Origin of the sequence: Serratia sp. CY33802, assembly GCF_052169095.1 — a bacterium.
Lineage (GTDB): Bacteria > Pseudomonadota > Gammaproteobacteria > Enterobacterales > Enterobacteriaceae > Serratia > Serratia bockelmannii.
This window is the reverse complement of the sequence record NZ_JBJNLL010000001.1, coordinates 1256054-1311968: the sequence shown is the minus strand read 5'-3', so window position 1 is coordinate 1311968 and position 55915 is coordinate 1256054. Positions and strand designations below refer to the sequence as shown.

Annotated in this window: 51 protein-coding genes and 1 pseudogene (2 of these 52 cut by a window edge); 23 read left to right on the top strand and 29 right to left on the bottom strand. The window is 59.7% G+C overall.

The window, feature by feature from the left end:
• The 3 genes from ACJ8HA_RS06110 to ACJ8HA_RS06100 all read left to right on the top strand — a co-directional run.
• On the top strand, positions 1–243 hold the 3' portion of the coding sequence (locus ACJ8HA_RS06110; protein ID WP_197826672.1) for a hypothetical protein. The gene continues 39 nt to the left of window position 1, outside the view; 243 of the gene's 282 nt are visible here — the last part of the coding sequence; its start codon lies beyond the left edge, outside the window; the stop codon is at positions 241–243.
• Between the two features lie 250 nt (positions 244–493).
• A complete protein-coding gene (locus ACJ8HA_RS06105; protein WP_049295564.1) occupies positions 494–952 on the top strand; it encodes a hypothetical protein in 459 nt (152 codons plus the stop codon).
• A gap of 12 nt (positions 953–964) precedes the next feature.
• Complete coding sequence (locus ACJ8HA_RS06100; protein ID WP_261438760.1) at positions 965–1366, top strand: hypothetical protein; 402 nt, start codon at positions 965–967, stop codon at positions 1364–1366.
• Between the two features lie 638 nt (positions 1367–2004).
• On the opposite strand, the gene ACJ8HA_RS06095 is transcribed toward ACJ8HA_RS06100, so the two are convergent.
• Both ACJ8HA_RS06095 and ACJ8HA_RS06090 read right to left on the bottom strand, forming a co-directional pair.
• A complete protein-coding gene (locus tag ACJ8HA_RS06095; protein ID WP_442515260.1) occupies positions 2005–2901 on the bottom strand; it encodes a PhzF family phenazine biosynthesis protein in 897 nt (298 codons plus the stop codon).
• Positions 2902–2955: 54 nt separating this feature from the next.
• Positions 2956–3873 (bottom strand): DMT family transporter, encoded by a 918-nt coding sequence (locus ACJ8HA_RS06090; protein ID WP_442515259.1) that lies wholly within the window; start codon positions 3871–3873, stop codon positions 2956–2958.
• A gap of 181 nt (positions 3874–4054) precedes the next feature.
• Between ACJ8HA_RS06090 and ACJ8HA_RS06085 the strand changes: the two genes are divergently transcribed.
• The 4 genes from ACJ8HA_RS06085 (at position 4055) to ACJ8HA_RS06070 (ending at position 6640) form a co-directional block, all read left to right on the top strand.
• Entirely contained in the window at positions 4055–4924 is an 870-nt protein-coding gene (locus tag ACJ8HA_RS06085) for a helix-turn-helix domain-containing protein (RefSeq protein ID WP_442515258.1), read from the top strand.
• 17 nt (positions 4925–4941) lie between these two features.
• Complete coding sequence (locus ACJ8HA_RS06080) at positions 4942–5376, top strand: glyoxalase/bleomycin resistance/dioxygenase family protein (protein ID WP_060433022.1); 435 nt, start codon at positions 4942–4944, stop codon at positions 5374–5376.
• Positions 5377–5686: 310 nt separating this feature from the next.
• A complete protein-coding gene (locus ACJ8HA_RS06075; protein WP_442515257.1) occupies positions 5687–6139 on the top strand; it encodes a MoaF-related domain-containing protein in 453 nt (150 codons plus the stop codon).
• A gap of 9 nt (positions 6140–6148) precedes the next feature.
• Positions 6149–6640: a nuclear transport factor 2 family protein gene (locus tag ACJ8HA_RS06070; protein WP_025302780.1), complete on the top strand. Its 492-nt coding sequence runs from the start codon at positions 6149–6151 to the stop codon at positions 6638–6640.
• Positions 6641–6811: 171 nt separating this feature from the next.
• Here the strand turns inward: ACJ8HA_RS06070 and ACJ8HA_RS06065 are convergent, their stop codons facing one another.
• Positions 6812–8011 (bottom strand): multidrug efflux MFS transporter, encoded by a 1200-nt coding sequence (locus ACJ8HA_RS06065; protein WP_442515256.1) that lies wholly within the window; start codon positions 8009–8011, stop codon positions 6812–6814.
• A gap of 251 nt (positions 8012–8262) precedes the next feature.
• On the opposite strand from ACJ8HA_RS06065, the gene ACJ8HA_RS06060 reads away from it, so the two are divergent.
• Entirely contained in the window at positions 8263–8712 is a 450-nt protein-coding gene (locus ACJ8HA_RS06060; protein WP_442515255.1) for a MarR family winged helix-turn-helix transcriptional regulator, read from the top strand.
• Positions 8713–8749: 37 nt separating this feature from the next.
• Here the strand turns inward: ACJ8HA_RS06060 and ACJ8HA_RS06055 are convergent, their stop codons facing one another.
• A complete protein-coding gene (locus ACJ8HA_RS06055) occupies positions 8750–9031 on the bottom strand; it encodes a YjcB family protein (RefSeq protein WP_046898399.1) in 282 nt (93 codons plus the stop codon).
• Between the two features lie 296 nt (positions 9032–9327).
• Here ACJ8HA_RS06055 and mrdA point away from each other — a divergent pair, with 296 nt between their 5' ends.
• Both mrdA and ACJ8HA_RS06045 read left to right on the top strand, forming a co-directional pair.
• Positions 9328–11253: a penicillin-binding protein 2 gene (mrdA, locus tag ACJ8HA_RS06050; protein ID WP_442515254.1), complete on the top strand. Its 1926-nt coding sequence runs from the start codon at positions 9328–9330 to the stop codon at positions 11251–11253.
• A 107-nt stretch (positions 11254–11360) separates the two neighbouring features.
• Positions 11361–13079: a penicillin-binding transpeptidase domain-containing protein gene (locus ACJ8HA_RS06045; RefSeq protein ID WP_025302783.1), complete on the top strand. Its 1719-nt coding sequence runs from the start codon at positions 11361–11363 to the stop codon at positions 13077–13079.
• A gap of 6 nt (positions 13080–13085) precedes the next feature.
• On the opposite strand, the gene ACJ8HA_RS06040 is transcribed toward ACJ8HA_RS06045, so the two are convergent.
• Both ACJ8HA_RS06040 and ACJ8HA_RS06035 read right to left on the bottom strand, forming a co-directional pair.
• The gene (locus tag ACJ8HA_RS06040; protein WP_025302784.1) at positions 13086–13481 is read right to left on the bottom strand and encodes a polyketide cyclase; all 396 of its coding nucleotides are present in this window, start codon (positions 13479–13481) and stop codon (positions 13086–13088) included.
• Positions 13482–13530: 49 nt separating this feature from the next.
• Complete coding sequence (locus tag ACJ8HA_RS06035; protein ID WP_442515253.1) at positions 13531–14769, bottom strand: hypothetical protein; 1239 nt, start codon at positions 14767–14769, stop codon at positions 13531–13533.
• A gap of 414 nt (positions 14770–15183) precedes the next feature.
• Between ACJ8HA_RS06035 and ACJ8HA_RS06030 the strand changes: the two are divergent.
• Positions 15184–16731: pseudogene (locus ACJ8HA_RS06030) on the top strand (methyl-accepting chemotaxis protein).
• 154 nt (positions 16732–16885) lie between these two features.
• Here the strand turns inward: ACJ8HA_RS06030 and osmB are convergent.
• Positions 16886–17098: an osmotically-inducible lipoprotein OsmB gene (gene osmB, locus ACJ8HA_RS06025; RefSeq protein ID WP_004940700.1), complete on the bottom strand. Its 213-nt coding sequence runs from the start codon at positions 17096–17098 to the stop codon at positions 16886–16888.
• Between the two features lie 231 nt (positions 17099–17329).
• Between osmB and ACJ8HA_RS06020 the strand changes: the two genes are divergently transcribed.
• The 3 genes from ACJ8HA_RS06020 (at position 17330) to ACJ8HA_RS06010 (ending at position 18657) form a co-directional block, all read left to right on the top strand.
• Complete coding sequence (locus ACJ8HA_RS06020) at positions 17330–17725, top strand: DUF427 domain-containing protein (RefSeq protein WP_260514892.1); 396 nt, start codon at positions 17330–17332, stop codon at positions 17723–17725.
• A gap of 130 nt (positions 17726–17855) precedes the next feature.
• Positions 17856–18326: an Rrf2 family transcriptional regulator gene (locus tag ACJ8HA_RS06015; RefSeq protein ID WP_025302788.1), complete on the top strand. Its 471-nt coding sequence runs from the start codon at positions 17856–17858 to the stop codon at positions 18324–18326.
• A 193-nt stretch (positions 18327–18519) separates the two neighbouring features.
• Positions 18520–18657, top strand: a complete 138-nt coding sequence (locus ACJ8HA_RS06010) for an AcrZ family multidrug efflux pump-associated protein (protein WP_016927779.1) — start codon at positions 18520–18522, stop codon at positions 18655–18657.
• A gap of 39 nt (positions 18658–18696) precedes the next feature.
• On the opposite strand, the gene ACJ8HA_RS06005 is transcribed toward ACJ8HA_RS06010, so the two are convergent.
• The 6 genes from ACJ8HA_RS06005 to ACJ8HA_RS05980 form a co-directional block, all read right to left on the bottom strand.
• Complete coding sequence (locus ACJ8HA_RS06005; RefSeq protein ID WP_025302789.1) at positions 18697–19458, bottom strand: amino acid ABC transporter ATP-binding protein; 762 nt, start codon at positions 19456–19458, stop codon at positions 18697–18699.
• Positions 19455–20360, bottom strand: coding sequence for an amino acid ABC transporter permease (locus ACJ8HA_RS06000; RefSeq protein WP_025302790.1), 906 nt, complete (start codon positions 20358–20360; stop codon positions 19455–19457). The genes ACJ8HA_RS06005 and ACJ8HA_RS06000 overlap by 4 nt, the downstream gene beginning before the upstream one ends.
• Complete coding sequence (locus ACJ8HA_RS05995) at positions 20357–21271, bottom strand: ABC transporter substrate-binding protein (protein ID WP_049204005.1); 915 nt, start codon at positions 21269–21271, stop codon at positions 20357–20359. Before ACJ8HA_RS05995 ends, ACJ8HA_RS06000 begins: the two co-directional genes overlap by 4 nt.
• A gap of 17 nt (positions 21272–21288) precedes the next feature.
• Positions 21289–22626: an LLM class flavin-dependent oxidoreductase gene (locus ACJ8HA_RS05990; protein WP_060447190.1), complete on the bottom strand. Its 1338-nt coding sequence runs from the start codon at positions 22624–22626 to the stop codon at positions 21289–21291.
• A 19-nt stretch (positions 22627–22645) separates the two neighbouring features.
• Entirely contained in the window at positions 22646–23950 is a 1305-nt protein-coding gene (locus tag ACJ8HA_RS05985) for an MmgE/PrpD family protein (RefSeq protein WP_049207674.1), read from the bottom strand.
• A gap of 225 nt (positions 23951–24175) precedes the next feature.
• Positions 24176–25063, bottom strand: coding sequence for a LysR family transcriptional regulator (locus ACJ8HA_RS05980; RefSeq protein WP_049295579.1), 888 nt, complete (start codon positions 25061–25063; stop codon positions 24176–24178).
• 121 nt (positions 25064–25184) lie between these two features.
• On the opposite strand from ACJ8HA_RS05980, the gene ACJ8HA_RS05975 reads away from it, so the two are divergent.
• Positions 25185–26342, top strand: coding sequence for a serine hydrolase domain-containing protein (locus tag ACJ8HA_RS05975; protein ID WP_197758711.1), 1158 nt, complete (start codon positions 25185–25187; stop codon positions 26340–26342).
• Positions 26342–27559, top strand: a complete 1218-nt coding sequence (locus tag ACJ8HA_RS05970; RefSeq protein ID WP_197758713.1) for an MFS transporter — start codon at positions 26342–26344, stop codon at positions 27557–27559. Before ACJ8HA_RS05975 ends, ACJ8HA_RS05970 begins: the two co-directional genes overlap by 1 nt.
• Here ACJ8HA_RS05970 and ACJ8HA_RS05965 read toward each other — a convergent pair.
• Positions 27486–28361, bottom strand: a complete 876-nt coding sequence (locus ACJ8HA_RS05965; RefSeq protein ID WP_149570028.1) for an alpha/beta hydrolase — start codon at positions 28359–28361, stop codon at positions 27486–27488. The two genes, ACJ8HA_RS05970 and ACJ8HA_RS05965, sit on opposite strands and share 74 nt — an antisense overlap.
• 152 nt (positions 28362–28513) lie before the next feature.
• On the opposite strand from ACJ8HA_RS05965, the gene ACJ8HA_RS05960 reads away from it, so the two are divergent.
• The 3 genes from ACJ8HA_RS05960 to ACJ8HA_RS05950 all read left to right on the top strand — a co-directional run bounded on the left by ACJ8HA_RS05960 (position 28514) and on the right by ACJ8HA_RS05950 (position 31854).
• Positions 28514–29263: a DeoR/GlpR family DNA-binding transcription regulator gene (locus ACJ8HA_RS05960; RefSeq protein ID WP_025302798.1), complete on the top strand. Its 750-nt coding sequence runs from the start codon at positions 28514–28516 to the stop codon at positions 29261–29263.
• Positions 29264–29275: 12 nt separating this feature from the next.
• Entirely contained in the window at positions 29276–30343 is a 1068-nt protein-coding gene (locus ACJ8HA_RS05955) for an oxidoreductase (RefSeq protein ID WP_025302799.1), read from the top strand.
• A gap of 113 nt (positions 30344–30456) precedes the next feature.
• Positions 30457–31854 carry an MFS transporter gene (locus ACJ8HA_RS05950; protein WP_049204010.1) on the top strand — a complete coding sequence of 466 codons (1398 nt, stop codon included), beginning with the start codon at positions 30457–30459 and terminating at the stop codon, positions 31852–31854.
• Here the strand turns inward: ACJ8HA_RS05950 and ACJ8HA_RS05945 are convergent.
• The 7 genes from ACJ8HA_RS05945 to ACJ8HA_RS05915 all read right to left on the bottom strand — a co-directional run bounded on the left by ACJ8HA_RS05945 (position 31839) and on the right by ACJ8HA_RS05915 (position 36459).
• Positions 31839–32378: a dihydrofolate reductase family protein gene (locus tag ACJ8HA_RS05945; protein WP_197812634.1), complete on the bottom strand. Its 540-nt coding sequence runs from the start codon at positions 32376–32378 to the stop codon at positions 31839–31841. The two genes, ACJ8HA_RS05950 and ACJ8HA_RS05945, sit on opposite strands and share 16 nt — an antisense overlap.
• The gene (locus ACJ8HA_RS05940) at positions 32378–32779 is read right to left on the bottom strand and encodes a VOC family protein (RefSeq protein ID WP_025302802.1); all 402 of its coding nucleotides are present in this window, start codon (positions 32777–32779) and stop codon (positions 32378–32380) included. Before ACJ8HA_RS05940 ends, ACJ8HA_RS05945 begins: the two co-directional genes overlap by 1 nt.
• A gap of 141 nt (positions 32780–32920) precedes the next feature.
• Positions 32921–33115 carry a ribbon-helix-helix protein, CopG family gene (locus ACJ8HA_RS05935; RefSeq protein ID WP_004928567.1) on the bottom strand — a complete coding sequence of 65 codons (195 nt, stop codon included), beginning with the start codon at positions 33113–33115 and terminating at the stop codon, positions 32921–32923.
• A gap of 80 nt (positions 33116–33195) precedes the next feature.
• Positions 33196–33984: a spermidine synthase gene (locus ACJ8HA_RS05930; RefSeq protein WP_049204011.1), complete on the bottom strand. Its 789-nt coding sequence runs from the start codon at positions 33982–33984 to the stop codon at positions 33196–33198.
• Between the two features lie 30 nt (positions 33985–34014).
• Positions 34015–34470: a 3-hydroxyacyl-ACP dehydratase FabZ gene (gene fabZ, locus ACJ8HA_RS05925; RefSeq protein WP_025302804.1), complete on the bottom strand. Its 456-nt coding sequence runs from the start codon at positions 34468–34470 to the stop codon at positions 34015–34017.
• Positions 34471–34659: 189 nt separating this feature from the next.
• The gene (locus tag ACJ8HA_RS05920; RefSeq protein WP_025302805.1) at positions 34660–35154 is read right to left on the bottom strand and encodes a TIGR00645 family protein; all 495 of its coding nucleotides are present in this window, start codon (positions 35152–35154) and stop codon (positions 34660–34662) included.
• A gap of 105 nt (positions 35155–35259) precedes the next feature.
• Positions 35260–36459 carry an MFS transporter gene (locus ACJ8HA_RS05915; RefSeq protein WP_049204012.1) on the bottom strand — a complete coding sequence of 400 codons (1200 nt, stop codon included), beginning with the start codon at positions 36457–36459 and terminating at the stop codon, positions 35260–35262.
• Positions 36460–36556: 97 nt separating this feature from the next.
• Here ACJ8HA_RS05915 and ACJ8HA_RS05910 point away from each other — a divergent pair, with 97 nt between their 5' ends.
• Positions 36557–37498 (top strand): LysR family transcriptional regulator, encoded by a 942-nt coding sequence (locus tag ACJ8HA_RS05910; protein WP_025302807.1) that lies wholly within the window; start codon positions 36557–36559, stop codon positions 37496–37498.
• 6 nt (positions 37499–37504) lie between these two features.
• On the opposite strand, the gene ACJ8HA_RS05905 is transcribed toward ACJ8HA_RS05910, so the two are convergent.
• From ACJ8HA_RS05905 to ACJ8HA_RS05885, 5 genes are all read right to left on the bottom strand, one after another.
• On the bottom strand, positions 37505–37798 hold the full coding sequence (locus tag ACJ8HA_RS05905; RefSeq protein WP_004928553.1) for a SelT/SelW/SelH family protein: 294 nt from the start codon (positions 37796–37798) through the stop codon (positions 37505–37507).
• A 66-nt stretch (positions 37799–37864) separates the two neighbouring features.
• A complete protein-coding gene (locus tag ACJ8HA_RS05900; RefSeq protein WP_197812632.1) occupies positions 37865–38530 on the bottom strand; it encodes a hypothetical protein in 666 nt (221 codons plus the stop codon).
• The gene (locus ACJ8HA_RS05895) at positions 38424–39299 is read right to left on the bottom strand and encodes a Ca2+-dependent phosphoinositide-specific phospholipase C (protein WP_442515252.1); all 876 of its coding nucleotides are present in this window, start codon (positions 39297–39299) and stop codon (positions 38424–38426) included. The genes ACJ8HA_RS05900 and ACJ8HA_RS05895 overlap by 107 nt, the downstream gene beginning before the upstream one ends.
• 58 nt (positions 39300–39357) lie before the next feature.
• The gene (locus ACJ8HA_RS05890; RefSeq protein WP_442515251.1) at positions 39358–47304 is read right to left on the bottom strand and encodes an RHS repeat domain-containing protein; all 7947 of its coding nucleotides are present in this window, start codon (positions 47302–47304) and stop codon (positions 39358–39360) included.
• Between the two features lie 355 nt (positions 47305–47659).
• Positions 47660–47869: a hypothetical protein gene (locus ACJ8HA_RS05885; protein ID WP_049207659.1), complete on the bottom strand. Its 210-nt coding sequence runs from the start codon at positions 47867–47869 to the stop codon at positions 47660–47662.
• Positions 47870–48425: 556 nt separating this feature from the next.
• Between ACJ8HA_RS05885 and adhP the strand changes: the two genes are divergently transcribed.
• Entirely contained in the window at positions 48426–49442 is a 1017-nt protein-coding gene (gene adhP, locus ACJ8HA_RS05880; RefSeq protein ID WP_004928541.1) for an alcohol dehydrogenase AdhP, read from the top strand.
• Between the two features lie 52 nt (positions 49443–49494).
• Here adhP and exaC read toward each other — a convergent pair whose 3' ends face one another.
• Positions 49495–51015: an acetaldehyde dehydrogenase ExaC gene (gene exaC, locus ACJ8HA_RS05875; protein WP_442515250.1), complete on the bottom strand. Its 1521-nt coding sequence runs from the start codon at positions 51013–51015 to the stop codon at positions 49495–49497.
• 276 nt (positions 51016–51291) lie between these two features.
• Between exaC and ACJ8HA_RS05870 the strand changes: the two genes are divergently transcribed.
• Positions 51292–53070, top strand: a complete 1779-nt coding sequence (locus ACJ8HA_RS05870) for a sigma-54-dependent Fis family transcriptional regulator (RefSeq protein ID WP_197791005.1) — start codon at positions 51292–51294, stop codon at positions 53068–53070.
• Positions 53071–53125: 55 nt separating this feature from the next.
• On the opposite strand, the gene ACJ8HA_RS05865 is transcribed toward ACJ8HA_RS05870, so the two are convergent.
• Complete coding sequence (locus ACJ8HA_RS05865) at positions 53126–54043, bottom strand: ABC transporter substrate-binding protein (RefSeq protein ID WP_021504584.1); 918 nt, start codon at positions 54041–54043, stop codon at positions 53126–53128.
• Between the two features lie 149 nt (positions 54044–54192).
• Here ACJ8HA_RS05865 and ACJ8HA_RS05860 point away from each other — a divergent pair, with 149 nt between their 5' ends.
• Complete coding sequence (locus tag ACJ8HA_RS05860; RefSeq protein ID WP_049204017.1) at positions 54193–55389, top strand: MFS transporter; 1197 nt, start codon at positions 54193–54195, stop codon at positions 55387–55389.
• On the opposite strand, the gene ACJ8HA_RS05855 is transcribed toward ACJ8HA_RS05860, so the two are convergent.
• Positions 55386–55915, bottom strand: partial view of a putative bifunctional diguanylate cyclase/phosphodiesterase gene (locus tag ACJ8HA_RS05855; RefSeq protein ID WP_164063171.1) — the 3' portion only. 1564 nt of this gene lie beyond the right edge of the window; the window shows 530 of its 2094 coding nt (coding positions 1565–2094); the start codon falls outside the window, past its right edge — the gene reads right to left on this strand; its stop codon occupies positions 55386–55388. The genes ACJ8HA_RS05860 and ACJ8HA_RS05855 overlap by 4 nt on opposite strands.

Here is a 55915-nt window from a genome sequence, read left to right as displayed (position 1 = left end):
GACATTCCATTTGATAAGCTGCTTATTAAGCTGGAAAGGGCGTTTGGTGTTTCACTTCCTTGTGAAGATGATAAGGGGCGCTATGTGGCAAAAGCAGAACTAGATGATTATAATATAGAGGTTATAGATAGAGTTGATAGATTAGGGGATGTTCTTTGTGATGATAATCATGTGATCGACGTGAAAATAAAATCTAATGATTTTTTTAATCCAGACTTTGAGAGAAAAATAAAAAAATACTAAGAGATGGAGATGTGAAGTGGAAGGATGGAATTTGGACTAAGCTTCATAGGGATGAGGATTATAGAGTCGTCTATCCTGACTCTTAGTGTTCACGTTAACAATGTAACCATTTCTAAATCTGCGTTAGAGCCGACAATTCTCAGTCGGTTCTAAATGTTTAGAATGAAAAGTATCTAAACGAGCAGATTTGATAATTTTCAAATATCCATCCGTACACATTGATAAATAATTTAATATTACGGTATCTAACATGATTGATTTTAACGCTAGGATTGTGTCGGGTGTCTCCATGGGTAATGTCGCTTTAAATGAAAATATTTCATTATATATTAATGAGATGCACTCCAGATTTAGTGTCAAGATTAAAAGCCACTTCCTACCTGACGGGAATGAGCGAAATTCATATATAGTCGATAATGCCTTGACCGTCGTAACTGATAAAGACGGTGTCATTTTGTCACTTGGATGTAATGCTCATTATCAAGGGGGCTACAATGGAATCATATTTCCCGGAATGAGTGTGATAGATATAATAAAGCTGACGAGGTCGCAGAAAATATACAATGGCTCCATCATTATTAATGATGACTTTGGTGTTTCGTTTATCCTCCCATCCCCATATGATGAGATTTCCGATGCGATAAACCATATCCCTGGTGGGGTGATGATAAACGAAATTTTCGTATCTGATTTTTCATTCTGGCGTTAGCTTATTGAATATATGAGTGGGTTTAGTGAGCATGAAATTAAATTTGGGGTGAGTGATATAGTTGTCACTGTCTACATAGATTCGGATACACCACCGATTTTTCACCCGATGTATGATAGAGTTTACTTTATATCAGATGAAGCTGTATTTGAATTTTACATTGATGATGAGGGGATTGTTAATTCACATTTAGTTGAAAAAATCGCTCCGTGGTTTGAGGTGGATGTGGATGATCAGTTTTCTATGATGTCAATTTATCCACAGGTTTTTAAAACTGAACTGGAGGTTAAAATAATTGCAGTGAATTATAGTGAAGAACCGTTCTCAGTGTTCATCGTAAGGTATAAAGATGGTGACCATGAAAAATTACTGTATTTAGAGCCAAAGAATTTTTTTGGATTTTTGATTTCATAGAAAAATTACAGAATGATTAGGGGGCAATGTGAGCAAGGAGTTAAAGCTTGATGTTATGAAAAACAGAAATGACTTGGTTGAAGGGACTTTTTGCTACTCTCTTTTTGAGAGGTCGTTCTTTGATGAGAAGCTATTAAGTGACTTAGTAAATAATTCAGAGGCGTTTTTGAAATAAAATGAGTATGATACGGATATTTTAAACTTGCTATCATGGATTGTTAATGGTGTTGATCAATGTTTCACATCCCATAATGATAAAAATGACTATTATTCAATTGAAAACTATTCTGTGAATTTGGAGAGAAAATGGGGGCGTGTGTGGCGACCTGAGATTAATAAGATAATAAATGGCGATAAAGATTGTTAGTGTTTTACAACAAATATGAGAAACATTGAATATGAGATGTAAGGTAGATGCCTGAAAAGGAAATGTTAGGTTCTTTATAAATAAAAAAGAGGAAGAGTAAAAGCATTAGATTGTTAGTTGCATCAAAGGCCGCCTGCTGCAACACCGCGAACCCAATCAGGGTAAACCGGGCGCGCGGCTGGTGTACGATCTGGCGGATAACCTGCTGGGCGAGCGCAGCCTGCAGAATTACATCGACGCGCACCTGCCGCTGGCGCCGACCGCCGACAAACTAAATACCCAATGTGCCGTTAATCAGGGTGCAGCACTGCCCGCCGATCCAGGGTTCGCCGTTAATAAAGCGCACGCTCACGCGGCCATCTCGATTCAGTTGGGTGCCCTGGCGCACCTGGTAACCCTGTGCGGTCTGGCCGCCGTCGGGGAAGCGGCTGGCTTGCAGCAAGCGCGCCAGGCAGGCGTTGGCGCTGCCGGTTACCGGATCTTCAATCAAAACACCGCATTCCACCATAAACGCGCGCATTTCGTAATCGGCCGGTTCGGTTGCGGGGCAGGCGCCATAAATCACTACGCCATCCACTTCACAAGCCGTTTGCAGCTGTTTAATCGTTGCCTGATCTGGCGTCACCGCCAGGCAGGACTGCGCGTCCGGCAGGCGCACCATCAGCCAGCGAATGCCCATCTCGGCAATCACCGGCAGGGGGCCTCCTTCAATCATCGCGGGCCGTAAAGCGGCCATCAGCCGTTCTGTTTCCTCAGCCGCCATTGGGCGAAACTCAACTTCGGGCGCGGCGAACGCCAAGGTGCCTTCCGGCTGGATATTGACCGCCACCAGGCCGACGCCGCATTCCTGCATCACCGTTCCAGGCCGTTTAGGTGTCAATCCGGCTTCCAGCAGGGCGTGGGCGGTGCCCAGCGTCGGGTGGCCGGCGAAGGGCAGCTCTTTTTCGGTGGTGAAAATGCGCACCTTATAATCCGCCGCCGGGTGCGTCGGTTTAAGCACAAAGGTGGTTTCCGAAAGGTTGGTCCAGCGGGCCAGTGCCAGCATCTGCGCGCTGCTCAGCCCCTCGGCCTCCAGCACCACCGCCACGGGGTTGCCCTGCAGCGGCGTACGGGTAAACACGTCCACCTGTTTGTAGGCGCGGGGTGTCACATCATCACTTCTGAGCATTTGCCATCATCCATTATCAACAAAACCTGATGATAACGATATTCGCCAATGGCTTCAAAGGGTTGAGTTTTGTTTTGAGATATCCGCCCGCCGCCATTTCAGCGTCGGCTTGGCGAACATCACCAGGTTGCCCAGCAGGATCAGGCACAGCCCCAGCACGGCGTTGAAGTGCCACTGATAGCCTTCGTAGATCGTTGAGATGGTCAGCGCCACCAGCGGGAACAACAGGGTGCTGTAGGCCGCCGCGCCAGCGCCGATGCGGCCGAGCAGGCTGAAGTAAGCGGCGAAGGCGATCACCGATCCGAAAATCGCCAGGTACAGCAGGGAGCCGATATAGCGGCTGCTGTATTCCATCTGGAACGACGCGCCCTGCGCCCAGGCGATCAGCGCCATCAACAGCGCGCCGTAGGTCATGGCGTAGGTATTGGTGGAAAAGATATCCAGCCCGCGGCGCTGATGGCGCGTGCTGATCATGTTGCCCAGCGAGAAACCGTAGGTGCCGAGCGCACTCAGGCCGATGCCTTTAAGCAGCTCCGGCGCCATGCGGGTGGCGGCCAGATCTTGCCAGAACAGCGCCACGATGCCGGTCAACCCCAGCAGCGCCGCCGGCAGCAGGGTGGGACTGGGGCGCTGGCGGAAAAACAGCAGGCTGTTGAGGGCGTTGAACAGCACCGCCATCGAGAAGATCACCGATTCCAGCCCGCTGCTGATGTAGGCGGCCGCGTGGTAGAAGCAGAAGAAGTTGAAGCCGAATACGCAGCAGCCCTGCAGCACGCAGAACAGATGATCGCGCGGGGCGAGGCGGCGCAGGCGGCGCGTTAGCAACAGCACGGCGAACATCACCGCGGCGGCAATGGCGAAGCGGTAAGCGATCGAGACGGGAATGGCCACCGGCCCTTCCTGTTGCAGGGTGATCGCAATCCAGGTGGTGCCCCAAATCAGCACCACGGCGAGGTACAACAGCGCATTCATTCTATTTGTTACTCCGAAAAAACCGATGGCGCAGTATCCGCTTTGGCGCGCGGCGGCGCTTGCAGCGCTTTGCGCTCAGTTGCATATTCTTGCGCTTTTTTTGCCAAAAGCGCGGGGCGGCGGCTGGTATGCGGCGGCGCCACTCTTTACACTGTCGGCATGTCGAACAACGGGGCCGGCGATGTCCAACTATCAGGCGTTTGAAACACTGCGTGAGCACAAGGCGCGGCTGCACGGCAGCGTGCTGCTGGGCACCGGCGTGGAGCTGGCGGCCTGGTCCAACTGCAACGATCGCGTCACGCAGGAAAGCGCCGACCACCATACCCTGAGCCTGTACGTCGCCGACGGCTATGAGTGCTACCAGCAGGTGCCGGGCGGCTGGCGCAACGGCGGCGGGCCGGATCGGTTCTGCATCATGCCGCGCCAATACGCCTCCACCTGGGATGTGCGCAGCGATCTGTCGTTCGTGCATCTGTACTGCACCGACGGGCATCTGCGGCAGCTGGCGGAGCAAACCTGGGATCGCCGCCCGGCGGCGATCAACGTGGAGCCGCGCAGCTTCGGCGAAGATCCGCAGATCACGCTGCTGTACCGCCAGTTTTTGCTCAACTGCGATTGGCAAGACAGCGCCAATCTGCTGGCGCTCAGCAGCGCGTCGAACCTGCTGATGTCACACCTGATCCAGTGCTACAGCCAGCTGCAGTGGAAGCTGCCGCCGGTGCGCGGCGGCCTGGCCCCTGCGGTAGCCCGGCGGGTGCGGGAATATATCGCAAGCCACCTCGATCGGCCTTTGCTGTTGGCGGATCTGGCGGCGCAGGCCGGGTTGAGCGAATACCATTTCGCCCGCATGTTCAAGCACGCCACCGGCCTGGCGCCGCACCAGTTCGTGATGCGCGCCCGGCTGCAGCGGGCGGAACAGCTGTTGCGGCATAGCCAACAGCCGATCACCGAGATCGCGCTGGCGTGCGGCTTCAGTTCCGCCAGCCATTTCAGCAACCGCTTCAAGGCGGCCTATGGATTTGCTCCGCTGCAGGTGCGGCAGGGGCGCTAACCGAAAGGGAGTGCAACATGGATCAACAATTTGCCGGGCTGGGCGTGTTGTTTGTCGCCGGATTCGGGCCCATCACGCGTGAGAGCGACGAGAGCAAGGCGTTTTATGTCGAGGCGCTGGGGCTGCCGCTCAAGCCGATGCTGGGCAACGAAACCTATCTGCTGTCGGAGCAAGGCGCGCTGGACGGGGTGAAGCATTTTGCCCTGTGGCCGCTGGCGCAAGCGGCGCAGTCCTGCTTTGGCGACGATCGCTGGCCGGCGGATCTCGCGGTGCCGCAGGCGTGGATCGAGTTTGACGTAGCCGACATGGCGGTAGCCACCCAGAGGCTGGTCGATCGCGGTTATCGGCTGTTGGTCGCCAACCGCGAAGAGCCGTGGGGGCAAAGCGTTACTCGGTTGCTCAGCCCGGAAGGACTGCTGGTTGGCGTCACCTACACGCCCTGGTTGCGTTAAACGCCGTGCTGTTCGCCGCCGTTTCGCAGCGGCGGGCGGCCTAAGAACAAATACGCATTAGCTTAAAGCGATCTGCGCTATAGACCTATCGAATCCCCGAGTTGTTTCCTTCCCTGAAAGCAGTAATCCCGTTCATTGCGTAAAAACCAAGGGCCAGAACGCGCTATTGCCATGCCATTTTACGGCGATTTTCCCTCGTCTTTTTTTGTCGCCAGGTGCCTGATGGGAATAGAGATTATTCTTATATTTCCATCAATGCTTAAGAAATAATAATGATTCTCGTTTTCAACCACGGAAAGGAGAAGGAACGATGAAAACAGTGAAACGAACGGGCATCGCGCTGGCGATAGCCCTGACTTTCCCCCTGGCATTGCCTGCCGCTATGGCGGCGCAACCCTCCCTGACAAACAGTAAGGCGGCGACGATGACGGAAAAACACGGGCAGTTTATTGCGGTCGGTAAAGTGGTGCAGGTGACCTTCGGCGATTTCGCCTTCAAGCTGGATTTTACCGATGACAATACCATGACCTTCACCGGTATCGGCGAGGCGTCGCAGGGCATTACCGACACGGTACAGTACACCGCAGTGGAGATTCGGCCGAAGGTCTACATGGTCTATTGGCACGAACCGCAGTCCGGCGACAACGTGACGCATATCGAGGACTTTGAGCGCGGCGAGGTGTACACCAACATCGCCGCCAAGGACGGCAGCTTCACCCATCTGAAAGGGCAGCTGAAAATCGTAGGTCACTCAGGAAACTAAGGAGCAGTTATGAAAAAGGCATTGATCGCCTGTGCGATCGTCGGCGGCTTGCTGGCGAGTTACCCGGCGTTGTCAACGGATCAGGCGGCGTCGCAAAAGTCGGCCGGCAAGGGCGGCTATCATCATGCCCAGCAAAAGCTGAAGGTGGTGGAAGATCTGTACGCGGGCTTCTTCAACCGCCACGACATCGGCGTGGCGCAGAGGCTGATTGTGGAAAACTACAAGCAGCATAACCCGTTCGTCGGCGACGGCATCAAGCCGTTCCTCGATTTCTTCAGCCAGACCTTTAAAGACAATCCGCAATACAGCGCCAAAATATACCGCAGCGCGGTCAACGGCGATCTGGTCTACGTTCACGTCAAATACCAAAATAACCCGCAGGATCGCGGCACCGCCAGCGTGGATATTTATCGGGTGAACGATCAGGGGAAAATCACCGAGCATTGGGACGTCAATCAGGATGTGCCGGAAAAATCGGCTAACGACAATACCATGTTCTGAGCCACAAGGGCCGCTGCGGCGGCCCTCTACGCGCCTGCAACACTTTATTTACTTACATAAATATTAAATGACCGCCGCGTCGAGTAGGCTACGGCCGCCTTTGGCAGTGGTGGTACGGTTGATGGGCGTCATTGTCCCGCCACTGCTTGAGGCGTTTCCCCACATTCCCCGTTATCCCGCACGTTGATTTTCCACTTTTTTGAACTGATGGCGCAGCTGCAGCGCATTGCAAAGCACCAAGACTGCCGTGACGGCGAACACCCAACGGAACCCCATCATCGCCGAAATGCCCGATCCCAGCAGCGGGCCAACCACGTTCCCCAGGTACATGAAGGATTGGTTATAGCCGAAGATGCGCCCGGTCACCTGATCGGAGGAATACTTCAGCAGCAGCGCCTGCACCGCCGGCATCAGCGCACCGTCGGCAAAACCCAGCAGGAAGCGCAGAATGCCCAGCTGCAGCGGCGTATTCACCCAGGCCATCACGGCGAACAGGCCGGTGGTGAACAGCAGCGCGGCGATCAGAATGCGCGCGGTACCGATGCGATCGCCGAGCCGCCCGAGGCGCGGCGCGGAGATCAGCGCCGCGATGCCGGGCACGGCGGCGATCATGCCGCTGACGAAGGCGATATTGCTGACGTTGCCCGACAGTTCGCGAATGAACAGCGTCAGGATCGGGCTGATGGAGGAGTTGGCCAGCTGGATCATCAGGGTGCAAACGAACAGGGTGACGATCAGCGCCGGATAGGGCAGCGACCGGAATACCGCCTTGCCGCTCAGCTGATCCGCTTTTTTCACCGTGATGCGCCGCTCTTTAATCAGGAACAGCGTCACCAGGAAACTGACGAACATCAGCCCGGAAGTGACGAAAAACACCACCCGCAGCCCCAGATGGTCGGCCATCAACCCGCCCAGCAGCGGCCCGGCGATCACGCCGGAGATCTGCCCGGTCGAGAGTGTGCCCAGCGCCCAGCCGCTTTTATCGCGCGGCGCCTGCGAGGCGACCAGCGCCATGGCGTTGGGAATATAGCCGGACGTCAGCCCCATCAGGGCGCGCAGCGCGAACAGCTGCCACACGTTAGTGGCCAGCCCCTGCAGCGCGATGACGATCGCCATGCCCAGCGAGGCGCGCAGCAGCATCAGCTTGCGGCCTTTGCGGTCGGCCAGGCTGCCCCACAGCGGCGAGACCACCGCCGAGACCAAAAAGGTGCCGCTGAACACCAGCCCGGACCACAGGCTGAGGGATTGGTGATCGCTGACGCCGAGCTGTTCGACGTACAGCGGCAGAAAAGGGAGGATTTGGCTCATCGCCAGCCCGGTGAAGAAACACCCGAGCCAGACCGAGATCAGATTGACTTTCCACGCTTCCATCGGCTTACCGTACCACGTTGAATAAGGAGGGATTTATTAAGCAAAATAATAATAACACTGCAAATTAATCGGCGAGGGGCAAATGCGTGAGCAAACGTAACCCTGCCGATGCAGTGTCTTTTTTGCTATATATTAATAGCTATATTATCATAGGTAACTAGGTTAAGCCAGAGCGGCGCGGTAGCCAGGCAGGGCACTGCGCGATCCGGCGGTGTGAAAGCAGGGATAAACTGAACGCTAGATTGATGCCAATGAAAAAAGATCACCCTGAAGACGTGACGCTGCTGCGCACGCAGTTAATGTCGCTGGTGCGCCGTTTACGGCGCGAGTCGCGTAGCGACGAAAAATCCTGGGCCCAGCTGATGCTGTTGGGGGCTATCGATCGCCACGGCGGCGAGGCGACGCCGTCGCTGCTGGCGGAATCGGAGCGCATGCGTTCCTCTAATCTGGCGGCCGCGTTGCGTGAGCTGGAGGCCGACGGGCTGCTGGTGCGCACGCCGGATGCCGAAGATAAACGCCGGGTGCGGGTACGCCTGACGCCCGCCGGGCTGGGCCTGCTGCAGCAAAGCCGCAGCCGACGCGAGGCGTGGCTGCTGGCGGCGATGGAAAGTTGTTTAACGGAGCAAGAACAGGCGCTGTTGGTTGAGGCGGGGGCGCTGATGGCGCGGCTGGCGGCGGCGCCGTCTGCGGAAGCGGACTGATTGCAGGGGCGGCCTGAGTTGCCCCCCAGCGGCGAGATTACGGCATCGGCCAATCGACCGGCATGGTGCTGACCACGTCCACGTAGCGATCCCAGGCCGATGACCAGAATTGGGCGAAGGCTTCGAGGGTGAAGTGAATGCCCATCAGGCCCATCACGAACCAGCAGGCGGTAAACAGGCCCAGGCTGCTGAACATGAACGCCATGCCATTGCGGCTGGTTTTACGGCAAACGACGTTTAACTGGCTGGCGAAGAACATCATCACGGCGCTCAGCAACTCCCAGCGCATCATGATTAAACCGGTGGCAATGGTACTCATCGAACTCGATCCTATGTAACAAAAAGCCGCATCCGGCAGGGCGCCGACAGGAAAATGCGGAGGAGAATAACGGTAATAGTGTGATAAGGATCACATTGTAGCATTGAGAGGAACGGCGGCTCAATGGGGCGCGCGGTGAAAAAATCGCCGCCGGTAACATTCCAATATGCTGAAACAGTTATGCCATTTCATTAGCAACCTTTTCATGGGGCGTCGCGCCCGATAACGCTATGCTTGCCGGCTTTTCAGTTCCCTGATTTTGCGGGGAAATGTGACGCAAAAGGTATCGGCTCCGCATGGCCCTGTTAAAAGAAAAAATTCGCGACCACTCCGCGGAAGAGATGCTGTTTATCCGCCGGGCGGCCGTGGCGCTGGCGCTGGTGGTGGTCTGTTTCGGCGCGCTGGTCGTCAATCTCTACCGGCTGCAAATTCGCCAGCACGGCTTTTACCAGACGCGCTCCAACCAGAATGACATCAAGATGTTGCCGATCGCCCCGAGCCGCGGGCTGATCTTCGATCGCAACGGCATTCCGCTGGTACGAAACGTGACACTGTATCGTATCGAGATCACGCCCAGCAAAATCACCGACATGGCGGCGCTGCTGCAGGCGCTGACGCCGATCGTCGACCTGACGCCGGAGGACATCAGCGCGTTTCGCGATGACATGCACCACAACAGCCGTTACAAGCCGGTGACGCTAAAAACCGGTCTGAGCGACACCGAGGTGGCGCGCTTTGCCGTCAATCAATACCGTTTCGATGGGGTGACCATCGATACCTATCAACAGCGTGAATATCCTTACGGCGCTCAGCTGGCGCACGTGCTGGGCTATGTGTCGAAGATCAACGACAGCGATCTCAAGCGCCTGGACAAGGCCGGGCTGAGCGAGAACTATGCCGCCGATCGCAACATCGGCAAACAGGGCATCGAGGCCTATTACGAGTCCGAGCTGCACGGCACCACCGGCTATCAGGAGGTGGAGGTGGATAACCATGGGCGCGTGATCCGCCTGCTGAAGGAGCAGCCGCCGAAGGCCGGCAAGAACATCTACCTGACGCTGGATTTGCCGCTGCAGCAGTACATCGAATCGGTGCTGAAGGGGCAGCGCGCCGCGGTGGTGGTGGAAGATCCGCGCGACGGCGGCATCCTGGCGATGGTCTCCAGCCCCAGCTACGATCCCAATCCTTTCGTCAAAGGCATCGGCTATCAGGCCTATAAGGCGCTGCTGACCAACCCGGATCTGCCCCTAATCAACCGCGTCACCCAGGGGCTGTACCCGCCGGCGTCGACGGTGAAGCCCTACATGGCCGTTTCGGCGCTGTTCGCCGGGGTGATCACGCCCACCACCACCTTTTTCGGCGCGCCGACCTGGACGCTGCCCGGCACTGAGCGCCGCTACCGCGACTGGCTGAAAACCGGCCACGGCATGCTCAACGTCACCAAAGCGATCGAGGAGTCCGCCGACACCTTCTTTTATCAGGTGGCGTATGAGATGGGCATCGATCGTATTCACCACTGGCTGAGCCAGTTCGGCTACGGCCAGTCCACCGGCATCGATCTGAACGAAGAGTATCGCGGCGTGCTGCCGAGCCGCGACTGGAAGCTGAAGGTGCACAAAAAAGGCTGGTATCAGGGGGATACGGTTTCGGTGGGCATCGGCCAGGGGTATTGGGTGGCGACGCCAATCCAGATGGTAAAAGCGCTGACCACGCTGATCAACAACGGCCAGGTGAAAACGCCGCATCTGCTGTATTCGCTGCAGCAGGGCAACCGGGTGACGCGCTACCAGCCGCCGGCGCAAGCGGCGCAGATCGGTGATCCCCACTCGCCTTACTGGGGCATTGTGCGCAACGGCATGTACGGCATGGCCAACCTGCCGAACGGCACCGGTTACAAGCTGTTCCATACCGCGCCGTACCAGATCGCCGCCAAATCCGGCACCTCGCAGGTGTTCAGCCTGAAGCAAAACCAGACCTACAACGCCAAAATGATCCCGGTGCGGCTACGCGATCACATCTTCTATACGCTGTTCGCGCCTTACAAAAACCCCCGGGTGGCGATGGCGCTGATCCTGGAAAACGGCGGTGGCGACGGCGTGGTGGCGGGGCCGACCGCACGCGCGATCCTCGACCATATTTTTGACCCGGCCAACGCGCTACAGCCCGGTGATATGCCGCAAAGTAAACCGCAGTTAAACGACAGTGCGGATGTGCAACGGTGATGCGGTTTGTTTTTACTTTCTTACAAACTGCAATCTCCTGACCATTTCCGGCAAGGTAGACTGAAATAACACCATAAACCGAATAAAAACGTAGGGTTAACACAACAGTGGCGCCATCGACCAAAAAGAGCGGTAAAACCTATTCCACAGTTCGTTTCGGCTGGATTTGCGCCGGCATGCTGGTCTGTTTTTTTCTGTTGGCGTTCAGGGTCGGCTACCTGCAGCTGCTGGAACACCAGCAGTTGGCGGATCAGGCCGACCAGCGTTCGATCCGCACCCAGGTGGTGCCGACCAACCGCGCTATGATCACCGATCGCAACGATGAGGCGCTGGCGGTCAGCGTGTCGTCCAAAGACATCGTGCTGGACCCGAAGCATATTCTCGATACCCAGACCGATACCGGTAACGAACGCTGGCAGAGTATGGCCAACGTGCTGAAGATCCCGCTGGCGGACGTACAGCATCTGATCCAGAGCAACGCGCACAAACGTTTTGTCTACCTGGCGCGCAAGGTGGAGGACGACAACGCCGCCTACATCAGCAAACTGCACCTGACCGGCGTCAGCGCCGAGCAGGATTTCAGCCGCTTTTATCCGATGGGCCAGGATGCCGCCGGGCTGATCGGTATCGTCGGCCAGGACAATCAGGGGCTGGAGGGCATCGAGCTGGGCTTCAACCCGCTGTTGCAGGGAAAAAACGGCCTGCGGGTCTATCAGAAGGATGGCAGCGGCGCGGTGATCGGCGTGCTCAAAAGCGTGGATCCGGTGCCACCGCCGAACGTGACGCTCAGCATCGACAAATTTATCCAGTACGTGCTCTATGCGCAGATCCGCGACGGCGTGGTGGCTAACCAGGCCGACTCCGGCTGTGCGGTACTGGTCAAGATCGACACCGGCGAAATCCTCGGCATGGCCAGCTATCCGTCGTTCAACCCGAACAACTATGGCAGCACGCCGGCGAAAGACATTCGCAACGTGTGCAGCAGCGACAGCTTCGAACCGGGTTCGACGGTGAAACCGGTGGTGGTGATGGTGGGGTTGGAACATAAGCTGATCCGGCCGGATACCGTGTTGGACACCACGCCGTATCGGGTGAACGGTCACCTGATCAAAGACGTCGGCCACTGGTCGAAACTGACCATCACCGGCGTGCTGCAAAAATCGAGCGACATCGCGGTATCGCACATTGCGCTGGCGCTGCCGGCCACCGTGCTGCCGGCGGTCTACCGTAGCTTTGGCCTGGGGCGGCCAACCGAGCTTGGCATCGGCAACGAGAGCAGCGGCTATCTGCCGCAGCACCGTGAACGCTGGGCCGATATCGAACGCGCTACCTTCTCCTTCGGCTATGGGCTGCGCGTGACGCCGCTGCAGATGGCACGCGAATATGCTGCTATCGGTTCCTTCGGCATTTATCGCCCGCTGTCGATCACCAAGGTGACGCCGCCGGTGATGGGGCAACGTATTCTGCCGGCGGATACGGTACGGTCCGTGGTGCATATGATGGAGAGCGACGCCTTGCCTGGCGGCAGCGGGGTGAGCGCCGCGGTACCGGGCTATAGGCTGGCGATCAAAACCGGTACCGCCGAGAAAATGGGCCCCAGCGGCAAATACGACGGCGGCTACATCAACTACACCGCCGGTGTGGCGCCGGCCAGCGATCCGCAGGTGGCGCTGGTGGTGATGGTCAACAACCCGAAAGCCGGCAAGCACTTCGGCGGTTCGGTGGCGGGGCCGGTGTTCGGCAAGATCATGGCCCAGGTGCTGGAGCACATGAATATCCTGCCGGATGCCCAACCGCTTAACGTGGTGTCGTCGGTCAAGGGCTGATGGGGATTAGCGCGATTCCAGCAGGCGCTTTAGCGCCTGCAGATCGGCGTTCACCAGCCCGGCGTCGCGGGCGAACAGCGCGTCGTCCATGTCCGGCTGGCGGAACAGGGTGAAGATCACCTCGGTGCCGTGCCGGTTGGCGAGCGCGCGCAGCGGCACGTAGACCACGCCGCCGTTCGGCAGCGTCACCCAATGATCCAGCACGCCGAAGGCATTCGGCGCGCTGAAGCGAATACGAAGGTTTCCCTGTGGGGTGTCTGCCACCCATTCTTCATCTTCCTGCCGTAAACTGTTGGCCAACCCTTTGGCCCACAAGGGGAAATTTTCCGGCTGGCTGAGAAAGGCGTACACCTCGTCACAGGGGCGGTTGATGGCAATATGCAGCGTTTGCGCGCTCAGCATCGTGGCTTCTCCGGTTGGCGGTGATACTTCAGTGTAGATCCCGCCGCGCTCAGAAGTAGTAACCGATGTTTACGTTGGTGCGAAAATACCATTTATTGCTGCCGGAGGACTGGGTGCCGGTCCAGCCGGTGGCGTTTTCCACGCCGCCCCACGGGTTGGCGTTCTGCGCCCAGGTCAGATCCACCCACAGCATCACCGGCATGGCGAACACCTGCACCCCCAGCGTATTCATTTTGGAGTCGGAACCGCCGTGCTTATCCTTCCAGAGCACGCTGTAATCGTTGTAGAACCGCAGCTTTTTCACCGGCCCCCAAGGTACGTCGACGTCGCGCGCCAGGTTGATGGCGGCGGTGGTGGCCTGCGACGGGATCAGATAGGCCGGCGTCAGGCCGTTGCCGCCCATCCGGATCACCGAATTGTTGGCCCCGGCCGGGCCTTTGGCGTCGTAACCGTAGCGGATCACCTGGCCGGACAGATGCCAGGGATCGTTATTCACCAGCGTATGCAGGCCCGCCGCCCAGAAGCTGCCGTTATCGCCGGTAGCCTGGTTGTAGAGCCGTGAGGCTGCCAGCGAACCGCCGAGCTCATTGTCCCAGCCGCCCTGGTGGAAAGCGCGCGTCAGCCGCAGGTTTATCTGATCGCGTTTTTCGTTGCGCTGCAGGTGCTGTGACGCATAGTTGGTGTTTTTCAAATCGTCGTAGCTGGCGACGTCGGGGGCGTAACGCACGCCGGTCGGCATCATGCGCGGGTAATAGGCGGCGTCGAAGGCCCAATCGTCATGCTGATATTGGTATTTGGCGCCCAGCCCGGTGTTGACGCCAAAGCCGAGGTAAAACGGAATGCCGTACGACCAGCCGAACTGCGGGTAGGGCATCAGGCCGAACGGTTTGAACGGCGCGCCCAGTTGCACGGCGGAACGTTCAGACAGGTGATAGCCGACATAGGCGCGGTCGATGGCGTATTTGCGCCGATCCTGAAACCAGAATCCGCCATCGAAAAATGCATCGTTTACCTGGCCGACGGCATCGATGCGAAAAGCGTCAAAGCGTAAATGCGGAGGATTCCGATAATTGCTGCTGTGCCAGTCTTCATAGCGATAATTGGCGCGCAGTGCGCCGCCGATATCAATATTCTTTTTATTATCCTCGCTTTGCCAATGAATATGCGGAAATGCCGGACGGCTTTTTTTTACCGGCGCTGCGGTGGTGGCAGCATCGTTGGGCAATGCGGCGACGGTTGCATAACTCACTGGTGAAACAAGGAAAAAACAAAGCGTGATCTTGCGCATAGCAGGCCCCTGAAGAAAATAGACTGTTTATTAAGGCGAGCGAGTTTCACCTGTGAACAGGGCATTTACGCTCATCGGTTTTATATTTGAGACGATTTTATTGAGCGTTTCATATATTAAATTCCGCGCCGGTTAATATATGAAACTTTGTTTATTTTTTAATAGGAAAACTATAAATCCGGTATTAAACAAGTCAAGAAATAAAAATGAGAGTTGACGGGCAATACCGATTATTGGGTTGTCTTGGCCGGAGGGGGCAATACAGAGCAGGCTGAAATAGTCGTGTCATCAATGCCCGTTAGACTCGCGGCATCCTGGTATGACTGACTAAAAATCATGAACATAAAACTGACACTGGGCCGCAGGGTAAAACCTGCGGCAGCGCTACCGCGTGCGTTTGGCTTCGGCAAGAGCATGGGCTTATTAAGCGGGGTAATTTGCGTTATCGCGCTATTTTCTCTGCTGCAATTGTTTTCCACCCTATTTATTTCCAATATTTTGCGCGACGCCAAGGTTAATCTGGTGACAGGCGATGCGTTGCATCGCCAGCAGGCGACAATGGATCGCGCCTGACTGTCGCTGCTGACGGCCAGCGATACCCTGAACCGTGCGGGCATCTATTATCTGCAGGATAAAGCCACCGGCTCCGAGGGCAGTTGGCATAGCCTGCTGGATGAATCGTTGGCGGCGTTGGCGGCTTCAAAGCAGGCCTTTGCCCGGTTCGAGCGCTTGAGCACGGCTGCGCCCGAAGCGACGGGCGCCCTGAAAGACAGCTATCGTCTGTTCTATGACGGCCTGAAGGAACAGGCGCAAGGGTTGCAAAGCAGCGCCAGCGTCGATGCGTTTTTCGCCGTGCCGATCCAGGCGTTTCAGGCGGATTTCAACGAGAAGTATCTTGCCTACCAGACGCTGAACGAGCGGCGTGGCGATGACGTCAACGTGCGGCAATTGGCGGCGCTGGAGCAGGCCAAGATCTTTGCGTTTGGCGCGCTGGCGGCGCTGGCGCTGATTGCCGTGGGGGTCTGGGTCGGCGTCTCTCGCTGGGTTATCGCACCGCTGCAGCGGGCAATCGCGCACCTCAACGTGCTGGCCGCCGGCGATCTTTCGCGGCCGCTGCCGCCTGAGCGGGCGTTGAACCGCGAGATGCGTCAGCTGCAGACCAGCATTGGCCATATGCAAAACGGCCTGCAGCGGCTGGTGAGCGAGGTGCGCAATGCGGCGAGCGGGATCCTGAGTGGCGTCGGCCGGCTGGCGGACGGCAATCGCCAGTTGACGGCACAATCGGCGAAGCAGGACGGCGAATTGCAGTTGGCGACCGAGCACGTGCAGCAGCTGGCGGCGCGGGTGGAAGAAAACGGCCAATACGCCCAGCAGGCCAGCCAACGAACCGAACAAGCCCGGCAGTACGCCGGCGCCGGTGAGCAGATGATGGAAACCGTCAATGTTTCAATCCAAGGGATCGTCAACCAATCGGCCGAGATGCGTGGCATCGTCGCGCTGATCGACAGCGTGGCGTTCCAGACCCATATTCTGGCGCTGAATGCGGCAATCGAGGCCGCGCATGCCGGCGTTCACGGCCGCGGCTTTGCCATCGTAGCCAAAGAGGTGGGTCTGTTGGCGCAAAAGAGCAGCCATTCGACGCGCGATATTCAGCAGTTGATCAACCGTTCACTGCAGCAAATCGATCAAGGTTCGCAGGCGGTGGATCTGCTGACCGGCAACCTGCGCCAGATTATCGATCTGGTGAACAAATGCAGTGCCCTGATGGGGGAAATCTCGCAGGCGTCTTTCAATCAGGGGGAGAGCATTCAGGACGTGACGGCGCGCATTGCGGCGCTGAATCAGGTGGTGCAACAAACCGGCGCCGTGGTGAACGCGGTGACCGACGCTTCTCAGTCGCTGCAGGGCGAATCGGAACGGTTGGAAAAAGCGATGGCGCGTTTCAGGCTGCCTGTGCAATAAATAACCCTGACGCAGGTTAATGAATAATAAAGCTGCGCTAAACGTTATTTATTATTTTCCACCGCTGAGGGACGTTATTTCGATAAATAAAAAACAGACCGGCGCTTATGGATTAAAAAAATGCCGGCCTGCAGAGATTATTTTAACGCGATGATTAACGGCTGGTCTGGTGGCCGATAATGCCACCCAGCGCCGCGCCACCGAGGGTACCCAGCGTGCTGCCGTCGGTCAGCACCGCACCGCCGACTGCACCGACGCCCGCGCCGATCGCCGTGTTGCGATCGCGATTGGACATATGCCCACATGCGGTAACGGAAAGCGTTGCCATCACCACCACCAACACACCTGCGGCACGTTTAATATTCATAATGAGTTCCTGGTAAATTGACTGATTAATGGATTAAAAATAATCCGATTAACCTGCCGGTAGAAGTTGGGATGAATGTATTCCTCCGTAAGAAAATCGAACAGGTAAAAATTCTTAATTTTGCGGCGGTGAAAAGCGATTGCTCGCCGAATGTGCGGCCGCCGGTAAAATCGTGGGTCTATACTGGAAAGACGCCTCGCGGGGTGCGGGGCGCACACGCTGGAGGCCGCCATGTCCGATCTCGTTTCCGCATCCGGCAAACCGGTGAAAACCCCCGGCCCGGACCACCCAATCACCTTGACCCGCCATCCGGCGCGGGTTGTCGTGCGTGCAGCCGGTCAGACCCTGGCCGACAGCCGCAACGTGCTCATCCTGCAGGAAGCCACCTATCCGCCGGTGTTTTACTTTCCGCGTGAGGATGTGAATCGGGCGCTGTTGCAGAAAAACGAGCACGTCAGCTACTGCCCTTATAAGGGCGACTGCAGTTATTTCTCCCTTGTGCTTAACGGCGAGCAGGAGGCCAATGTGGCCTGGAGTTATGAAATGCCCTACAACGCCGTGGTAGCGATCAAGGATCATCTGGCATTTTATCCCGATAAAGTGACGGAGATCCGCACAGAAGCGTGAGCCGCCGCCGCCATCGGGCGGGGCAGGTTGACATTCTCATTATCCCTACTCATTATGTGTATTACCGTAAATTGATACGCTTTCCTTATGTTTTAATCCGACATAAACGAAACTCTGAGCAGGTGCCAAGGTGTCTACCTCTACGCGATTTGCCGTTGCCATCCATATTCTGACCAATATCACGCTGTGTCGTGGCCAGACGGTGCGTTCCGAAGACATCGCGCGCAGCGTCAACACGAATCCGACGGTAGTACGGCGCATCCTCGGCGCGCTGGCGGAGGCCGGGCTGACCTATTCACAGATGGGACAAGGCGGTGGGGCGCTGCTGGCGCGGCCGGCGGAAACGATCTCGCTGCTGGACGTGTATCGCGCGGTAGAGGATCAACCGTATTTCATGCTGCACCGTACCCGGCCTAACGATGCGTGCTATATCGGCCACGCCATTACCCCGGTGCTGGAGCAAGAATTTGCACGCGTCGGTCACGCGCTGGAAGCCAGCCTGGCGCAAACCAGCATCGCCGAAATGGCCGGGCAGGTCGAACGGTGCGCAGGCTATCCTTTTGTCCCTTGTTCACCGCAATATCAAGCGGATACGCAATAAAAAACCACGCAAATTCCCGCTACGCGCAGAGCATTTTTTGCATTGCGTTAATGTAATTGTGTAAGTTACATTAGCTCGCATCAAGTGTGATGTAGCTCACGTTTTAGACTGCCTCCCCACGATAATCGATCGATTGGCCGGAAACCTTTTCTTCCGGCGTAGATTCGCTGTGCTTATAAACCAGGAGAGAACGATGTTAGAAATGATTGAAAGCTTGGCCACCGTGGTGGTCCTGGTGCCGGTAATGGTGGCCGTCTTGCTCGGCGCGATTTACGGCCTGGGTGAAGTGTTCAACGTCTTTTCCGCTATCGGCAGAAAAAATAACGGCTGAATTTGAACGTCAGGGGACGCAACGCCCCCTGACGGAGGGTTACAATACCGTCGCCAGGAAGTTGCGCGTCCTCTCATGTCCCGGCGCATCCAGAACCTGCTGCACGCTGCCCGTTTCAACCACCTTTCCCTGATCCATAAAGACAATCTGGTCGGCCACTTCGCGGGCGAAGCCGATTTCGTGCGTGACCACCACCATGGTCATGCCCGAATGCGCCAAGTCTTTCATCACCTGCAGCACTTCGCCAACCAATTCAGGATCGAGGGCGGAGGTCGGTTCATCAAACAGCAACACCTGTGGGTTCATTGCCAGCGCGCGGGCGATGGCGACGCGCTGCTGCTGGCCGCCGGACAGTTCACGCGGCCAGGCGTTGATGCGATGTTCCAGCCCGACGCGGGTCAGCAGCTGTTTCGCCCGTTCCTGCACCTCGGCTTTTTTTTCCTTTTTCACCCGCAGCGGCGCGTCGCTGACGTTTTGCAACACGGTGCGGTGTGCAAACAAGTTGAACTGCTGAAATACCATGCCAATGCTTTTACGCTGTTCGGCCACCTCGGCTTCTTTCAGCTCGTACAGATGCCGGCCTTTTTGGCGATAGCCGATCAGCTGTTCGCCAACACGAATGGTGCCGCCGTCCAGCTTTTCCAGGTGGTTGATGCAGCGCAACAGGGTGGATTTGCCGGAGCCGGAAGGGCCGAGGATCACCGTTACCGAACCTGCCGGAATGGTCAGGCTGATGTTTTTCAACACGTCGGTGCCGGAAAAGGATTTCCGCACCCGGTTGATGTGGATAGATGCGCTCATTGTTCACCTCCCTGAGGGGCTTTGCGGTTGAGGAAGAACCGGCCGCTGCGCGTTGCCTGCGTGCCGCGGCCAAAATAGCGCTCCACGTAGTATTGACCAATCGACAGAATCGAAGTCATGGCCAGATACCACAGGGTGGCGACCAGCAGCAGCGGGATGACCTCGTAGGTGCGTTGGTAAATGATCTGCGCCGAATACAGCACGTCCTGCAGGGCAATCACCGACACCACCGCGGTGGTTTTCAACTGCCCGATCACCTCATTGCCCGCCGGCGGCAGGATGGTGCGCATCGCCTGCGGCAATACCACGCGCCACAGGATTTGCCCACGACGGTAGCCCAGCGCTTTGGCGGCTTCCAACTGGCCGCTGCCGACGCTTTGGATGCCTGCACGCACGATCTCCGCCGCATAGGCCGACTGATGCATCACCAGCGCAATCACCGCGGCGCTGAAGGTGCTGATAAGGGTATTGGTCGGTGCGCTGGCGACTTCGCCCAGAAACGGGATCCACAAGCTGATGCGGGGATAAAGCGCGGCGATGTTGTACCACAGGAACAGCTGTACCAGCATCGGCACTGCACGGAAGAACCAGGTGTAGAACCAGCTTACCGCCACCAATACCGGATTGGCCGACAGGCGCATCAGCGCCAGCAGCACGCCGCCGGCGAAGCCGAACACCACCGAAATTACCGTCAGCTTCAGCGTCATGAGCACGCCGTTGAGGATGGACGCCTCGGTAAGATTTTCCGCCACCACCGACCATTCAAAGCGCGGGTTGTGCAGCATGGAATTGACGATAACGCCGACGATCAGCAGTACAACCAGGGCGCTGAGCCAGCGCCCGTAATGCCGGTGGCCAACGATGCTCAGTTCCGCGTCGTCGACAGGGTATTGCCCACTCATTTTGCGATCTCTTCATTGATGCCGGCGGTTTTCACGGCACCAAAACCGATATCCCAGCCGTCGAGGATTTTCTGGTAGCTACCGTCGGCGATCAGCGAATTTAGCGCCGCCTGCACCGGTTTCACCAGTTCGGAGCCTTTCGGCAGGGCGATGGCCACCGTGGTACCGTCGATGTTGATATCACCGGCCAGCGTCAGCGGTTTGACGTGGGTGGCCTGGTAGCGCAGCCCTTCATACGGGCCGAAAAACATCGGCACGCGGCCGCTGATCACCGCCTGCACCCCGGCCGGACGGTCCGGGAAGATCGGCATGGTGATGGCCGGCTTGCCGGCGGCGACGCATTGATCGCTGGCCTGCTGCAGGCGGGTGATTTGCGAGGTACCTGCGCCGGCGCCGACGGTCTGGCCGCACAGCTGGGCCAGCTCGGTGTAAGGGCCAAGCGCAGCGTCTTTGCGGGCGATCAAGGCCAGTTTGGAAGCGTTGTAATAGCCGACGAAGTCCACCTGCTGGAAGCGCTTTTTGTTGGCGTCAATGTTGGCCAGCGCGACGTCATAACGGCCGGACTTCAGGCCGGGGATGATGTTGTCGAAACCGCCGGTGTCCTTCCAATGGATCGCCACGCCCAGGCGATCGGCAATTGCGCTCATCACGTCGATTTCACGCCCGGCCAGCGTTTTGTTGTCCGCCTGGTAAAAGGTGGTCGGCGGGGTGTTCGGGTTGGTGCCGGCAACGATATAGCCGGCCTTTTTGATAGCGTCAGGCAGGCTGTCGTGCAGCGCCGGATCGGCGGCAGCTTTCACCGCCGCCTTGAAGGGAACATCGCCTTCAGCGGCATGACCGGCGGCCAACGGCGCCAGCGTGGAGGAAGCCAACAGCAGGGACAGTACGGTGCGTTTGAATGTGTTTTTCATCATGATTTCCCTGCGGATTAAGCCGATTTTACGTTAGCGAAGTTGATTGCCGGTTCCGGCAGGCCCAGGTTTTCACGCAGGGTTGCATGCTGATACTCTTCACGGAACAGGCCACGGCGGCGCAGCTCCGGGATCACCAGCTCGACGAACAGTTCCAGTTGGTTGGGCAACACCGCCGGCATGATGTTGAAGCCGTCTGCGCCTTGCTGTTCCAGCCACAGCTGGAAGTCGTCGGCGATCTCTGCGGCGGTGCCTACCACCACGCGGTGGCCACGCGAACCGGCCGCGACGGCCGCCAGCTCGCGCAGCGTCAGGTTTTCCCGCGCGGCCAGATCGGTCAGCAGTTTCACGCGGCTTTGGCCGCCTTCGGTGGCGCCCACGTTCGGCACCGGGCCGTCCAGCGGGTAATCGCTCAAATCGAAGCCAAAGCGCGCCGACAGCTGCTCAATGCCGTTATCGATATCCACCAGTTGATTCAGCTGATACCAGGTTTCCTGCGCTTCTTCTTTGGTACGGCCGACAATCGGCATCACACCTGGCAGGATCAGCAGGTGGTCCGGGTTGCGGCCGGCGTCGGCCACGTATTTTTTCTGGCTGCGGTAGAAAGCTTGTCCTTCTTCCAGGCTGGCGGCGGCGGTGAACACCACTTCGGCGGTTTCCGCCGCCAACTGTTGGCCGGCCGGGGAAGAGCCGGCCTCAATGATCACTGGCCGCCCCTGCGGCGAGCGGGAAATATTCAGCGGGCCCTGCACCGAGAAATGCTTGCCCTTATGGTTGGCGGCGTGGATTTTCTCGTCGATAGCGTATACGCCATTTTGCTTATCGCGCACGATGGCGTCTTTTTCCCAGCCGTCCCACAGTTTGTAGCTGGCCTCGAGGAATTCCCGCGCCACTTCATAGCGTTCGGCGTGCGACGGCAGGTCTTCACGACTGAAATTGCGCGCCGCATCGCTGGAGAAAGAGGTCACCACGTTCCAGGCGGCGCGGCCGTGGCTGATATGGTCGATGGAGGCCATGGCGCGTGCCAGGTGGAAAGGTTGATCGAAAGTGGTGGAGGCGGTCGCCGCCAGCCCGATATGGCGGGTGTTAACCGCCAGCGCCGCCAGCAGCGTCAGCGGCTCCAGGCGTGACATCGTCGAGGGCAGGCGGTGCACGCTGGTTGCCAACGCGTCGCCGACGAAGAACATATCGAAGGTGCCTTCTTCGGCTTTTTTTGCGATCCAGGTGAACCAGTCGATATCGGTCGGTGAACCGCTGGCGCCTTGTGCGCGCCATCCTCCGATGTGGTGTCCCAGCGCCTGAACGAACAGGCCGAGACGGAGTTGGCGCGATGGTGTTAAAGGTGAAGTACTCATAATTATTCCTGTTTTATTATTAATTTAACAATGCAATCAGTCGCGGCAGCGCGCCAGGGGACATGAGGGCGCAGTCGCGGATAACGCTTTCGCCTTCGAGGCCCGGAAGCAGCTGCAGAATGGCGTGCAGCTTGGCGTCGAGGTCTGTCGGCCGGGCGGCGGTTTGCTTTCTTGTGACCATGTCACTTATTTGCCTTCCGTCCTGCAGCGTCAGGGTCAGGCGATGGAAGCGCATCTCCGGATCGAGCGCGTCCGGCGGGGCTGCGGGATCGACATGGCGCTCAACTTTTGCCGCCAGGGCGGCGATAGCCGCATCGACCGGCTGTTCGCCGTAATGCGTCAGCGGGACCTCGCCGTGGTATAGCGCATCGGCTATGACGTATTCGAGGCTAAAGCGCGCTTCCACACCGGTGGCCGGCTGGCGAATATAGGGTGCGGTATCTGCGCCGGGCGGAAAACTGACCTCAACCAGTGCGATCTCCGCAAGGGCGTCGCCTTGTTCCAGCAGCCGCGCGCGCAGGGCGAGCGCCGCCTCGGCCGCGCTGTGAGTGCCACCGCAGGTCGGATACCGCTTAAACTCCAGCCCCGGCTGCAGGATGCGCCAGGGCGTGCCCCAGTCGGCGGTCAGGCATTCCGGTTTTTGCCTGCCGCCGCCGTGGGAAGTCAGCAGGCTGTCCAGCACGCCCTCCGGTTGGCCGATGAAACCGGCCTGAGCCAGCAGGGCGGCATTGACCGCGTTGCGTGCCGCCAGCCCTGCGTGCAGCGGTTTGGCCGCCGAACCGAACTGGCTGCGCAGGCCCGCCGCCTGGGTGGCCGCCAGGCCGAGAGCAATCTGCGTTTGCCGCTGGTCAAGCTGCAGATAACGCGCCACGGCGGCGCAGGCGGCGACCGCGCCCAGGGTGGCGGTGCTGTGAAAACCCAGCACGTAATGTTGCGTGCCAGCGGCCAATCCCAGCCGGCCAGCGGCCTCTACGCCGATGACATAGGCGGTTAATAGCTCAGTGACATTGTCACTCTCACCGTTCAGCGCCAGCAGGGCGGAGAGCACTACGGTGCTAGGATGGCCACGCAGCGCAGGATGGTAATCATCGAAGTCCAACGAGTGGCTGACATAGCCATAGCGCAGTGCACGGTTCTCACTGCTGGTCGGCGGAAACGTCGTGCCGATCGCTGCCAGACCGGCATCGCTCAACGCCCCGCGGGCAATCGGCAATGCGCAGGCGAAGTAATCTTTCACGCCGCGGCGAGCGGCTGACAGGGCGGTTTGATCCGGCTGGCTGTTCAATATCAGATGAGCGAATTGGGCGGTTATCGATAATGACAAGGCGTTAACACCTGAATTTATAGATGGTTATGCACGAGTGCGGGGTGAAAGGTATTGTGTGGCGGTTTTCTTTGTCCCGAAAGAACGAACGGCGCTTCTATATCGCTGAATGGAATATCACGACGGCACTGCGCCGCCGTCAGGGCTGCTGGCAGGCGCGGCAGGCTGCGCTTTAGCTATTTTTGTGCAAAACAAAGCTGAATTTGTTCTAACACGGTAGAGGACTTAGGCTGAGAAAAGGCGAACGCTCATGATGTCGATAAATGCCCTGAGACGCGGTGTAAGATGTTTGCTTGAAGGCCAGAGGATTTTGAGACTGCCACTGTGTCGGCATTGGTCGCCAAGCACGGGTTGGAGCCGCTGCTGCTCCAGCGCCTGTCGCACCGCGAAATCGGGCAGGCAGGCGATGCCCAGGCCCTGTTCCGCCAGGTAAATCAGCGTATCGACGGTGTTGCATACCGTGCGCTTGCCCAGACCTTCGTCGAGCAGTTTATCTCCGCCCGCCACCGGCCAGGTCTCGACTTTGCCGGTGGTGGGGAATCTGTATAACAGGCAGGCGTGATCGCGGAGTTCTGCCGGCTGGCGGGGTATTCCCGCCCGGCGCAGATAGTCCGGCGCCGCCACTAGCTGTAGGTGAAACGTGCCCAGTTGGCGGCTCATTAAGCGAGAGTCCTCGGTATCGCCCACGCGGATCACCGCATCGAACCCTTCTTCAATCACCGCGACTCGACGGTCGGAAAAATCGGTTTCCAGCTCAATCTCCGGGTAACGCCGAACAAATTCCGCCAGCACCGGATTCAGCAGGCCGCCCACCAGCGGCAAACTGACACGCAGCTTGCCGCGCGGCGCGCTGTGCGTATCGCTGATTTCCCGTTCCGCCGCCGCCAATTCCTCCAGAATGCGTTGGCAGCGGTGCAGAAACAGCCGGCCTTCGGCGGTCAGGGTCATGCTGCGCGTGCTGCGGTGAAACAGGCGCGTGCCCAGCCGGTTTTCCAGGCGGGCGATGCTTTTCCCCACCGCGGAAGCGGAAATGCCGAGCACGCGCCCGGCCTCAACGAAACTCAGCGTCTCCGCGGCCTGCACAAAGACGCTTACCCCAGACAGATTATCCATTGCTTGCCCCATTACGGACGTGAGTGTCCGCTATGAAAGGAAATCTAGCCTGTTTTTTCGTTAATCGCCACGCCCTATGCTCGGTGGCGACAGCATGGGCTGACTACCTGGGGTAATAAAGATGAATGAATACGGATCCATCGCCAACGCGATTGACGGCGCGATAGAGAAAGCCTTACGCGAAAAACGATTGGTTGGCGCGGTCGTTTTGGTGGCGCAGGGCGGTGAGATTGTTTATCGACGCGCGGCGGGCATGGCAGATCGCGAAGCGGGCAAACCGATGGCGTGCAATACGCTGTTCAGGTTGGCTTCGGTGTCCAAACCGATCGTGTCCACGGCGGCGCTGGCGCTGATGGCACGAGGAGACATGCGGTTGGACGAGCCCGTTACCCGCTGGCTGCCGGATTTTCGCCCGCGGCTGGCGGACGGCACTGTCCCGTTGTTGACGCTGCGCCATTTGATGACCCACACCGCCGGGTTAAGCTACCGATTTTTCCAGCCGGAAGGGGGATTCTACGCTCAGTCGGCGGTCTCCGACGGTATGGATGACGCGTCCGTCAGCCTGCAGGAAAACGTGCGGCGCATTGCTTCCGCGCCGTTGTTGGCACCGCCCGGCGCGGAGTGGCGTTATTCCATCGCCACCGATGTGTTGGGCGCGGTTATTGAACGGGCGAGCGGCCTGCCGCTGGCGCAGGCGGTCAAAAAATGGGTGACCGGGCCGCTGGCGATGACGGATACCGATTTCCTGGCGGTGGACGCCGCGCGCCTGGCGGCCGCTTACGCTGACCATCCCGGCGAGCCACGCCGCCTGTGCCAGCCGGATCGTTTACCGTTCATCGACGGCAGCGCCGGTTTTCATCTGTCACCGGCGCGTGCGCTCGATCCGCAGGCGTATGCCTCCGGCGGGGCCGGCATGGTCGGATCGGCCGAGGATTTTCTGCGCCTGCTGGAAGCGTTGCGTCAGGGAGGAAAGCCGGTACTGCCAACCGAGTGGGTGGCGGCGCTGACCACCAACCAAATCGGCGATCTGCCGATGCCGTTTTGGCCAGGGCGCGGCTTCGGCCTGGGCATCACCGTGCTGAAAGATCCCGTCGCCGCGCAAACGCCGGAGTCCGTTGGCAGCTGGCGGATGGGCGGCACCTATGGCCACTCGTGGTTCGTCGATCCAGTCCGGCAGCTCAGCGTAGTGGCGTTTACCAACACGGCGCTGGAAGGAATGTCCGGCGCCTTTGTCGGCGAGATTTGTCAGGCGGTTTATGCCGCGATGGGAGCGAGGTGATGGGTCTGATGCCACCGATTTTCTTCCTCGCGCTGGGGCTGTTCGGCGTTTACTGCATCGAGTTCGGCGTGGTGGGCATTTTGCCGCTGATCATTGCACGGTATGGCATTTCCACGGCGCAGGCCGGCTGGCTGGTCGGGATCTTCGCCCTGACCATTGCGCTGCTCGGGCCGCTGTTGGTGCTGTTGGCGTCGCGGTTCAATCGCAAACGCATGCTGTTGATCGCGTTGACCGTGTTTGCGGCGGCCAGCGCGCTGTCCGCACAGGTGGACAGCTTCGCCATGCTCATGCTGCTGCGCATTGTGCCGGCGTTGTTTCATCCGATCTATTTTTCACTGGCCATGGTGGCGGCCGCGGCGCTTTATCCGCCGCATCAGGCCACCAAAGCAACCGCCTATGCGTTCATCGGCACCAGCATGGGCATGGTGCTGGGGATACCGTTGACGCAATGGATCGCCGGACAGTTCAGCTATGAAGCGTCGTTCAGGTTCTGTGCGTGGGTGAACCTTCTGGCGGCGCTGGGATTACTGTGGCGTTTGCCTGATGCGGCCGTACAGCGCCTCAGCTATGGCAAGCAGTTGGCGATCCTGCGCAGCGGTACGCTGTGGCTGAATATCACTACCTGCGTGCTGATCTTTGCCGCCATGTTTGCCGTCTATGCTTATGCGGCCGAGTACCTCAGCCGCGAAATCGGTCTCAGCGGCGGCGTCATCGGCTTTCTTCTGGTGGCGTTCGGTGTGGGCGGTGTCGTGGGCAACCTGTTGGCCGGCAGATGGCTGAGCCGCCATCGTGCGGTGACGGTGCTGCTGCATCCGATAGCCTTGATTGCGGCTTATGCGCTGCTGTATCGCTATGGCAGCGTGAATATTGGCTCGATGACGGCGCTTTGCCTGTATTGGGGAGCGGCGCACACCAGCGGTTTGATTGTCACGCAGATTTGGCTGACCTCCGAAGCCCCGCAAGCGCCGGCGTTCGCCACCGGGCTGTATATCGCCTTTATCAATCTGGGCGTGGCGCTGGGCTCGCTGGCGGGCGGCGGGTTTATTACCGCGTGGGGGCTACAGGGCAGCCTGCTGTGCGGAGCCTTGTTCGCCGCGCTGGCGGTGATTACGATCGCCGCCAGGCTGCGGTTGCAGCGGCAGGCTACCGTTGCGTTGCGTCGATCATCGCCATCACCTGCCGGAACATCGCGCTTTCCGCATCCGCCAGCTCGTTGACCAGCGTAAAGTGATTGCAGTGACGGTCGGCCAGCAGCTGGACGTCGAGGCCATGCGCCCGGCAAGCGTCATAATAGGCCTGCGTCTGGTTTTTGAAACCTTGCGTTTCCCGTTGGCCGACGTCGAGCAGGATCTGCGGCGCATGGTCTTTCGCCGGCAGTAAAAACAGCGGGCTGAGGGTTTGCGCCTGCTCGGGCGTCAGGTGCAACCAGTCGTTGATGTAGATATCGCACAGCGGGCGCAGATCGTAGAGGCCGCTCAGCGCCAGCGCGCCTTTGATCGCGTCGGGCGGCAGGCGATAGCGTTGCTGCCAACCGTCGGCGATCAGCATGCCGCACAGGTGACCGCCGGCCGAACTGCCGCTGACGAAAATGCGCGCCGGATCGATGCCGAAGGGTGCCCCGTGATGATAGATCCAGGCGACGGCGCTGCGCACCTCATGTACGATCTCCGCGAGCGTCGCTTCCGGCGCCAGCGTGTATTCCAGCGTGGCGACCGCCACGCCGCGGCGGGCGAACGCGGCGGCCATCGAACAGGCTTCCTCTTTGCGCTGTGAATGCCAATAGCCGCCATGAATAAAGATCAGCAGCGGGGCGGGTTGTGCGCTGGCCGGGAACAGGTCGAGGCGCTCGGCGGCGCTCATGCCGTAGCGCAGATCGTAAATGCCCGGCGTCTGGGCCTTGGCGCGCTGGGCCAGCGCGGCGTATTCCGCCATGCAGGCGTCAAAATCCTCCACCGAAGCGCGGGCATTGTATTGCACGGCGCGTGCGTTCAGGTCTTCAAACGTCAGATCGATGTTCATGCGTTTCTCCGGATTGTTATGCGTTATGTCTTCATCATCATCGTCCCACAGGCGAAAAGATGTTTGATCGCCGGTGCGCACAATTGCGGCTTCTCCATTGCTGTTATCTGCTGTATATTGCTGTTTTATGCTTTTTACGGCGGAATAAGCCCATGCACAAAGCGGCACGACAGCGCCATTTACTGGATTTGCTCAGCGAACGCGGGCAGGCGGCGGTGGCGGAATTGGCCGGCGCCATCGGCGTTTCGGTCGATACCGTGCGCCGCGATCTGGCCGATCTCGAGCGGCAAGGGTTGGCGCAGAAAAATCACGGCGGGGCGATCGCGCTCGAACCGTCCGGCATGCCACGTCAGGCGCGCGCGGCGCTGTTGCCGCAGATCAAGCAGCGGCTCGGCCGCGCGGTGGCTGCGCAGATCCCGCCCGGCAGCACCCTGATGCTGGATGCGGGCAGTACGCTGTTGGCGGTGGCGCAGGCGTTGCGCGGCCCGGCGACGGTGATCACCGCTTCGCTGGATATCGCGCAGTGCCTGAGCGACAGGCCGGAGATTAACCTGATCCTGCTTGGCGGCCAGTGGGATGTGCGTCAGCGGCTATTCGCCGGCAGCGCCACGCTGGCGTTGCTGGCGCGCTACCGCGCGGACATCGCCTTACTGGGCGCCTGTGCGGTGCATCCCCAGTTGGGACTGAGCGCCGGCGAAGAGGCCGATGCAGAGGTCAAACGCGCCATGTTGGCCAACAGCGGCGAGCGCTGGCTGGTGGCCGACCATATGAAACTGGACCGCTGCGAGCCGCATCACGTTGCGGATCTGGCGCAGATCCAACGTCTGTTTACCGATCGCCCGTGGGACAACCTGGACGAACAATCATTGATTGAACTTTGTGTCGTCGCCGACGACCGCTAGAGGAGAACACTGATGAACGATACTGCTCGACCGTTGCAGGTGGCGCTGATTGGCTACGGCTTTGTCGGCAAGGCGTTTCACGCGCCGCTGATTAACGCGGTGCCGGGGCTGGAACTGAGCGTGGTGGCTTCGCGCGATGCCGCCAAGGTGCATGCCGATCTGCCGCACGTGCAGGTGATCGCCGATCCGCTGGAGGCCATCCGCCGGCCGGAGGTGGATTTGGTGGTGATCGCATCGCCGAACGACACCCATGCGCCGCTGGCGCTGGCCGCACTGGAGGCGGGCAAGCACGTGGTGGTGGATAAGCCGTTTACGCTGGATTTGGCGCAGGCGCGTACGCTGATTGCGGCGGCGGAAAAACACGATCGCCTGTTGTCGGTATTCCAGAACCGCCGCTGGGACAGCGATTTCCTGGGCGTGAAGCAAGTGATCGAACAGGGGCTGATCGGCAAGGTGACGCACTTTGAGTCGCACATCGATCGTTACCGCCCAGAAGTGCGGGTGCGCTGGCGCGAGCAGAACCTGCCGGGCAGCGGGCTGTGGTTTGATCTGGGGCCACACATGGTCGATCAGGCGCTGCAGCTGTTCGGTTTACCGCACAGCGTGCAGGCCAACATCGCTACGCTGCGCCCCAACGCGCAGATTAACGACTGGGCCCACGTGGTGCTCAACTACCCGACGCACCGCGTGATCCTGCACGGCAGCATGCTGGTGGCGGGCGGCGTCTCACGCTTTACCGTGCACGGCGAGAAAGGCAGCGTGGTCAAAGCGCGCGCCGACGGGCAGGAGAGCCAACTGCTGGCTGGCGTGACGCCGGGCTCGGCGGAGTGGGGCAAAGACGACGATGCGATGAGCCTGTTTATCGGCACGGAGCCGGTGCGTACGCTGCCGACGCCGGATGGCGACCAGCGTCAATATTACGTCCAGGTGCGCGACGCGCTGCGCGGCGCCGGCAGCAATCCGGTTACCGCACCGCAGGCGCTGGCGGTAATGGCGGTGCTGGAGGCGGCCACCCTGGCGGCGGAAACCGGTGTGACTCAGCCGTTGCCGCTCACCGAGGCGGAAATCGCCGCCTGGTAACGGCTCGCGTCAGATAAGGCGTCAGGCGCATGGATACAGTGCACACCGTGCGTCTTCCGCCATCCTACCTCCTGACATAGGCTAATCCTCAGTCTATGTCAGGAGTGCTTATCATGTTATCCCATCCTTCGCCGCAGGGCGTCCGCGGCATACTGGCCGCACTGTCTTTGAGCATGCTGCTGTCATCGCTCGGCATCAGCATCGCCAATGTCGGGCTGCCGGCGCTCGCCACCGCGTTCCATGCCTCGTTCCAAGCGGTGCAGTGGGTATTGCTCTGTTATTTGCTGGCCGTCACCACCTGCATCATCGGCATCGGCCGCTTGGGCGACAGCCTCAATCGCCGCCGCCTGCTGCTGGCGGGCATCGCGCTGTTTACCGCCGCTTCGTTGGCTTGTGCGTTGGCTCCGCAGCTTTGGCTGCTGCTGGCGGCGCGCCTGGCGCAGGGGCTGGGGGGCGCAGTCATGATGTCAATCGCCATGGCGCTGGCGGGCGAGGCGCTGGGCACGGAAAAAATCGGCCGCGCGATGGGGCTGCTCGGCACTATGTCGGCCGTGGGCACCGCGCTGGGGCCGTCGTTGGGCGGCGCGCTGATCGTCGGTTTCGGCTGGCGGGCGATGTTCCTGATCAACCTGCCGCTGGGGCTGCTGGCGCTGTGGCTCGCCTGGCGATACTTGCCGAATGGGCCGCGCGCGGCAGCGCCCCCGGAACCGTTCGATCGCGCCGGTACGCTGCTGCTGGGCGGCGCATTGCTCTGCTATTCACTGGCGATGACCCTTGGGCGCGGCAATTTTGGCGCGCTCAACCTGGCGTTGATGCTGGGGGCGCTGTTGGCGGGGGCGCTGTTCATCGGTGTGGAACGCCGCGCCGTATCGCCGCTGTTGGCGCCGACGCTGTTCCGCCATCCGGCCCTGACGGCGGGGCTGGCGGCCAGCGCGCTGGTGATGACGGTGATGACCGCCACGCTGGTGGTCGGGCCGTTCTATCTGTCACGCGCGCTGGGGTTAAGCGCTGCGCAGGTCGGGCTGGTGATGTCGGCGGGGCCGGCGGTGGCGATCCTGACCGGCATACCGGCCGGTTATCTGGTGGATCGTTTTGGCTCGCAGCGCATCGCCCAGTTTGGGCTGGCGGCGGTGGCAGCCGGGGCGGCATTGCTGTCGTTGCTTAACCGCTGGGGCGTGCTCGGCTATATCGCCCCCATCGCGCTGCTGACCGCCGGCTATGCGCTGTTTCAGGTGGCCAACAACACCATGCTGATGAAGGATCTGTTTCCTGAACGGCGCGGGCTGATCGCCGGCATGGTGAACCTGGCGCGCAATCTCGGGGCGATCACCGGCGCTTCGGCGATGGGGGCGCTGTTTTATCTGGCTTCGCAGCAGGTGGCGGGTACTGCGGCGGCGGCCGCGGTTGACGGCATGCGGGTGACTTACGGCGTGGCGGCGCTGTTGGCGCTGGCTGCGTTGCTCATCGCCTTCGGCGGCCGCCGACGGATGCTGCGTTACGATGCGCGCTGAACCGCGTAGCGTTCTTGCACGAAACCATTGTCCGACTGGGTGACGGCGAGCAGGCGCAGGCGTTGCTCCGGGCCATCGGCGCCGAACAAGGGAATGCCGCCACCCAGCAGCAGCGGCACGCGGGTAATCGTCAGTTCGTCGATCAATCCGGCCTGCAAGAAACGCTGTACGGTCTGGCCGCCGTCGATATACAGGTGACCGCAGCCTTGCTCGGCCAACTGCTCCACGATGGCCGCCGGTTCGCCATTCATCCAGCGAACGTGGCCTGTCTCGTGCGGCGAGGGCGGCTGCGTCGACAGCACCACCACCGGCAGGTCACCATAGGGCCATTCGGGAAAGGCGCGGACTTTTTCATAGGTATGGCGCCCCATTACCAGTGCGTCGATGTCGGCGATAAATGCCTCATAACTCAGGCCGTTTAGCAACGAAACCGCGTACTCGGGGCGCAGCAGCCAGTCGATGTCGCCGTCCGCGCCGGCGATGAATCCGTCTACGCTGGTGGCGATATAAACCGAACATTTCATCAGGCGAGATCTCCCCGGTACACCACATGGACCTTGTTGCCGTCGGGGTCGCGCAGGTAAGCGCCGTAATAGCCCTTGCCGTAATGCGCGCGTTCGCCGGGCTCACCTTCACTGCTGCCGCCCGCCAGCAGGCCAGCAGCGTAGGCGCGTTTAACCTCCAGCTCATCGGCGGCGAGAAAGGCCAGCATGCTGCCGTTGCCAGCGCTGGCTGGCTGCCTGTCGAAGGGTTGGTAAGCATAGAAACGCGGCAGCGTTTGGCCCGGCTTCACCCAGCAGCGGGCAGCGGGACCGCCGTCCGGCGTCACTTCCCGCCGCTGTAATCCCAGCGGCAACAGAATGGCGTCGTAGAAGGCGGCGGCGGCGTCCAGATCGCTGACGCCGACGGTAATATGGCTGAACATGGCGCTTCCTTTCCGAAGAGAGAGTATGAACGCAAACAGTAGCAGCGATATTGCAGAATGGACAGACCGTAACGGAGGATTCGGATTAGGGACGCGCGCAGGAGCAACGCGCGCTTCACAGTAGGCGGAACAGGCAGCCGCTCAATTGCTTTCGACGCGTGGATTGGCGTGAGTCGGCTGGCTGGGATAGTCAACCTGATGCTTGTGCAGATAATCGCGGATCAGCTGGCGTACCACCTGGGAAGGAGTGACGTCCTGCTGTAGGCACAGTTCTTCCAGAGCTTTCTTCTTGTCCGGGTCAATCAGCACCGTTAGCCGCGCCGTTTTCTTTTCCATCAGGATCCTCCAGAGAATGATAACTGAATGATAATACCACGTGGGCGAAGCGGCCAGCCAGACCGCGTCGCCTCTCGTCTTTAGCGGAAATGCAGCCGCTCTATTTTGCGTGACAGGTAGCCGAGTTCGCAGTTGAACAGCTCGCCGCTGCCGGCGGCCAGGTTGCGCAGCGCGCTCAGCGGCAATGTCACCTGGGCCGGCGTGGCGTAAATGATCACGTTGCCGCTGGGGGCGACGCAAAACAATACGGTGCCGAATATCCGGTGCAGGCTGTGGTACAGCAGGCTGTTTTCGTCGGGCAGATCGTGGTAATTCAGCACCAGCCAGCCCCCGTCGTTCAGCCGCGCGGCGCAGTTTTCCAGGAATGTCTGGGTGCCTTGCTGCGGATCCATGGCGAACGCCGAATAGAGATCGGAGAAGATCAGATCGTAACGCGTCTCGGCGGGCGGGCGCACAAAGTCCATGGCGTCGGCGGTGCGCAGGCTGATGGTGTCGGTGGCCGGCAGCGTAAAATAGCGGCGTGCGACGGCGATCACCGCAGCGCGCAGCTCGACGACGTCGAGGCGCATCGCCGGATCGAGCGCGTGCAGCGCACGCAGCAAGCTGCCGCCGCCCAACCCCAAAATCAACGCCGAGGCCGGCGGCTGCCAGGCCACCGCCATCAGCATCGCTTTGATGTAGTTGTGGATCGGCTGCGCGGGGTTGCTGAGGCTCATCTTGCTCTGTTCGCAGATGCCGTCAAACCGCAGCGTGCGGTAGTCCTTGTGGTCGGAAACGATGATTTCGCCCCAGGCGTCGGTTTCGCGAGCGATCACCTGGCCGCGCGGAGAGAAATCAAGGGTTTTGAGTAAGCTGTCAACCAGAGACATGGTATTCGCAGGGCTCCTTCGGCAAGCGGCCTATTTACGGGCGCACATGAAATCGGCGGTGCAAATGCGCTGGCCATCGATGCTGGCGCGGCCGGTAAAGCGGGCGATCGCCCCGCGGCGGCGCACAAAGGCCACCTCCATCAGCACCTGGTCGCCGGGGCGGGCGGCGCGATAAAACCGCGCACGCTGAATGGCCGCAAAATAGTAATGCTCCCCCTCGTTTAGCGCCCCGAGATAGTAATGCGCCAGCAGTCCGGTGCTTTGCGCCAGCGCTTCCACCAACAGCACGCCGGGAAAACCGGCGAAGTGCGCGTGGCCGTTCCAGAACGTTGGCTCATTGGCGGTGATGTTCTTGATGGCGCTCAGCCTCCCTTCGGCAATGCAGGTGCCGGCGGGAAGCACGCGATCGACCAACAGGCAGGGATAACGATGAGGCAAAATCGCCTGAATATCGTTGAATTGCAGGGGGTGACCAGTCAATGGCATGAGAGAGCGTGATCCTGTCTGCGGCGAAACCGGTGCAAGGGCCGGCGTTCAGTCCATGATGAGTGTAATAACATTATAATAAAATTATCATCAGATGTGCCAGATGAAAAAAACGACGGCGGGGAAACAGGCGAAGAAGGGCGCGTGAGGGAGGCACCCGATCATGACGACCGGGTGTGGCAGTACGTTTTAGTGCTTGGAGCGGGTCACTTTATCCAGGTAGCCCATCACGAAGGCGGACAGCACAAAGGTAAGGTGGATGATCACATACCACATCAGCTTGTTGTCCGGCACGTTCTTGGCGTCCATAAACACCCGCAGCAGGTGAATGGAGGAAATGGCGACGATAGACGCGGCGACTTTGTTTTTCAGCGAGGTGGCGTCCATTTTGCCCAGCCAGCTCAGTTTTTCTTTCCCTTCGGTGATATCCAGCTGCGAGACGAAGTTTTCATACCCGGAGAACATCACCATCACCAACAACCCGCCCACCAGCGCCATATCGACCAGCGACAGCAGGGTCAGGATCAGATCGGCTTCCGCGACAGAAAAAATGTTGGGCAGGACGTGCAGGATCTCCTGAAAAAATTTGATCGACAGGGCGACCAGGGCCAGTGAAAGGCCGAAATAAACCGGTGCGAGCAACCAGCGGGAGGCGTACATCGCGTTTTCTAGCAAGCGTTCCATCATAAAATTGTTTTAAATGCGTGGCAAAAAGGGCGCTCAGTATAGCGCAGGTGGCCCGGGCGAAATCAACCGGTTGCGTTATCCGAGCGCCTATCACGGCGCGGATCAGGCTGTTGCACGCAAAGAGTGGCGCGTCATGCGGATCAGCAAAGCAACACCCGCCGCGGCCGTCGTCAGCGCCACTACGCCCGGCCATCCCAGGTGTTCCAGTACGCGGCTGCCCAGTGCGGCGCCGGTGGCCATGCCGATGAATACCAGCGTGAACAGAATGGCGTTAAGGCGGCTGCGGGCAGCCGGATCGAGGCCGTAAATAATGGTCTGGTGCGCGATCAGCGTGGCCTGAATGCCGAGATCAAACCCGATGGCGCTCAGCGCAATCAGCCCCCATTGCACCGATTGCGGTAGTAACGGCAGTAAAAACATCAGGGCGAAAGAAACCGTTACCAACGCAGCGCCGATTTTAGTGACGGCGTCTGGGCCGTATCGGTCAGCCAGACTGCCCGCCAACGGTGCCGCCAGTGCACCCGCTGCGCCGGCCAGGCCGAACGCGCCGGCGACTGCGCTGCCCAGCTGATAGCGAGCGGCCAGCATCACCGCGAGCGTGGACCAGAAGGCGCTGAAGGCGACGGACAAAAAGGCCTGAGACAACGCCGCGCGCCGCAATTCAGGGTAGGTGGCCCAAAGCCGGCTCATCGAACGCAGCAAGGCGGGATAACTCAGCGTGCTGTGAGGCTGAAAGCGCGGCAAAGCTCGCCCTATCACCAGCGTGATCGGTAAAACGGCCAGCGCGGCTAACGCATAAACACTGCGCCAGCCGAAATAATCGGCGACCAGCCCGCTGAACACGCGCGACAGCAAAATACCGGCCAGCAACCCGGTCATCACGGTGCCGACGATTTTACCGCGTCGGGCATCAGGAGCCAGAGCCGCGGCGGCGGGGATGATGTCCTGCGCGACGGTGGCGGCCAGGCCGAGCGTCAGGCTGCTGAGCAACAGCAGCGAAAAAGAGGAAACCAGGCTGCACAACAGCAGCATCATGGCCAGCAGCACGCCCTTCACCAGAATGATCCCGCGGCGATCGTGGCGATCGCCCAGCGGCGCCAGTAACAGAATACCCAAGGCATACCCCAATTGGGTCAGGGTCGGCACGAATCCGGTATCGCCAACGCCGACATGGAAGTCGGCACCCATGACGCTCAACATCGGCTGACTGTAGTAAATAGAGGCGACGCTAAGGCCGGCGCCGGTGGCCAACAGGAAAACGGTTTTGGCGGAAAGCGCACCGCCGGTGGGTGAGAGGCTCATTCGATAATTCCTGACAAGGTGGATGTGCGGCTATTTTTGTCGTGAATGTTATCGGCGGGTAGACCCGATATGGGTAGAACTGTTATACGTAACACGTATGAATAAAATTAATTTACCCAACGGCGACCGTATAATCCTGCTGCAAACCCTGGTGCGTATTGTCGAGAGCGGGAGCCTGTCGGCGGCGGCGCAGCAGCTGGGCACCTCGCAGCCGACCATCAGCCGACGTCTGCGGGCGTTGGAACAGCTGTTGGGCACCAGGTTGATCCAACGGACGACGCATGCGCTCCATCTTACCGATGACGGCGAACGCTGCTATCAGCAAGCGCGCGGCTTGCTCGCGCAATGGCAAAGCCTGGAAGATGCGCTGCGCGGCGCGCGCGACGAACCGGTTGGCGCACTGCGCGTGCGCGCTCCGCACGCCTTTGGGCAGGATCAGCTGATCGGGCCGCTCGGGGAGTATTTGCGGCGCTATCCCCAAACCAGCGTGGAGTGGACGCTGAACGACCACTCTCCCGATTTCATTTCCGAAGGCGTAGACTGCGCCATTCACGTTGGTGCGGTGACCGATCCTTCGGTGGTGGCGGTGCTGTTGGCGGAAGTGCCGCGCAGCACGGTGGCGTCACCCGCACTGTTGACTGAACGACCGGCGATCGTCGATCTCGACGATTTGGCATCATTGCCGTGGCTGGCGGTAAACAGTTTTTATCGCAATGAGGTCGTCCTGACCCACGCGACCAGCGGCGAGCAGCGGCGTTTCGGCATCGCACCCAGGTTGAGCACCGACAGCCTTTATGCGGCGCGTAAAGCGGCGCTGGAAGGGCTGGGCGTAGCGATCGTGTCGTCTTGGGTGGTGAAAGAAGAGTTGGCGCAAGGATCTCTGCAGACGCTGTTGCCCCTGTGGCGAGCCGAGCCACTGCCTATCTACCTGCTGTATCCTTACGCCAGCTATTATCCCGCGCGTTTACGCAAATTCATGGAAATGATGAAAGAAACGATGCCGCGCATTATCGGCGCGCAGCCGCCGACGGGGCGCTGACGGCCTTCAGTGCCTGGCTTTTTTACCGTCGCTGTGGCCGAGAGAGCGATCGGGGAAGCTGTGATCGCGCAGCCGCTGCTTTAACTGCGCCGCATCGGGGAAGCCGCCGTCAATCTTGCGATCCCAAATCATCACGCCATCGACGCTGATTTGGTAGACCCCGCCGGTGCCCGGCATCAGGGTGACGGAGGCGAGATCGTCACCAAAGGTGTTTAGCAGCTCTTGCGCCATCCAGCCGGCGCGCAGCAGCCAGTTGCATTGCGAACAGTAGTGGATCGTCACTGCGGGGGCATTTTTCATCGTTGGCGGATCGAGTAGGAAGCGGTGCTTGCATCATCAGCTGCCGCACCGCCGTTGTCAATTTTCCTAACGGTAGGGGCCGAGGCTCGCGGCAGGGGCGCTGTCGGCGATGAATTCGCCGGTGGCCGAGTTGCCGAAGACGGTGCTCTCTGTCGGCGTCTTTGCGCCGCCGAACAGCCATTTTACGGAGCCGGCGCCGTGTGAAGAGGACGCCCAGCCTTGCAGCGGCAGCGTTTGGCTGACGCCGATCTCCCCTACGGCGTGCCAGATCAGGCCGTCGATTGAATAACTGCCTTGTGCCTGGTGGCCATCGCCCCGAACCGTCAGCTTCAGCCATATCGGCGTATTGCTGCTGACGACGGGCTTGCCGTTGACGCCATTTGGCAGACGGGCATCGATTTTTTCCGTACCGGCGCCGTTATCCCGCCGGTACTGCATGCGGATTTCGTGAGCAGCGGTTTGAAATATTGCGATATAGGCGGCGTCATCGGCGGTCGTGGCCCGCGCCATCACTCCGCCTTTGATAAAGCCGTCGGTATGTGACTGCGGGTTGGTGACGAAGGCGCTGAGCGTGCGTTCGGCACCGATAGTGGCACGATCGAAACGAAAATAGCCGCTGTCGCGTTTATTCCAGATATCGCCGGAGTCGACCTTGATGGCGCAGAGTGCACCGGATTCGGTCAGATCCGGCGGTAGCGTGACGTCGATGCCGGTAAACGGATAGCCGGTCATCGGCAGATCGGTGCGCGCGACTGTTCCAGCCGGTAGCCCAACTGTTTGCGTCGTTCAGGCCGTAGGCGCGGCCGACAAAGCCGGCGGTAAACACCGCGTTCGCCAGGGCGGTGTGGGCGGCCGAGAGGTTGAACATCACGGCGCAGGCGTGTTGGTCGATTTGTTGCGCCTGGGTGATTTCCGGCGTGACGAACGCCAGCCGTTGATTGGCGGTGGCGCCGTTTTGCACATACTGATTGAGCACCGAATTCGGCGAGGCGAGATCGCCGGTGGTGCAGCCAACAATGAACTTGCCGCGCAGGGTGTCGAGCGACGGCCACCCATAGGCGGCGATCGCTGCTTGCAGATCGGTGCAGTCGCCGATCAGATCGGGTGGTCCCCAAATGTGTTCGCGCCCCAGGCGCTCGGCCAACAAACGATCGAGCGATTCGGGTGTTTGATCTCGGGCGGCGTTGAAGTCGTCTTTCAAATCCAGCCACAGGGTGACGACTTCGTGCTGCGGCACCGCGCGATGAAACGCCAACAGCGCGTCCAGTGCATCCGCCAAGGTGTTGACTGAGCTGACCTGATCGATGACCGCCAGATGATAAACGTACCAGTTGCCGTTTAACTGCGGCCAACCGGCGGCGTTATTACTGTTGTGGATATCGATCTCAAGGGAACGGATGCGCCAGTACAGCGCCTGAGCCGGGTAGCTTTCCGTGCGTTGATACGAGTTGTGGGTGCTCTTTTGCCGCACCTGATGGTAGCGAATCGTTGCATCATTCATGACGTTGCCTCTCATCAAGACGCAGGGACGGGACGCGCAGTCCCGCACCCTGCGTGGGTTATGCTTTGCCGTTGCTCCAGCCGGCGGGATCCAATACCAGCGCCGTTTGCAGCCCGATGCTGCCGGTCATCGCCGGGCTGTAGGCCTGTTGTCCATAGAAGGCCGTCGGCGGGGTTCCTGTCGCCGTGCCACCGCCGCTCGGCAGCAGCGGCGAGACGGTCTGCTTGGCCACCGCACCGCCGAGACTGCTGAAAGTTGGCAGGCTGAATTTCCCCAGGACGAAACTTTGCATTCCCCCGACCAGTGGCAGGTTGTAGTTGGGGATGCGGCTGACGAAGGCTGGCAACGGCACGATGCCCAGGCTACCGAAAGCGTTGTAGGCGTTGCTGACCTGGGTGAGCGAGGTCGGGCTGAAGGCCCAGCCGTTGCCGCCGGTCAGCTCGGCGAAACGCGCAGCCTGCTGGAAGGCGGCCGCACCGCCAACCCCTGCGGCGCCGCCACTGATCGCGCCGCCGACGGCACCGGTAACGGCGCCTTTCAGCAGCGACTGTTGCCAACTGCCGCTGTTGGCGACGCCAAAGGCGTCGTTGATGAAGAATTGGCTCACTCCCTGCGCCGCACCTACTGCCGCGCCTACGGTGGCTCCGACCCCTGCGCCGGCCGCCAGGCCCGCCGCAATGCCGCCGGCGGTGGTGGAAGCCGCCGCCGCCGCTGCCGACCCTGCGGCAAAGGCGCCGACTCCGCCGGCGGCGGACAGAGCCCCGGCGAGGGCTCCTATCCCTGCGCCGGCGAATACATAACCGGCTAGCGCGCCACCGCGCAATCCGGACTGATAGCCGCTGTACAGGGCGACCCCGCCGCCCAGCACGGCGCCGACGGCGGCCCCGATCAGCAAGATGATAATGATTGGGGCGATCTCACCGGAAGGGTCGGTCTGATTAACCGGGTTGTTGCCGCAGTAGACGTAAGGGCCGCCATACTGGAATCTAGGATCGCAGGAGTAAAAGCGCCCCAATTGCGGATCGTAGAAGCGCGCCCGATAGTTATAGAGTCCCAAATCTTCATCCAACTCCTGGCCGGTGTAGCGATAGCGCAGTAACGAGGACGTGCCGACGCCAGTCGGCAAAGATTGGCCGAAGGGCATGTAGTCGAGCAATGCGTTGACCTGACCGTTTTCCGCCACTACGGCACGGATCGAACCTTGCTGATCCTTCAGCACGTACTGGGCCTCACCACCGTCGATGAGCAGCAGCAATCCGCCGACGCCATAGAGATATTGCGTCGTACGAGCGCCGAACTCCATCAGCGGCGCGTCGCTCAGGCCGTGTACGTAAGCGAGTTTGCTGCCGTCGGCGAACCGCTTTTGCACCCGCTGATTGATGCCGTTGTAGCACAGCGCAAGCTGGCGGCCGTCATCCAGTGCGATCGTTAACGGAAGATTATTCAGTGGGTTGTAATCGATACGCTGAATACCGCGACTGGCGGAGAGCGTGACGTTACCGACGACGTCATACTCGTAACGCTGCGCGACCGCGTCATTGGCGAGCACGGCGGCGACTTTGCCGCTGTTCGGCTGATACTCGTAGCTGAAGAGGGTGTCTCCCTGTTGCAGCCGGAGGATGTTGCCGCCGGCGTCGAAGGTCAGCGGCGCGCCGACGCCGAGGCTGTAAGCGGAATTGACGCTGTGCTCGGCGACCGTCAATTGGCCGCGCGGATCGTAGCGATAGCGATAAGCGAAGCTGTTTTCGGGCCTGACCGCATTGTCGTGCACTACGCCGGCGATATTGCCGTTGAAGTAACCGGCGCCCTCGTAGCCGCCGTCGGTGTAGCTGAAGCGTTGTTTCAACAGCGGTGCGCCGTCGGCATAGTGGTTGTTGATTTCATTCAACCAGCCGGGAGAGTTATAACTCATGGTGCGCCGCAGCGCCCGCCCCCCCTGTGAATTCAGCTGCTCTTCAGCCAGGCTGCCGTCGGCATGGTAACGGTAGCGAACGAACTTCTCCGGATCGTCCGGCGTGCCGATGGCGGCGGTTTGTCCCATGTCGTTATAGCGATAGGCCACGCTGGCGAGCGGCGCGCCGGCGGGATAATCGATGCGGATGACGTTGCCGAGGTTGTCGTAGGCATAGCCCGTGATGTAATCGCCAGCGTCCGGCAGACGCAGTTGCGACAGGGTCGCATTGCCTCCCGTATCGTAGCCATAGCAGTTTTCGACGCAGAGTCCGTCAGCGGCGCGACGGTACATTTTCCACAGGCGGCCGCGCAGAGTCGGCTCGTCGCCTTCGCCGTCATAGACGTTTTGCGTTTGCCAGTCATCATGGTGCGGGTAGTGCGGATCGTTATCGGCGATCGCCTGCAGCGCCGAACCGTCACCCCAGGCTTGCGCCACTTCGCCATCCTCGCTCAGGCGCCCCAGAACGTCATATTTTTTATACAACACGCGGTCTTTCGCGCGGCTCAGCGGCGTTGAGCTGAAACGCAGACGTCCGGCAGGATCGTAGATATACGTCGTTTCTCCGGCATCCGGCGTGACGCGTGCAGCGAGCTGACACAGGAAGTTGTAGCGATTGTGGCTGATGAAGGCGTCATCCGCCGGGGAAGACGACGGGTGGCGAACCTGCACGATATTGCCCGCCGCGTCGAAGATCTGTTGGACAGCGTCGCGAACAACGCCGCCGGCCTCGGTCTGCTTGCTCAGCGTCTGGCCACGGCGATCGTTGAGTGACAGCACGCCGGTGCCATCGGCATCGTACAGGGCGCTCACCCGCAATTCTCCAGGGCGACAGGCGATACCTGCCACCTGCGTGTGATCGGTGACGGCGTAAATGAACCGTGTAATATGCGGGTTGTCGCCGGTAATGGCGAAGATTTTGCCTGGCATGCCTTTGGCCACCGGGCGTTTCAGCGAGGAAGCCTCATAACGGGTGCCGCTATAGGGGTAACCTTCGTCCTGCGGGTAATAATCACTCACTTCACCGGTCATCACGCCGTTTGCGGCGTCCAGTGTGCGGACAAAGGCCGCCCGGTAGCCGAACAACGTGCGTTCAAAGGCGGCGATCTTGGTTTCGGCAACCGTATTGCCCAGCGCGTCGTACAGCGTTTCACGCACCAGGCATCGTCCTTCGTTCAGCACCTGATGCTGCGTTTCCTGCCGGTTGGCGTTTTTATACGTGATGGCCAGCTGTGGCGAACGGAAGGTAACCGCATTGGCAAAATAGATTTCCCCCTGTGCCTGCAGGCTGAATTCACCGTCGATCCTCGCATCGGTCTGAAGGGCGAAAACCTGACGACCGTCGGCATATAACAGAACGGCATCGTCGCCCGGTACCAGCAGCACCGAGGTGGGCAGGCAGCCGTTGGTCGCGTCGTCAGTGTAGGTGTTGCCCGCCAGCGTCAGCCGCCATCCCGCGATGGCGTCCCACTGGGCGCTCAGACTGTCGCCGATCGTCAGGCCGAAGGCGAGGTTCTGCGTCGCCGGCGACGAAAGGGTGAAGCCCACCGCGTAGCGGCCGGCGGTGGCCAACCAACGCAGGCGGTTGAGCGTCGTACCGCAATGCAGTAGCCGGCCCTGGCTGAGACGCCAGGCGCTGTCGTCGTCGCGCCGCCAGCGCGTCCAGGTTTGTTCGCCCTGCGTGAAGGTTTCGTATTGCCCACCGTCGGCGGCCAGAATTTCGCAGCTGCTGGCGGGATCGTGCTGCGGGTAGCTGAATGGCAGCGTATCGTGCCAACTGCGTGGCGCATAGTTCACCACGCCTTTCTTGCTTTCGCCTTGTGGCCCGGTCTCAACGAACTTTTGCCGCAGCGGATCGTAGCCGCAGCGCTGGACATCGGCGTTGTTGCCCATAACGGCGATCTCATCCAGATACAGCGGATCGTAGCAGCGGGCCTCCATCTTGCTGGCCAACGGCGTGACGCTGACGGTGTTGAACAGCACATAGCCGACCGTTTTTTGGTTGTCGAAGGCGAGCGCGAGCGGACGCTCCGGATCGCCGCTATAGGGGATGACGCTTTGCCAGTAAACCCAAGCGCCTTCTGCCGTGGGGACGATCGGCGTGGTGTGCGGCGCGGCGTTGCCACTACGGCTGATCAAGTTTGCCGCACCGGGCGCCGCGTTGAAACCGGGCGAGGTTTTGATCCAGGCGGAGACAACGACCGGCTGCGTTTGCCGCAGCGGCGCCGTTCGGGTCAGGGTCGCACCGACGCCGAGTTTGAGGCTGCGGCTGCCGACATAGGCGTCGTCGTCGACGATCGCCGTATCGCCGTCGAGCCGCCAGGGATCGGTGCTGTGTTGATAGGGTTCGAAACCGATGAAATCGCACTCATCCGCCGCGCCGCTGACGAACGCCGCCACCGGCAGGATCTGGTTGTTGTCCCACAGCGTGCTTTCGACCTGGCTTTCGCTGTTTTTCTGGGAGAGGATCGCACCATAGAATGTTCTGGCCAGTATTGTGCCTACCGGCAACCACGCGTCACCCGGATCGCTTGCCAGCGCCGGCGGGCTGGGGGGCTGGGCGCCAATCGCGGCTTGCAGCACATAGGCTTGCGTGGCGGCCCACACTGTCGGCGCAGCTTCATCGGCAAGCGGCTGTTGCCGTTGCAGAGCGCCGTAGCGTTGCAGACTGCCGGCGTAGATTGGCAGCGCCTCTCCCAGCGCCGCGCTCCCCGCTGCGTCGAATTGGCTGAAGGGCGCGTCGATCGCATTTTTCAGTAAGAACCAGGGATAGGCTTCGAACGCATAGCCGTAGAGTTTGGCAACGCCCTGCGTTTCTCCGGTGGCGGTCACATTGTCAAAGCGCTCGCGGATCAATTTGCCGAAGCGTGAGTCATAGCGATAATCGGTACGTATCGCCAGGCCATCATTAAGGCTGTTGTCGGCGATGCAGCGCGTATAACCGCCGAACAGCGGTCGCTCGACGCCGTCGATCGCTACGGAGGTGAAGGCCATCAGGTTTTTTTGTTCGTGAACCAACAGATTGCCGTCGGCGTCAAACACCTTTTGCTCGATCAATTGGCCGTCCAACAGCCCGGATGACGCTTGATCTGCAGCGCGAACTCGCTCGCCGACCTGCGGATCCTGGCGCGTCAGGCCATTGAAGTAATAGTTCTCGCGATAGCCGAAGCGCGGCGCGGACATGCTCTCGCTGCCGGGATAGCTGGCACTCTTGTAGTACTTGAAGACCGCGCCGGTAGGGTCGCAGGTCGCTGTCGCAATGTCGAACACGTAGCAGGTGGTGCTGACGGCGTAGCCGTCATCGATGCTGACCGTGTCGACGCAGTAATCCACCAGTGCGCCTTGCAGCGTGTTGTCGAGGTAGCGATTCAGCGTCAGGCTTTCCGCATTATCGAAGTCTTTGTTAAGCGGTAGATAGGTAACGAACGCGGACAGGCCGGCGGGATATTGGCCGTTGATATTGGGTTTGACCATGCCGGAGACGCCAATCTGCGTGAAATAACGTTGCGTGAGCGTGTCATCGCCGGCGAAGGCCTGATTGCGGAAGGTTTTCACGGTGGTGTTTTTGGCTGCCGTGCCGTCCAGGTTCAGATAAGAGATAAAGCGCGGTCCCTGATTGATCATGGTGGTGCTGTCTATCGCGTAGGGCACTTCGGCATATCCGGCTGCCGCGTCCAACCAATTGCACCAGGAACCGCGGTGATAGACGCGGTTGCCCATGGTGGCGATATCCGCGCCTGCCGTCGGGAAGTAGTGTCTTTTTCTTTCCGAAGTCGGATCGTCACGGGTATAGAGATCGCGCGCCGCATCGTTCCAGGCGGTGATTTGCCGGTTGGGATCGTAGGCTACCATGCGCGCCTGAGCCGCGAATTCGCGGTTGCTGACGGCGATTGCGTAATCGGCGCCGTAGGCGAACCAGTTGATGTCCTGATCGCTGCAGGTACTGCGTAACAGCAGGCTGTCGTTACGCAGCCAGTCTGCGCCGTTATAGCGCAGCAGATAGGGGCCGGACGCAATCATGGCGTTGTTGACGAATTTTGCCAGGAACGGAATGGTGAGGGTTTGCGACGGCGCGCTTTTCGGCAGGCGGCAGGGAAAGTCAGTGCTGGTCATGGCGCCGAATGCCGCGTCCCATCCGATGACCTTGACGGTGTAATCAACGCTGAGCGAAACCTCCTGCGTGATGTAGGTCAGCGCGATAAACGAGGCGCCGGCGGCAAAACCGAAACGGGTGGCCGACGCATCGCCGCCGAGGGTGAACACCAGCGGGAGTGAGGCGCCGTTTCGCCATTGTTCTTGGCTATCCTGATAATAAAGCGCCAGCCGATTACGGTGTTCGCCGCCGGTGAGGGGGGCATAATCCAGGACGGCGTAATAGCCGTTGGCCGCCGCGATGTAGGGGCGGGCGGTGGCGTTGAGATCGCCAGACCTATCGGCGATCGCCCACCGTTTGGTGAAGTTATCCCAGGTGTAGCGCAGCAGCGTCCGTTGATCCTTGTCGCAGACCACAAAAAAGTTGTCGCCGGCGGCCAGCTGCAGTTGGGTGGTGTTGGCGGCGATTGGCGCGCTGTCGAACCACTCGCCCCATTTGCGGTTATCCTTGTGATAGACATGCGCATAGGATTTGCCGCTCTGCGGGGTGGCATAGGTCAGGCAGGCGAAATCACCGGCAGTGACGACGTTGACACTGTTGATGTCGAAAGCGGCCTTGATCGTTTGCTGCTCGGGAGCCCAGCATTGCCAGCGCCCAAGCCAGGTGTAAAACGTGACGTGGATTTGGTCGCTCGACTCGTTAAGCCACAGGCAGACCGCGTAATCGCCGCCGAACCATACGCGCGGTTTGGCGCTGCGCGGCCAGGGACTGACGATCTGCCGCTGGCGATCGCACAGCGGCATCGTTTGTTGCTTATACCGGTAGGCGATTTTCGCACCGTCCGGCGTGACGGCGCCACTGAGCGCGCCGGCATTGACCGTACCCGCCGGCCAGTAGTTGAACTGCATCTGCGGCAGCGCACAATTTTCCGCATAGCGCCGCTGGACGCCGGTGAGCGTGCGTTTGACGGTATCACCGTAAAGCGGATCGCTTTGCGGGTAACCGCTGAAATTACTCTGCGTGTCGTAGCTCAGCTGCACCGCATAGAGCAATGTGCCCTGCGAGTTTTTGACGACGATGTTGTCCAGATAGCGCGTTTCGTAGCGATCCTGATAGGCTGAAGCGGCGTTGCCGGGGGCCTTGCTGTAGGGGGTATCCCAATGCGGAGACAGGTATTCCCGTGGGCCTGCGGGCGACTGCGTGTCGTACCGCTTCTCCTGATAGCCAAAATCGACGGTGCGATCGAACATGTCGGTGATGCGCGTCAGGTAGCAGGCTTTGGTAAAACTTAAGCCTCGTTCGCCAACCGGCTGTTCAACGGCCTCGTAACGGAAGGCGATCCGATCGCCCCACAGGCTTTCCACCTGCGCCAGATTCCAGATTGCCGCAAAGCGAGACTGCAAGGCATCGCCCTGGGGAGAGTGGGTCAAAGCGGATTGTCCCGACCAGTTGCCCCAGCGCACTTTCCATTGAATGCTCTGATCATCCTGCGCGTTGCCGCCGTAGAAGTAGCTGACCCCGTTGTCCTTGACCAGCTCCCAGCGTTCGAACTGCGGATAATACAGGACCTTGCTGAAATCATAGTGGAAGCACTCAAACGCTTCACCGCCGGAGAAGACGGCGAGTTCGGCGTCCTGGCGCAGCACGTTGAAGGTGCGCTGATAGACTGGGTCGATAATTTCCCATTGTCGATCGTCGAACCGCGTGACGACCTGAGCATGGCAACCCAACTGCAGGCCGGCGGCGATGAAAGCGGATTGGATTTCGGTGTCCACTTTGCCGCTATTGAGCGCGGTGGTGGCGGCGATTGGTAATTTCGCTCTCAGCCAATCGTTGGGCGCGCGAATTAATTCTGATGAGGCGTTGTTGGTATAAATTCGATAAAGGTTGTCACCGGGTGTTGCATTATCCCGGTGATCGACTTCAATGCGTTCGAAAGGCAATTGCCAGCCTAATCCCATAATTCCGGTTGGTGCGCTAACATTTGATTGATAAATTTCATTTTTGATGTTGCTGCCATAAAATGCAGTGACTTTGACGTCGAGTTGATTCCTTCCGGTTAACGCAACCAAATCAAGCGATAAATTCACATCGCCGCGAAACAGATTGACGCTGTCTTCGAATATGTTTTTTTCATTGCTTTCGAATTGGCTTGGCCGTACTGGCGGGATCTGACCGTTGGTTTTGTCACTCATTTTTAAATACCCTCATCGATAAAGCGCAGGGAAACAAAATGGCTTTCAATCGCCAGGGGCGATTGAAAGCCAGGCGATGCGCCTCTGCGCCCAAACGGCGGGCCAGCGGCCGCTCAACGTCTCAGGATTCGCATTCGGCGATCACCAGCACCCTTACCGTACCTGAGGTTTTATTGTTGGATTTGTCCTCCATAAAGCAGGTGGCGGACACCGTGACACTGCTGCCGCTGAGGCCGGCGATCGCGCTGGAGACGTCGATTGTTTTCAGGTGGTGGTCGGTGTTGCCGTAAGAAACGTTAAACCCCTGAACGGCGACGGAAGCATTAATCACCCGTGAACCAAAATCCAAACTTTGAGTGGAGCCGGAACTGACGCTAATAACTTTAAATTGTGTCGTCGACATATATAACCTCGAATTTTTAGACGGCTGTGGGTAGCGCCGCTAAAAATAGCGGCGATGAAAAATAGAAGGTGAAGAAAAGTCTTATCAGAGATAAACAGCATAGTTAAAACTAGGGGAGGTAATTGATTCTGTCAATGAAAGCATAAATAAAATTAAACCATTTCAAAATCATGATGATAAATAAAATAACTTTTTTATCAATGATGTTAAGCGTGTTAATTATAATCTTATTCAGTCGTTATTAAACTAAGGGTATTTCTGTGACAGGTGGTGTTACATTAATTAGAGGGCGTTGTTTTTATTGTGTTAAGTGAATGGCACTCATGCTTCTGCAATGCCGTGCAATTAATTCAATAAAAAAAATTTCTCTGCTATATTTTAAAGCTAACCGTTTAGCGGAAAAAGAGAATGTGAATTGTCGCCCTGGGTGACAGTAACGACCGTGATCAAGACCGTTTTTATAATCCGGCTGGAGGAATACAGCATGAAAGCTGCCGTAGTGACGAAAAACCATACCGTAGACATTCAGGATAAAGTGCTGCGCCCGCTGAAGCACGGCGAGGCGGCGTTAAAAATGGAGTGTTGCGGGGTGTGCCACACCGACTTGCACGTGAAAAACGGCGATTTCGGCGAGGTGCCGGGCATTACGTTGGGACATGAGGGTATCGGCGTGGTCTCCGCCGTCGGTGAGGGCGTTACCTCGTTAAAAGTGGGTGACCGCGCTAGCGTCGCCTGGTTTTACCAGGGTTGCGGCCATTGCGAATATTGCGTCAGCGGCAACGAGACCCTGTGCCGCTCGGTGAAAAATGCCGGCTACAGCGTTGACGGCGGCATGGCGGAAGAGTGCATCGTGGTGGCGGACTACGCGGTGAAAGTGCCGGACGGGCTCGATTCTTTCGCCGCCAGCAGTATCACCTGCGCCGGGGTCACCACCTACAAGGCGGTGAAAATTTCCGATATCAAGCCGGGGCAGTGGATCGCCATCTATGGCCTGGGCGGGCTGGGCAACCTGGCGTTGCAGTACGCCAAAAACGTGTTTAACGCCAAAGTGATTGCCATCGACGTCAACGACGGCCAGTTGGAGTTCGCCAAACAGATTGGCGCCGATCTGACCATCAACTCCAAAACGCAAAATGCGGAGGAGATCATTCAGCAGCAAACCGGCGGCGCTCACGCGGCGGTGGTGACGGCGGTGGCGAAAGCCGCCTTCAACTCGGCGGTCAATGCGGTGCGCGCCGGCGGTAAAGTGGTGGCCGTGGGGCTGCCGCCGGAGAGCATGGATCTGAGCATTCCGCGCCTGGTGCTGGACGGCATTCAGGTGGTGGGGTCGCTGGTCGGTACACGCGAAGATCTGAAAGAGGCGTTCCAGTTCGCTGCCGAAGGCAAAGTGACGCCGAAAGTGACCAAACGGCCATTGGGCGATATCAACGCCATCTTCGACGAGATGAAGGCGGGCACCATTCGCGGTCGCATGGTGATCGATCTCGGCATGGCGAAATAAGCATCGCTAAAAAAGGCCACCCGCGGGTGGCCTTCTTATCGCTATGCCCGGCTCAGAACAGGCCCAGCGGTTTGGCGTCGTAGCTGACCAGCAGGTTTTTCACCTGTTGATAGTGCGACAACGCCGCCTTGTGGGTTTCGCGCCCGATACCGGAGTTCTTGTAGCCGCCGAACGCGGCGTGCGCCGGGTACAGGTGGTAGCAGTTGGTCCACACGCGCCCGGCCTTGATCGCGCGCCCCATGCGGTAGGCGCGGTTGATGTCGCGGGTCCAGAGCCCGGCGCCCAGTCCGAACTCGGTGTCGTTGGCCAACGCTAGAGCTTCGGCCTCATCCTTGAAGGTGGTGACGCCAATCACCGGCCCGAAGATTTCCTCACGGAAGAAACGCATACTGTTGTTGCCGGTAATCAGCGTCGGCTGCAGGTAGAAACCGTTTTGCACTTCGTCGCCGCGCTGAGCGGGTTCGCCGCCCGCAACGATTTTGCCTCCCTCGTTTTTAGCGATGTCGATGTACGACAGGATCTTGTCATACTGCTGTTTTGACGCCTGGGCACCGATCATGGTCTCGGTGTCGAAGGGATCGCCCTGGCGGATGGTGGCGATGCGTGCCAGCACTTTCTCCATAAACTGCGGGTAGATGGATTCCTGGATCAACGCGCGTGAAGGGCAGGTGCACACCTCCCCCTGATTGAAGAAGCCCAGCACCAGCCCCTCAACCGCCTTGTCGATAAACTCCGGCTCCGCCTGCATGATGTCTTCAAAATAAATGTTCGGCGATTTGCCGCCCAGCTCGACGGTGCTGGGGATGATGTTCTCCGCCGCACAGGCGAGGATGTGGCGGCCGACCGGCGTGGAGCCGGTGAAGGCGATTTTTTCGATGCGTTTGCTGCGCGCCAGCGCTTCGCCGGCCTCGGCGCCGAAGCCTTGCACCACGTTGAGCACCCCCGGCGGCAGCAGATCGCCGATCTCTTCCATCAGCACGCTGATGCCGAGCGGCGTCTGTTCCGCCGGTTTCAGCACCACGCAGTTACCGCCCGCCAGCGCCGGCGCCAGTTTCCAGGCGGCCATCAGCAGCGGGAAGTTCCACGGTATGATCTGACCGACTACGCCCAGCGGTTCATAGATATGGTAGGCCACGGTATTTTGGTCGATCTCCGCCGCAGCGCCTTCCTGCGCGCGCAGGCAGCCGGCGAAGTAGCGGAAATGGTCGACCGCCAGCGGCAAATCGGCATTCAGGGTTTCGCGGATCGGTTTGCCGTTGTCCCAGGTTTCGGTCAGCGCCAGCATCTCCAGCCGCGACTCGATGCGATCGGCGATCGCCAGCAGCACGTTGGCGCGTTCTTGCACGCTGGTTTTGCCCCAGGCGTCCGCCGCCGCATGCGCCGCGTCGAGCGCCAGTTCGATGTCTTTGGCGTCGGAACGTGGGAATTCGGCGATCGGCTGGCCGGTCACCGGCGAGGTGTTGGTGAAGTAGTTGCCGGATACCGGTTCGACGAATTTACCGCCAATGTAGTTGCCATAGCGTTTGCGGAACGAAACCAGCGAGCCAGGCAAACCGGGGTGGACATATTTCATGTGAAGCACCTCTCTGCAGATGATAACCGGCGCTATTGGGCTGCGCCTGTGAGTGCGGCATGTCGCCGCAGCACGGAGAAGCACGGCCCGTGCCAGATTGATGAATGGCGAAGATGATCGTTAAAAGATCTTATTTATTAACGCGTTAAAAATTGATATGACGTGACGAATCATGCGGTACCGCCGCTGGCGATGGGTTTTTGTGTTCCGTGTCGCAACGCCTGATACACATCTGTGATACATATTTGCAACACTCGTAAACGGGGGGAGAAACGCATGTTGCCTGATGACCGCTTGCCCACCGAGGGCGCCAGTTTGTTGACCCGCCCGCTGGCGGAATCCTGGCAGCGCAGCTGGGGCTACGGCCTGACGCGCGCCGATCAACATATCCCTTTTATCAAAGCCGGATTACTCGAAGAGCTACGCAGCCGCAATGACTGGGTGCCGCAACGGGTACAGCCGCTGATCGAGCAGCTGGGCGCGCAAATTACGCGCCAGCCCGCCATCGTGGTGATCGCCGACGCCGACGGACTGGTGCTGGAAACCCGCGGCAATACCGACTTTCTGCACAAGGCGTCGCGCTTTGCGCTGGCGCCGGGCAACCAGTGGGGCGAAGCGGATCGGGGTACCAATGCCATCGGCACCGCGCTGGCACTCGGCGCGTTCTGCGAGGTCCGCGGCGACCAGCATTTCCTCAACCAAAATGCCGGTTTGAACTGCACTGCCGCACCGATCTATCGGCCGGATGGCCGCATTGCCGGCATACTGGATCTCTCCGCCCCCGCGCAGCGCCCGTACCGTGATGCACAGCGCCTGATCATGCAGGCGGTGCGGCATATCGAACACCGCTGGGTCAGAAGCGCGATCGCCGACCGTCACTGGACGCTGCGCCTGCACGCCAACGCCGGGAGCCTGGGCAGCGCGCAGGAGCTGCTGCTGGTGTTTCACGACGAAGTGCTGGTCGCCGCCAATCGGCTGGCGATGCTGGAGTTCCGGCTTTCACCGGCCGCATTAGGCTCGGTTGAGTTTGCCCAGCTGTTTCCCGACCTGCTGCGACAGCCCTCCGGCGCACCGCACCAGACGCTGGCCGGCAATCAACGGCATTATTATTCGCTGCTCGAGGCGCCGCAGCGCCGCGTTAGCGCCCTGCGTTCGGTTCCGCCGCCGGCGGAAAGGCATGACGAACAGCATCAGAAGGCGCTACGCATTCTCAACGCCGGCCTTTCGCTGTGCGTGACCGGCGAAACCGGCTGCGGTAAAGAGCATTTCAGCCGACGCTTGTTTCAACAGAGCCGCTGGCGCAACGGCAACTTCGTGGCGATCAACTGCGCGGCGCTGCCTGAGCCGCTGATCGAATCCGAACTGTTCGGCTATGCGCCGGGGGCGTTTACCGGCGCCAACCCGAAAGGGTATATCGGCAAGATCCGCGAGGCGGACGGCGGCGTGCTGTTCCTCGATGAAATCGGCGACATGCCGGCGGGCCTGCAAACGCGCCTGCTGCGGGTGTTACAGGAAAAAACGGTCACGCCGCTCGGTAGCCGCAGCGCTTATCCGGTCGATTTCGCGCTGGTCTGCGCCACGCACCACGATCTGCATCGGCAGGTAGAGGCGGGGGCGTTTCGTGAGGATTTGCTGTACCGCATACAGGAATACAGCCTGTGCATCCCGCCGCTCAGAGAGCGGGCGCAGCTGGAGACCTTCATTTTGCAGTTGTGGCGAGAGCTGGGCGGCGATCGGCGTGACATTCGCCTGTTGCCGGAGGCGCTGGCGATGCTGGCGCGCTATCCATGGCCCGGCAACGTGCGGCAGCTGTTGAGTACGCTCAAGGTGCTGCTGGCATTGGCGGACGATCATGCGGTGCTCACCCTGGACGATCTGCCTCAGTCCATCGCGGTGCTGGCGCCGCGTCAGGAGAACGCCGATACCGGCCAGGCGGATCTGCAGACGGCGATCGACAGGGCGGGCGGCAATCTCAGCCGGGCGGCGAAGGCGCTGGGCGTTTCGCGCAGCACGCTGTACCGCAAGTTGTGGAGGCAGAAAGCGGTGGCGGAATGAAACGTCATGATTGCTCATCAATAACCGGCCCCTCGATGCGGGGCCGGTTCATGCTCTAGTCCCCCAGTCCCGGCGGGTTAATCTCCGAATGGGCAATCTTCTCGTCGCTTTCCGCCCAGCGATCCAGCACCTGCAGATAGCTGCCGTTGGCGATGGCGCTGTTGAGCGAAGCCTGCACCGCGTCCACCAGGCCGTTGCCTTTCTTCAGTGTGACGGCGATGTTGGCGGTCTTCGGCCAGCCGCCGGGCACAATGCCCACCAGCCGGGTTTTGCCGGTCAGCCGCGCCTGATAAGCGCCGGAGACGTTGGGCCCGAAGGTGGCGTCGGCGCGGCCAGACTGAATGGCCAACGTGGAGGCGGCCTTATCGGTGACGTACACCGGCTGCAGCGGCGCTAATCCCTTGGCGCGGTTCTCCTTGTCCCAGGCCAGCAGCACCGCTTCCTGATTGGTGCCGGAATCGACGATGATTTTTTTACCGGCGATATCCGGCGCCGTTTTGATCTGGGTGATTTTACTGTCGGACTTGACGTAGAAGCCCAGCGTATCCTGCCGATAGGTGGCGAAATCGAATTTGGTCTTGCGTTCGTTGGTTACGGTGATGTTGTAAACCGCGGCGTCATATTTGCCGGAGGCCACCCCCAGCGGCCAGTCTTCCCACGACGTGGGCACCAGTTTGAGTTTCAACCCCAAGCCGTCGGCCACCAGGCGTGCGATGTCCGCCTCGCTGCCGATCACCGTTTTATTGTCTCGGGCGTACAGGCCGAACGGCGGGCCGCTGCCCAGCAGGGAAATGGCCACCGTCAGCGTGCCGGGTTCCACGAACCGGAAGCCGGCGGGGATTTTGGCCACGGCTTCGGCGCTCTTCACCGTGTGGATCGGCGTTTCGTTAGCGACGAGATCCACGCCCGGTGCGGCGGCGGCGGAAAAACTCAGCAGCGCCGCAATCACTATCATCTTTTTGCTATATATCATTATGTTAATTACCTTCATTATTATGGGTGTCACACGGTCGTTGCACTATCTCTAAAGGCTGCAGATCTGTGAACGAACAAAATCAACTAACCAATCTTGGAAAAATCATGAGGCGCCTCTGGCGGCGCTGAATCGATCGAGGATGAAGCATGTCGTCGCGTTTCGCTACGTTGGGCCGCATACCGCGCGGCGTGTGGGTATTGGGTGGCGTGAGCCTGCTGATGGACGTTTCCTCGGAAATGATCCATAGCCTGCTGCCGCTGTTTATGGCGACGACGCTCGGTGCCAGCGTGATCGTCATCGGGCTGATCGAAGGGCTCGCGGAGGCGACGGCATTGATCGTCAAGGTGTTCTCCGGCGTGCTCAGCGATTACCTCGGTAAACGTAAAGGGCTGGCGCTGCTGGGCTACGGGCTGGGCGCCATCAGCAAGCCGTTTTTCGCTATCGCATCGTCGTCCGGCATGGTGATGAGCGCGCGCCTGCTGGATCGCGTGGGCAAAGGCATCCGCGGGGCGCCGCGCGATGCCCTGGTGGCCGACGTGACGCCGCCGGAAATTCGCGGCGCGGCCTTCGGGCTGCGGCAGTCGCTGGATACCGTCGGCGCCTTTTTAGGGCCGCTGCTGGCCGTCGGCCTGATGCTGCTGTGGCACAACGATTTTCGCGCCATCTTTTGGGTGGCGACGGTCCCGGCGGCGCTGGCGATTGCGCTGCTGTTTTTCGGCCTGAAAGAGCCGACCGCCGCGATAACCCACAAGCGCACCAACCCGATCACCCGCGCCAACCTGCGGCTGCTGGGGCGCAGCTATTGGTGGGTGGTGAGCATCGGCGCGATCTTTACGCTGGCGCGCTTCAGCGAAGCGTTCCTGGTGTTGAAGGCGCAGCAGGGCGGCACGCCGCTGGCGCTGATCCCACTGGTGATGGTCGCCATGAATCTGGTCTACGCCTGCTCGGCCTATCCGTTCGGAAAACTGTCTGACCGCATGAGCCATGAAGGATTGCTGAAAGCCGGGTTGCTGGTGCTGATCGCCGCCGACCTGGTATTGGCGCTGAGCGATCATTGGGGCGGGGTGCTGTTTGGCGTAGCGCTGTGGGGGGTGCACATGGGCATGACCCAGGGGCTATTGGCGGCGATGGTGGCGCATACAGCGCCGGCTCATCTGCGCGGCACCGCGTTTGGCATGTTCAATCTGATCAGCGGCGTGGCGCTGCTGCTGGCGAGTCTTGGGGCTGGAACCTTGTGGGAGCTGTTCGGTTCCGCCTCCACCTTCTACGCCGGGGCACTCATCTGCGTAGTGACGCTTATCGGTATGCAACTGGCGCCGTTTGGCGCACGGCAGGGGGCTTAACGGCCCTCGACAGATTGCGGCACCGCTTGCAGCAGCTCGGGCACCCGCTGGGATTCCACCGCCCGGCTGAACAGAAAACCCTGGCCAATATGGAAACCGGCTTCGCACAGCGTTTGCCGCTGCTGCTCGGTTTCCACGCCCTCGGCGATGATATCGATCGACAGCTTCTGACCGAGGATACCGATGCTTTCCACGATCGCCAGGATCGCTGGTTCGGTGTTCATGCGTTGAACGAAATCGCAGTCCAGCTTAATGCAGTCCAGCGGGTAATCCATGATATGGCTGAATGAGGAATGTCCGGTGCCGAAGTCGTCCAGTGCGATGCGGATGCCCATCTCTTTGAGCATTTGCAGCGCGCGCAGCACGTACTTGGAGCCATGTTTGTTGAACGCGTGCTCGGTCACTTCCAGTTCGATCAGGTGGTGGGGAATATGGAATTTCAGCAGGCGCTGCAGGAAGGTTTCGGCGTAGTTGTCGCGTAAAAATTCGATCGGCGACACGTTCAGCGAGATAGGGCGTACCGCCA

What these genes read in the sequence shown, in the direction of transcription:
- ACJ8HA_RS06105 (WP_049295564.1), top strand. Translation starts at nt 494, where the DNA reads ATGATTGATTTTAACGCTAGGATTGTGTCGGGTGTCTCCATGGGTAAT.
- ACJ8HA_RS06100 (WP_261438760.1), top strand. Translation starts at nt 965, where the DNA reads ATGAGTGGGTTTAGTGAGCATGAAATTAAATTTGGGGTGAGTGATATA.
- ACJ8HA_RS06095 (WP_442515260.1), bottom strand. Translation starts at nt 2,901, where the DNA reads ATGCTCAGAAGTGATGATGTGACACCCCGCGCCTACAAACAGGTGGAC.
- ACJ8HA_RS06090 (WP_442515259.1), bottom strand. Translation starts at nt 3,873, where the DNA reads ATGAATGCGCTGTTGTACCTCGCCGTGGTGCTGATTTGGGGCACCACC.
- ACJ8HA_RS06085 (WP_442515258.1), top strand. Translation starts at nt 4,055, where the DNA reads ATGTCCAACTATCAGGCGTTTGAAACACTGCGTGAGCACAAGGCGCGG.
- ACJ8HA_RS06080 (WP_060433022.1), top strand. Translation starts at nt 4,942, where the DNA reads ATGGATCAACAATTTGCCGGGCTGGGCGTGTTGTTTGTCGCCGGATTC.
- ACJ8HA_RS06075 (WP_442515257.1), top strand. Translation starts at nt 5,687, where the DNA reads ATGAAAACAGTGAAACGAACGGGCATCGCGCTGGCGATAGCCCTGACT.
- ACJ8HA_RS06070 (WP_025302780.1), top strand. Translation starts at nt 6,149, where the DNA reads ATGAAAAAGGCATTGATCGCCTGTGCGATCGTCGGCGGCTTGCTGGCG.
- ACJ8HA_RS06065 (WP_442515256.1), bottom strand. Translation starts at nt 8,011, where the DNA reads ATGGAAGCGTGGAAAGTCAATCTGATCTCGGTCTGGCTCGGGTGTTTC.
- ACJ8HA_RS06060 (WP_442515255.1), top strand. Translation starts at nt 8,263, where the DNA reads ATGAAAAAAGATCACCCTGAAGACGTGACGCTGCTGCGCACGCAGTTA.
- ACJ8HA_RS06055 (WP_046898399.1), bottom strand. Translation starts at nt 9,031, where the DNA reads ATGAGTACCATTGCCACCGGTTTAATCATGATGCGCTGGGAGTTGCTG.
- mrdA (WP_442515254.1), top strand. Translation starts at nt 9,328, where the DNA reads ATGGCCCTGTTAAAAGAAAAAATTCGCGACCACTCCGCGGAAGAGATG.
- ACJ8HA_RS06040 (WP_025302784.1), bottom strand. Translation starts at nt 13,481, where the DNA reads ATGCTGAGCGCGCAAACGCTGCATATTGCCATCAACCGCCCCTGTGAC.
- ACJ8HA_RS06035 (WP_442515253.1), bottom strand. Translation starts at nt 14,769, where the DNA reads ATGCGCAAGATCACGCTTTGTTTTTTCCTTGTTTCACCAGTGAGTTAT.
- osmB (WP_004940700.1), bottom strand. Translation starts at nt 17,098, where the DNA reads ATGAATATTAAACGTGCCGCAGGTGTGTTGGTGGTGGTGATGGCAACG.
- ACJ8HA_RS06020 (WP_260514892.1), top strand. Translation starts at nt 17,330, where the DNA reads ATGTCCGATCTCGTTTCCGCATCCGGCAAACCGGTGAAAACCCCCGGC.
- ACJ8HA_RS06010 (WP_016927779.1), top strand. Translation starts at nt 18,520, where the DNA reads ATGTTAGAAATGATTGAAAGCTTGGCCACCGTGGTGGTCCTGGTGCCG.
- ACJ8HA_RS06005 (WP_025302789.1), bottom strand. Translation starts at nt 19,458, where the DNA reads ATGAGCGCATCTATCCACATCAACCGGGTGCGGAAATCCTTTTCCGGC.
- ACJ8HA_RS06000 (WP_025302790.1), bottom strand. Translation starts at nt 20,360, where the DNA reads ATGAGTGGGCAATACCCTGTCGACGACGCGGAACTGAGCATCGTTGGC.
- ACJ8HA_RS05995 (WP_049204005.1), bottom strand. Translation starts at nt 21,271, where the DNA reads ATGAAAAACACATTCAAACGCACCGTACTGTCCCTGCTGTTGGCTTCC.
- ACJ8HA_RS05990 (WP_060447190.1), bottom strand. Translation starts at nt 22,626, where the DNA reads ATGAGTACTTCACCTTTAACACCATCGCGCCAACTCCGTCTCGGCCTG.
- ACJ8HA_RS05980 (WP_049295579.1), bottom strand. Translation starts at nt 25,063, where the DNA reads ATGGATAATCTGTCTGGGGTAAGCGTCTTTGTGCAGGCCGCGGAGACG.
- ACJ8HA_RS05975 (WP_197758711.1), top strand. Translation starts at nt 25,185, where the DNA reads ATGAATGAATACGGATCCATCGCCAACGCGATTGACGGCGCGATAGAG.
- ACJ8HA_RS05970 (WP_197758713.1), top strand. Translation starts at nt 26,342, where the DNA reads ATGGGTCTGATGCCACCGATTTTCTTCCTCGCGCTGGGGCTGTTCGGC.
- ACJ8HA_RS05965 (WP_149570028.1), bottom strand. Translation starts at nt 28,361, where the DNA reads ATGAACATCGATCTGACGTTTGAAGACCTGAACGCACGCGCCGTGCAA.
- ACJ8HA_RS05960 (WP_025302798.1), top strand. Translation starts at nt 28,514, where the DNA reads ATGCACAAAGCGGCACGACAGCGCCATTTACTGGATTTGCTCAGCGAA.
- ACJ8HA_RS05955 (WP_025302799.1), top strand. Translation starts at nt 29,276, where the DNA reads ATGAACGATACTGCTCGACCGTTGCAGGTGGCGCTGATTGGCTACGGC.
- ACJ8HA_RS05950 (WP_049204010.1), top strand. Translation starts at nt 30,457, where the DNA reads ATGTTATCCCATCCTTCGCCGCAGGGCGTCCGCGGCATACTGGCCGCA.
- ACJ8HA_RS05945 (WP_197812634.1), bottom strand. Translation starts at nt 32,378, where the DNA reads ATGAAATGTTCGGTTTATATCGCCACCAGCGTAGACGGATTCATCGCC.
- ACJ8HA_RS05940 (WP_025302802.1), bottom strand. Translation starts at nt 32,779, where the DNA reads ATGTTCAGCCATATTACCGTCGGCGTCAGCGATCTGGACGCCGCCGCC.
- ACJ8HA_RS05935 (WP_004928567.1), bottom strand. Translation starts at nt 33,115, where the DNA reads ATGGAAAAGAAAACGGCGCGGCTAACGGTGCTGATTGACCCGGACAAG.
- ACJ8HA_RS05930 (WP_049204011.1), bottom strand. Translation starts at nt 33,984, where the DNA reads ATGTCTCTGGTTGACAGCTTACTCAAAACCCTTGATTTCTCTCCGCGC.
- fabZ (WP_025302804.1), bottom strand. Translation starts at nt 34,470, where the DNA reads ATGCCATTGACTGGTCACCCCCTGCAATTCAACGATATTCAGGCGATT.
- ACJ8HA_RS05920 (WP_025302805.1), bottom strand. Translation starts at nt 35,154, where the DNA reads ATGGAACGCTTGCTAGAAAACGCGATGTACGCCTCCCGCTGGTTGCTC.
- ACJ8HA_RS05915 (WP_049204012.1), bottom strand. Translation starts at nt 36,459, where the DNA reads ATGAGCCTCTCACCCACCGGCGGTGCGCTTTCCGCCAAAACCGTTTTC.
- ACJ8HA_RS05910 (WP_025302807.1), top strand. Translation starts at nt 36,557, where the DNA reads ATGAATAAAATTAATTTACCCAACGGCGACCGTATAATCCTGCTGCAA.
- ACJ8HA_RS05905 (WP_004928553.1), bottom strand. Translation starts at nt 37,798, where the DNA reads ATGAAAAATGCCCCCGCAGTGACGATCCACTACTGTTCGCAATGCAAC.
- ACJ8HA_RS05900 (WP_197812632.1), bottom strand. Translation starts at nt 38,530, where the DNA reads ATGACCGGCTATCCGTTTACCGGCATCGACGTCACGCTACCGCCGGAT.
- ACJ8HA_RS05895 (WP_442515252.1), bottom strand. Translation starts at nt 39,299, where the DNA reads ATGAATGATGCAACGATTCGCTACCATCAGGTGCGGCAAAAGAGCACC.
- ACJ8HA_RS05890 (WP_442515251.1), bottom strand. Translation starts at nt 47,304, where the DNA reads ATGGGATTAGGCTGGCAATTGCCTTTCGAACGCATTGAAGTCGATCAC.
- adhP (WP_004928541.1), top strand. Translation starts at nt 48,426, where the DNA reads ATGAAAGCTGCCGTAGTGACGAAAAACCATACCGTAGACATTCAGGAT.
- exaC (WP_442515250.1), bottom strand. Translation starts at nt 51,015, where the DNA reads ATGAAATATGTCCACCCCGGTTTGCCTGGCTCGCTGGTTTCGTTCCGC.
- ACJ8HA_RS05870 (WP_197791005.1), top strand. Translation starts at nt 51,292, where the DNA reads ATGTTGCCTGATGACCGCTTGCCCACCGAGGGCGCCAGTTTGTTGACC.
- ACJ8HA_RS05865 (WP_021504584.1), bottom strand. Translation starts at nt 54,043, where the DNA reads ATGATATATAGCAAAAAGATGATAGTGATTGCGGCGCTGCTGAGTTTT.
- ACJ8HA_RS05860 (WP_049204017.1), top strand. Translation starts at nt 54,193, where the DNA reads ATGTCGTCGCGTTTCGCTACGTTGGGCCGCATACCGCGCGGCGTGTGG.